Raw genomic sequence first — 52,137 nt, 5'->3', positions numbered from 1 at the left:
GGCCACCCCGCGGGCAGATCTCTACTACACACTGGACGGGTCCAACCCTAAGGACGGCACTCGGTACGACGGCCCCTTCGAGATCGGCCCCGGTGCTTATCGCCTGCTGGTGTTTGCACGGGCGGGCGAAGCCAACAAGACGGCCGACTTCCAGATCCCGGCCAGCGGCGATAAGACGGTCCAGATCGTCGATGCCAAGCCGGCCCGCCTGCAGAGCAAGCGTGTGTCTCTGGACACCACCGACCGTGTATTCGGGGTCATCAATCGCTTCCGCGATCAGCCGGGCACGCGTTTCAAGGGCGTTCGCATCGAGATTGGCGAAGGCGAAAACACCGTGACTGTGCGCTTCCAAGAGCGCGAAATCACGGCCGCCATGATCGAGGGCGTCGTCAACAGCCTTCGCGACGTTCTGGGTGAGCCCGAAGCCTTGGTCAACATCGCCATTGCGGAAGGCATTCAGTTCGACACGGGCTTTGCGCTCAAGGAGTTCGCAAAGATCGCCGGTGTTGAGCTCAAGCCGGGCGACGTGAGCCAGGAGGAATGACCATGACGCGCGCCAAGGCCGCAGCACACCGGACGCCAGCAGGGCGTGTGCAAGTCCAGCATACGCTGGGCTTCGGGGTGCCCGCGACCTCGGACCCGCATCACTTCAAGGTGCTCATCCCCAAGAGCAGCACGGGCAAGGTTCAGATCAGCGAGTACCTCGGGCTGCAATCGGCCTCGGCGGACACCGCGGTGATCGACCGCGTCTTGCTCGACCGGCCGCGCTGGACGGCCATCCGTGCCGAGGTGCAGCGGGCCTTCAACGCACGCCTCACCGCGCACGGATTGAAGCCCAGTGCATGGAAGATCGGCGAGAACCCTGTGGATCGCCTGCTCGGCAAGGAACTCTGTGTCCTGGCCTGGGCCGTCGAGCAGATGGAGGCAGCCAAGATCCCCGTCGCCGTGAGGAACTGGCTGGCGCTTCGGCCCGAGGAGCGCTGGTGGCTGTTTGGCATGACCGCCATGGCGACTGGCGGCGTCATGGACGCCGGCAAGGGGTGGCGCATCGCGCTTCAGCATGCCCTGGGTGATGTCGCGCAGAGCGATTTGCTCGGCACCCGCGCCCGCCGCGGCCGCAACGACCGCGACGACAACCGGCCATCGCTGGACCTGTTTGGGGACGACACGGCATGACCAACGGCCTCGTACCCCCGCAGCCCAAGATCTACCACATCGCCCATGTGGATCGTTTGCCCTCCATCGTGGCCGATGGCTTCCTCTGGTGCGACGCGGAGGTCAATCGGCGAGCGCCTGCTGGGACGACCATCGGAATGAGCGGCATCAAGCAGCGGCGCTTAACCCTGTCATTGAACAGCCACCCCGGCCTGCACGTGGGCGACTGCGTGCCGTTCTACTTCTGCCCGCGCTCGGTGATGTTGTACCTGATCCACCAGGGCAATCATCCGGAGCTGGGTTATCGCGGTGGACAGGCCCCGATCCTGCATTTCGAAGCGGATCTTCACGCCACCGTTGCTTGGGCACAAGCCCAACAGAGGCGGTGGGCCTTCACCCTCTCGAACGCCGGTTCGTACTTGTTCGAGGACCGTTGCGATTTGGCACGCCTCGACGAAGTTGACTGGGCGGCCGTCCAAGCCAGGGACTGGCGGCAGTGTAAGGAAGGCAAGCAAGCCGAGTTTCTGCTGGAGCACAGCTTTCCCTGGCACCTGATCGAGCGCATCGGCGTGCTCAATCGCACGATCTACCAACACGTCGTGAACGCCCTTCCGGTCAACGGACACCGACCTACGGTCGAAATCCGCCCGGATTGGTACTACTGAGACATGAGAGGATCACAGCCATGATCGAGTTCACCTCAGGCGACATCCTCAAATGCGAGGCGGACGCTCTGGTCAACACCGTCAACTGCGTCGGCGTGATGGGGCGCGGGATCGCCTTGCAGTTCAAGAACGCCTTCCCTGAGAACTTCAAGGCTTACGAGGCGGCCTGTAAGCGCGAGGCCGTGCAGCCGGGCCGCATGTTTGTCTTCGAGACGGGACAGCTCACGCCGCCGCGCTTCATCATCAACTTCCCCACCAAGCGCCACTGGCGCGGCAAGAGCCGCATCGAGGACATCGACGCAGGCTTGGTCGATCTGGTTCGGGTCATTCGCGACAAGGGCATCCGCTGCATCGCCATACCACCGCTGGGCAGCGGCCTGGGGGGCTTGGACTGGAGCGAGGTGCGTCCACGCATCGAGCGAGCGCTGGGGCAACTGGAGGACGTGCACGTGCTCGTGTTCGAGCCCTTTGGTGCGCCCACCACGGACAAGATGGCCCATGTGCGTGAAGTGCCGACCATGACTGCCGGCCGTGCGGCCCTGGTCGAGTTGATCCACCGTTATCTCGGTGGCCTGCTCGACCCCTTTGTCACCTTGCTGGAGGTGCACAAGCTGATGTACTTCATGCAGGAGGCAGGGGAGCCGCTGCGCTTGAGATACGTCAAGGCGCCTTATGGCCCCTACGCCGAGAACCTGCGCCATGTGCTGCGCACGGTCGAGGGACACCTGATCGCCGGTTACGCCGACGGCGGCGATGCGCCAGACAAGCCGCTGACGCTGGTTCCCGGCGCTATCCAGGAGGCATCCGCCTTCCTCGACCAACATGCCGACAGCCGTGAACGCTTCGAGCGTGTCACCCGCCTCATCGAAGGTTTCGAGTCGCCCTATGGCCTCGAGCTGCTCTCCACCGCGCATTGGGTCATGACGCGCGAAGGCGTCTGCCAGCTCGACGAGGTAGCCAAGCGCATCCACGCCTGGAACCCGCGCAAGCGCCAGTTCACGCTCCGACAGATCGCCATCGCCGCCGACAGACTGGCCTCCCACGGCTGGGTGCAGGCAGCGACCGCTTGAAGATCACCTAGCCATGCATGCACAAACAAGAACCTCCCTCACCCCCCTGGCGCTCAAGGACGCCCCGGCGCTGATCGAGACGGTCTTTCCAGCGCAGAAGGTGTCGTTCGAGGCGCAGACCGAACGCAAGGCCGTCGCGGCGCAGACCCTGACGGGGCTCGGCTCCTACTGGAAGGGCAGGAAGCCCTTGATTCTGGTGCGTGCCATCGTGCTGGGCAGCCTCTTGCCGCCCACCGATGACCCTGAGGCGGATCTGGCGGTGTTCGAAGCGCTCATGTCCTTCGACGACGAGGGGCTGGCGCGGCGAGCGTTTGCAGCCAATGCCATATCGCCATCCGAGATCGCTGCGCGTATCCAGCTTGATAAACCTTGGGACTATTTCAAGGCAACCATCAAGAGGAGCGATGTCACCGGAGGTGATATTCGCTGGATGCGGTTCCCGATGGATGTGGATGCCGAGGGCATCTCGCTGCGGTGGAAGCGCGATCTGAGCGATGACGATAGGCTGGTGATCTATCGCAAGGTTCTGGCCACCCTCGAAAGCTACGAAGCCAAGGCCGCCCTGTGCAAGCGCCCCGAAGAAGTGGATCAAGACTGGCTCTACGCACCCGTGTGGCCCCAGGTCAACCGCCACTACGCGCATTTGGGCATCGATGCCCATTCGTTCCCGGAGCTCATCGAGCAATTGGGCATCCTGCGCTATGGCCACCGCCCGCGCGTGGGCGACACCTTCAGCGGTGGCGGATCCATCCCCTTCGAAGCAGCACGCATCGGGTGCGATGCCTATGCCTCTGATCTCAACCCCATCGCCTGCATGCTCACCTGGGGCGCGCTCAATGTCATCGGTGCCCCGGCCGACCGGCGCGCCGCCCTGGAGTCCGCGCAGCAGCGGGTGTTTGCCGAGGTGGATGCCGAGATCACGCGGTTAGGCGTCGAGCACGACGAACACGGCAACCGCGCCAAGGCCTACCTCTACTGCCTGGAGGCGCGCTGCCCGGAAACCGGCTGGATGGTGCCGCTCGCCCCCAGTTGGGTGATCTCGCCCAAGCAAGGCGCCATTGCCAAGCTGGTGCCGAACCCTGCCCTGAAGCGCTTTGACATCGAGGTCGTCACCGGTGCCTCGGCGAAGGCGATTGCAGCAGCCGAGACCGGCACGGTGCAAGACGGCGACATGGTCTATCAGCTCGATGGCAAGACCTACCGCACCCCGATCAAGACCTTGCGTGGCGACTATCGGCTACCCGATGGCACGACGGGCAACCGTTTGCGCCGGTGGGACAAGGACGAGTTCCGGCCGAGACCCGATGACATCTTCCAGGAGCGGCTGTACTGCATCCAATGGATCAAGAAGGAAACGATCGAGGCCGCCCGCCAAGAGACCTGGTTTGCCGCCCCCACGGAAGCGGACCTGGAGCGCGAGCGCAAGGTGGAGACCATCGTCGCCAAGAACCTCGCGCTCTGGCAGGAAGAGGGATTGGCACCCGACATGGCCATCGAGCCGGGGGACGAGACCACGCGCTTATTCCGCGAGCGCGGCTGGACGCATTGGCATCATTTGTTCAATGCGCGGCAGTTGCTGTTGCAAGCGCTGATGCTCAAGTACTGGCGCGCGACTGACGCGGCCCCGCTGGGCTGGCTGAACGTGGCCAAGGCGGCGGACTTCAATTCGAAGTTGTGTCGTTGGGCAACGGCGCAGGGCGGCGGACTGGGTGGCCCCAAAGGCGTGTTCTCGAACCAAGCCCTCAACACCTTCTACAACTACGCCACACGGGCCTGGCTCGGGTTCGGCACCTCGTCGTTCAAGATGGCGGAAGTGCCGCTCCCCCCCGTGGAACGCGCCATCGTCTCGGCAACCGCCGATCAGCCACGGCAGCGCTGCGAGTTCTGGATCACCGACCCGCCCTACGCCGACGCGGTCAACTACCACGAGATCACCGAGTTCTTCATCGCCTGGCTGCGCAAGAACCCGCCCAAGCCCTTCGAAGAATGGGTGTGGGACTCGCGCCGCGCGCTGGCGATCAAGGGCGCGGGCGAAGACTTCCGGCGCGGCATGGTGGCGGCTTACAAAGCCATGGCTGCGCACATGCCATCGAACGGCATGCAGTGCGTGATGTTCACGCACCAGGACACTGGGGTGTGGAGCGATCTGATCGGCATCTTCTGGGCGGCGGGCCTGCAGGTGGTGGCCGCCTGGTACATCGCCACCGAGACGACCTCCGAACTCAAGAAGGGGGGCTACGTCCAGGGCACCGTGATCCTGATGCTGAAGAAGCGCCCCGCCGGCGAGTGCACGGGGTTCAAGCAGCGCATCTTGCCTGCGGTGCGGCAAGAGGTGGCGCGGCAGATCGAAACCATGATGCACCTCAACGACACGGTGAGGGCGCATCACGGCGAGCCGGTGTTCAACGACTCCGACCTGCAAATGGCGGGCTATGCGGCGGCGCTCAAGGTGCTCACCGCCTACACCCACATCGGCGGCGAGGACGTGACGACGTTTGCTCTCCGCCCGCGGGCGCGCGGAGAAGTGACGGTCGTGGACGAGATCGTCCAACAGGCGGCAGAGACGGCGTCGAGCCTGCTGGTGCCCGAAGGCCTTGCCCCGGACACATGGGCCAAGCTCACCGGCATCGAGCGCTTCGTGTTACGCATGCTGGACATGGAGACGACCGGTTCGACCAAGCTGGACAACTACCAGAACTTCGCCAAAGCCTTCCGTGTGGAGGACTACAGCCGCGTGATGGGCGACATGCGCCCCAATCACGCGCGGCTCAAGCGCGTGACTGAGTTCGCCTCCCGCGATTTGACCGAGTCCACGGAGATCGGCGTCACCAAACTGGGCAGGATCATCATTGCTCTGCAGCAGATGCTGAAGGACACCGAACCTCAGGTCATCGTCGAACAGATCAAGAACGAGATGGCCGACTTCCTGGAGGTGCGGCCTCTACTGGGGGACATGCTGGCCTTCATCGAGCGCAAGTCCACGGAACCAAACGTGCGCAGCGCCGCCGAGGTGCTGGGCGCGCGCTTGAAGAACCTGCGCTTCGGTGCCTGAGGGCCGGCGGATGAGCATCCGGCGCTTCTCCTCCCGCACCCATCGGCTCGATGCCAGCTTTCTGCTGCAGCATCTGGCCGGCGCACGCAGTTACAAGCGCATTGCGGGCTACTTCACCAGCTCCCTGTTCGAGGTGGCCGGCGAGGCGCTGGAGGATATCCCCGAGGTCAAGATCGTCTGCAACGTCGATATCCATCCGGATGACCTCAAGGTAGCCCAGTTGCGCGAAAGCAAGATGGTGGGCCGCTGGAATGAGCGCGCCCTGGAGGCCGAAGCGCTCCTGCACCGGGACCGTTACCGCCGCTTGGATGCCTTCCTGCAGCAGCACGGCCAGGCAGTGCGGGTTGCACCAGACGACATCTGCGGATTCGTGCACGGCAAGGCGGGAGTGATCACTCTCGCCGACGGGCGCAAGCTCGGCTTCATCGGTTCGATGAACGAGACCAGGAGCGGCTGGCAGCGGCACTACGAGATCCTGTGGGAGGACGATTCCCCCGAGGGGGTGGCCTGGATCGAGGAAGAGTTCGACTTCCTGTGGAATGCGGCGAAGCCCTTGCCCCAGGCGGTCATCCGGGAAGTGCATCGCCGTGGCTATCGCCGCGAAGTGGTGTTCGACGAGATCGATGAGGACGAGAATCTTGCGCCGGCTGCACTGATCGAGTCCCCGCTGTACCGCGAGGGGCAGCAGTTGCAGCCGTGGCAGCAAGGATTCCTGACCGAATGCCTGCGCCACTACAGGCTCTATGGCGTAGTGCGGCTGCTGCTGGCCGATGAGGTGGGCTTGGGCAAGACGCTGTCGCTCGCCACCGCAGCGCTTACGCTGTGTTTGCTCTCTGATCGTGACAACGGGCCAAGACGCCCGGTCGTGATCTTTGCGCCGGCTACCCTCACCGAGCAATGGCAGACCGAGATGCTGGATAAGCTCGGCATCCCGACCGCACGCTGGGATACGGTGCGCAAGGTGTGGCTGGATGCGGACGAGCGCGCCATTTCTCCGGCGGGCCGCGAGCAGATCGCACGTTGTCCGCTTCGTATCGGCATCGTGTCCACGGGCCTCATGATGCGCGACTCGTTGGAGAAGCAGCACCTGCTGGGCTTGAGGTTCGGCGTGGTGATCCTAGACGAAGCCCACAAGGCGCGCACGCGCCAGGGCTTCGGCAGGGACGCCGGAACGCCGAACGAACTGCTGGCGTTCATGCGCGAAGTCGCCGCCCGGGCGGACCATGTGTTGCTCGGCACGGCGACGCCCATCCAAACTGATACGAGAGACCTCTGGGACCTGTTGGGTATCCTGCACCAAGGCCGAGGGCACTTCGTCTTGGGGCATGACCTGGCGGCATGGCATCGGCCCGATGAAGTGCTGGAGATCTTGGCCGGTCGGCAAGAGGTACTGGACCCCGGCCATGCCTGGGAGTTGCTGCGCTCTCCGCTGCCGCGCGTCGAGTCCACCAGCGAGCCACGTGCCCGTAAGCTGTTCTCGGCCATCCGGCAAGACTTGGGGCTAACCAACGGAGAATGGCAAACCAATCGCCCCTTGACCGATCTCGCCGGGGAGACGCGAGAGATCCTGGAAGAGGAACTAGAGCGGCGCATCGCCGGAGCAACGTTGTTCCAACGTGAGAACCCGTTGGTCAGGCACGTCGTGCTTCGCAAACGACAGCAGCTGGAAGATGCGAACCTGCTCACGCGGGTCGGGGTCGACATTCATCCGGATCGCTCCAAGGTGGCCGAACCGCGGATGTTCGACGTCCTGTTCGAGGGCAAGGCGCTGCGGACATCGGAAGACTTCCGCGAGGCCTATGGCCAAGCACGGGCCTTCGGCAAGGCACTCGCCAAACGCGGCAAGGGGAGCGGGTTCATGAAAAACCTGATGGAGCAGCGCATTTGCTCCAGCATCCAAGCCGGACTCGCGACAGCTCAACGACTGTTGCAAGGGGAGGCCGTGCATGAAGAGGGAGACGAGTTCGAAGCCGACCTGGCCGTTGAAACGCAGGAGGAACGTGAAGTTCTCGAACGCCTCATCGACAGGCTTCAACGGCTCGACGCGGACCCCAAGATGGAGGCCGTGATCCACTTCCTGGATAAGGAGAGGTGGCTCGAACTCGGCGTGATCATTTTCAGCCAGTACTACGACACCGCGAAATGGCTCGCGGATGAACTGGCGGCCCGTTATCCCGATGAGGCCATCGGCCTTTACGCCGGAGCGGGGCGTAGCCGCCTCTATCAGCGCGGTGACAGCGTCGCGGTGGAGCGCGAGACCCTGAAGCGCATGGTGGCCGAGCACCAGATCCGGGTCATGGCAGCCACCGATGCCGCATGCGAAGGTCTCAACCTGCAGACCCTCGGCACGCTGATCAATGTGGACCTGCCGTGGAACCCGACCCGCCTGGAACAACGCATCGGACGGATCAAGCGCTTCGGCCAGAAGCGGGAGACTGTCGACATGCTCAACCTGGTGTTCGAGCAGACCGTGGACGAGAAGATCTACGAGCGGCTGTCCGAGCGTATGCGAAATCGCTACGACCTGTTCGGGTCCCTGCCCGACACCATCAAAGATGAATGGATCGAGGACATCGAATCCCTCGGTGAGAAGCTGGACGAGTACATCAACGCCCAGAAGAAAGCGACAGGTTTTGATCTGCGTTACACCGGCACGATGATGCCGCCGGAGAAGGACTGGCGCGAGTTTACAGAAGTGCTCTCGCGGCGAGATCTCGCCACGCTGATGAGCGCGGCTTGGGGCTGACGGGCAGTCAAATGAGGAAAAACCCGATGGGAAAGCTGATCGATGGGGACGACAGTCTGCTTGACAACGACGAATTCGACAAGTTAGACGATCAGCATTCCTTCGGTGGGCCTTGGACTCGCATCAAGTTGGAGGCGCTTGAGAAGTACCTCGTGGCATTCAATACCGCGCTCAGCAAGCAGAGCTTCACGCGGCTCTATATCGACGCGTTCGCCGGTACAGGCCGTTGCGACATCAAGGTTGAGGGCGAGAAGAAAACCGTCGACGGCTCCGCGCGAAGGGCATTGGCCACCAACCCCGCGTTCCACAAGTTCTACTTTATCGAACTCCGCACCAAGAAGCTGGCCGCGCTGAATGCGCTTGGTGCGGAATACCCTGACAAGACCATCGAAGTGATCAAGAGCGATGCCAATGCGGCATTGAAAACCCTCTGCGGCCGATACCAGTGGCGAAGCGAGCGGGCCGTGCTGTTCCTTGATCCGTTCGGAATGCACGTCGAATGGTCAACGCTGGAAGCGATTGCCAAGACCGGCGCAGTTGATGTCTGGTATCTGTTTCCGTATGCCGGACTGTATCGGCAAGCCGCCAAGAATGCGGATGCGCTGGATGCTGACAAGGAGGCATCTCTGACGCGCGTGCTTGGCACCGATGAATGGCGTCAGGCGTTCTACGCCCAGAATCCGCAATCCGATCTGTTCGGCAGCAACAATGGCGATGTGCGCAACACCGATCACCGCCAGATGCTGCAGTTTGTCTCGAAGCGATTGAAGGGGCTGTTTCCTGCCGTCACCGACCCCAAGGTTCTGTATCAAAGCGGCGATGCCAAGAATCCGAGCGGAGCGCCACTATTCGCGCTCTACTTCGCGGCGTCCAATCCAGCACCCAAAGCACATGGCTTGGCAACGAAGATCGCCAATGACATTCTGGACACGTTATAGCTGTGTCGCTTCCGTCGCTTGATGCGGGTAGTCGTCCCACGTGCGGCCCCGGAAGATGCGGCCGTTTGCCTTCTTGTGGCGTTTGACACCGTCGGCACCCCAGCCGCCCCATTGCTTGAAAAAGAATGCCGCACCAGCGGCCTCGGCCTGGGCCTGTACGTTCGCCACCCATTCTTCTCGCATTGGCCGGGCTTTGTGCCCGGACTCGCCACCGACGATGACCCAGTGAATGTCGCGCAGGTCGATCCGCCCGAGGTCTTCCAGCAGCGGCTCGACGGACAAGAATCGAATGTGCGTATCTACTTTGCGCAGGTGTGCAATGCGCGGAACACCGTACTTCTTGTCTTCGACCGACACCCCAAGCCAAACATTTCTCGGGCAGGCACGGCGAGCAAAATACTCCGGTAACCGTTCCGCTCGCTTGGTGAGGATCTGGTACGTGTGGTGAGGGGTGCGCTCGATGATCGAGAACACACGATCCAGGAAGGCGTCCGGAACGGCCTCGTGGAACAGATCGCTCATGCTGTTGACGAAGTACGTCGTCGGCTTTTTGCGTAGCAGTGGCTGTTCGAGCCGGCTCTCATGCAAGGTGAGCTTGAACCCGTTCTCGTAGCCAGGCGCACCCATGGCGTGGAGCCTGCGCGCCATCACTTCCGCGTAGCAGTTCTTGCACCCCGGTGAAACCTTGGTGCAACCGGTGGTCGGGTTCCACGTCTGCTCAGTCCACTCGATGGTCGATTGAGTCGCCACGTCAGCCTCCAGTGATCATTGAGGCGCAGCACGCGTAACGCGAGTCTGCGTGTGTTCGGACACAAAGGCATCCACCAACCGAGATAGCGCCAAGCGCGCCTGCCGCAGGTCGGGGTCCGCCAGGGCGGCGCGGATGCGTTCTGCCAGTTGGTCGGCGGTGGGGGCGTCTTCCGCCTTTGCCGCATGCACCAGCTGCATGCACTGCTCGATCACTCGGATCGGCGGGCTTGCCTTCCCGCTCTCGTAGCGGCTCACGGAGGACTGTTTCACGCCCAGGAAGGCAGCGAACTCCTTCTGGCTGCGCCCGTTGCGAGCAGCCCTGACCAGTTCTCCAACGCTGGTGATCGCCATTGCCTTAGCCGTTGATGCGTTAAGAGCATAATCTATCACGTCAATGCACGTAGCGCATACACGGCCATACTCCCGGATCTGTTACCCGTGCACGAGAAGACGCGCCTCGGCTTCCCGTCGAGCAACAAGTCCTGGCAATACCCTCCCACCGCCGTGCACCCACCGGCGAAGTTCAGCGGCGGCAGTCGTCCAATCCCGCTGGTTGACCCGCCGCCGCAGCGTCGAGGTCTGCAGCCGCCCGGCGCCGAGGTTGAAGGTGAAGTCCACGATGGCCGCGAGCCGCCCCTCAGGCTCAGTGGCCAGCACCGGGCAATAGCGCAGCGTGGCGGCGAGCGCCACCTTCAAGTCCTGGGCGAGGTAGGCCTCGGCCTCGACCTCCGTGATCGGCGGGTGCTTCGGATCGCACAGATGCCCGTAACCGATCGTCGGATAGCCGGCCGGGCAGATGTACGGATAGGCCCGGTTGGGATCGTGCTTTGGAACGCGGTGAAAGCCTTCGAAGCGTTTCGCAAGCTCGATCGCTTGAGGCGGCACGCGAATCACACGTGCGTCCATGTCACCCCCGCCTTGATCATGCCGACGGTCGATTTGCCGATACCGTAGTCTTTGGCGATGCGCCGATGACTGCGGACGTCGGCGCGAACCCGCGCTACCAAAGCCTCGTCGAGCCTGGCTTTGGGGTGTCTGCTTCCGCGCGGCGGGTTGTCTCGGCGCTTGTTGCGCATGTCCCGAAGGTTCTCCGCCTGCGTACCGACGAAGAGATGCTGCGGGTTGACGCAACCGGGGTTGTCGCAGCGATGACACACCACCAGCCCGGGAGAAAGGTCACCAAAGACCAGGCGATAGGCGATGCGATGCGCCAATTGGATGCGCCCGTCGTCATCGGCGATCTTGCCGTAGCCTCCCTCCTTGGTCGATGCGAGCCATTGCCAGCATTCATGCGGGGCGCGCACCTCGACCTTTTCCCAGAAGCGCTCTGCAAGCGGTCGGTGCTTGCGGCTCCACGACCGCACAGTCTCGTCCGACCGCCCCATCACCGCAGCCCCTTTTCCAGCGTGCGATTGAGGAACCAGTAGTTCAGGATGCCTGCGAGCAGTGCCTGATCCGCCTCCGACCAAGCTGCGAGCAACGCCGGCCCGAACCCCACGCCCGACTGCACCGAGCCGACGAAGGTCGAGAGCTTCACCCCGGCATACATCAGCACGAAGAGGTAGGTGACCACGGGCCTGACCGTGGTGGACAGCGCATCGGCCCACTTCACGCCCGAAGTTCGGCCCTGCGCCGCAACCGCCTCGCGCAAGGCCTCGATGGCGCCGGTGTTCCATGCTGCGTCGGCACTCGCGCCGATCTCGGCCATCCGCTGGGCGCCGCGCAGCTTCTCGAATTCCAGCGCCTTGTCCTGCATGGCGAGTTCATGGCTGCGCTCGCCCTTGCGGTCGAACCATTTCAGGATCTCGGGCGCCAGACGGAAGGCCCCGCCCAGCAGCCCACCGAGCAGGGTCTCGATCATTGGGCACCTCCCATCAGCTTCAGCTTGATGGCAGCCCCGACCAGCAGGGCGGCGAGGATGGCGGTCGTGACCACCTTGATGGTGGTCTGCCACGCGGTGCGGCGCGCGTCGCGCCAGGCCTCCAGCAGATCGCGCAGCTCGCGGAGGTCGCGGGCGGCGTGGCCATTCTCGAGGCCCAGGTGCGCGAGCACCCGCTCGGCCCCGCGCTCAGCAGCGCGGTCGAGCAGGTCTTCGAAGTCCTCGCGGCGCAGGAGCAGCATGTTCTCGACGAGGGCGGGGGCTTGGGTCGGTTCAGTCATGGGCGGTCTCCAAAAACGACGAACCCGCCACGCGGGCGGGTTCGGGGGTGGCGGACGGGGTGCGGGGTCAGATGGGAACGCCGGTGCTCCACCCGCCGGTCTTGTAGACGGCGAGCCTGTCCTCGGCGGCGATGTAGGCCAGCCAGCCGACCTTCGGGGCGTGGTACTCCCAGGCGCCGTCGATCCACACGGCGATCTGGTCGGTCCTGCCGGCCCAGGCACCGGTCGCACCGGCCGGCACGATGTAGCGATCGCCCTCGGCGGGGCTGGCGGGCGGCGCGGTCGTAGCGCGGCTCGTCACCGACAGGCCCACGATGGCGCCCAGGCGCTTCAGGTTCGCGTCCATCCCGGTGTGCCAGCCGGACTCGCCCAGCGTCCAGCCGTAGACGAGGCCCAGGTTCGGATCGAGCTGTGGCATCGGTTCATCTCCTCAAGGTGTCGCAAGATTCGGCAGTGGCCCGGAAGCCATGCTGCGCGCACGGCGGTGGTGCTGGTTCGGGTGCTGCCGCCAGTGGCGGCCGACGAGGGGCAGGTGCAGCACGCTGCCCTGCCTGGCCACGAGGCGGGTGAGCAGCCATTCGGCGCCGGCGTCGAGATCGGCGATGCGTGTCAGCACCGGATCGACGGCGCTTCGGCGCATCACGATCAGGCCGTGGACATGGCTGGCCGAATGGGCGTGTTGGAAGGCGCTGTAGGCCAGTCGCCGCACGCCGAGGCTGTCGCCGTGCTCGTCGATCAGGGCCTCGTCGGTGTAGGCCAGCACCGCCTGCGGGCAGGCATCGAGCGCATCGGCCAGGGCCGCGGAGGCCGCAGCCTCATAGCGGTCGTCGGGATCGACGAAGGACACGAGCGGCAAGGCCCCTCGCGCGAAGCCTGCCGCGCGGGCCTGCCCCACACGCCCCGGGATGCCTGGCAGCAGATGCAGGCGGATCGGCGCGCCGACGAGGCTCGCCAGACATTCCTCGCGCCAGTGTTGGGGCTCGTCGAGGGTGAGCAAGTGCACGTCGATGCGCGGCTGCGGGTGCAGGTCGAGGGTGGTCTCCATCACACCCTGCCCCAGTACTGCCCCCAGCGCAGGCCGTAGCCCGCGCGCTCGACGCTGCGCACCTGCGCCTGCCAACTCACGAGCCCGTCGCGTTCGGCCTCGATCTCGACGGTGACGCGATCGCCCGCGACGCCGGCGTCCAGGGCGGCGCTGGTCACGTCCCAGGTCCAGGCGTGGCCGGTGAGGCCGGCCTCGGTGCGCACGAGGGTGCCGTTGCGGTCTCTGATGCGCACGGTGTAGGTTGTGCCCGGCTCGGGGCCGATGTCGCCCTCGTCCTGACGCACGAGGTAGGCGGTCTGGAGTAGGCGGTCGCGGTGTGCCCAAGTCAGGATCAGGTCGCCGGCGACCACGGCGGGCTCGCGCTGGCCGTTGAGCCGCACTCGCCCCGGTGGGTACGGCCGCGCCTGGCGGCCCGCGAGCACGAGGGGCGCACCGTTGGCAGCCAGCACCGCATCCCCTTCGGCGCTGGCCGTGCGCGGGACGGCGGCGACGAACACCGACTCACCCGGCGCGCGCTCGATGGTCTCTGCGGCCAGCCACTCGCCCACGCCCACCAGTCGCGTGCCGGCCGGATGGGCCTGCGGCGTGGTGTCGAGCACCCCGCGGGCGAGATCCACCGTACCCGCGGTGGCATCGAAGGCGAGGATCGCCACGGCCTCGCGCATCGCACCGCTGGCGTCGACCAGGTAGGTGTAGTCGCCGACCGCCAGGCGCTCGGGGTGGGCCAGGGCCGTCACCGGCACGGCCAGCGCATCGGCTTCGCTCGCCGGCAGCGCCTGGCCGAGCGTGAGCAAAGGCGCGTAGTCCTCCGGGGCCACCGCCTCGAGCTCACTACTCGCGGGCCCGGTGGCGAGCTGCCAGTTCAACTGCCCCGTGCCGCCCGCACAGGCCAGGGCCCCCACGTAGGTGTCGGTGTCGGTGAGGTAGTCGAGATCGGCCCGCGACAGCCGCCGCGCGAGTTCCCAGTACGGCACCTCGACCGCCAGCACCAGGGCCGGCGGCAGCGCCTCCAGCGGCGGCTCCTCGAGGCGCGGCGGGGTGGGGGCGAGCACGGTCTGGCCCATGCCGAAGACATCCTCCACCGCCTCGATGCGGAACGAAGTGGCACCCAGCGTGCCGGTGTCGATGCCGGTCACGCGCACCACCATGCGCTCGATGCCGAGGCGTGGCCAATGCAGCAGGAACACGTCTCCCGGCAGGGGCGGACGCTCCAGGGCGCCGGGGGCGATGGTCAAGCTCATGCGCGCCAGGGGCGAGCCCAGAGCGCGCAGGTCGCGCAGCGCCAGCCGCGCGGCCAGCGGCCCGTGGTTCACGCCAGGATAGTCGCGCCGCTGGTTGATCACCCCGCCTTGCAGCTGGATCGCGGCGAGGTTCTCCACCGTGACGGTGGACTCCTTGGCCGTCGCCCAGTCGGTGTAGACCACGGTGATCTCGTTGGGCAGTTCCCCCCACTGCGCGCGCTCGAAGCGCTCCACGCGCACGATCTCGTCGGGGCCCAGGAGCGGCAGGCCCTCGATCCAGTAATCGTCGCGCAGGAGCTTGAGTTCGAAGCGGCCCCGTTCCGGGTCGAGGTAGAGGATGCCGCCGACGTGGTCGAGCACCTGGGCGATGAAGGCCTCGATCGGTTGCTGGCGCGTCCAGACCAGGTTCAGGCCGAAGCCTTCGGCTTCGAGCGCCCAGGCCGCGTTCCAGAAGCTTGCGCCGAGGGTGGACGGCGGATAGCCCATGCCCCAGTGCGGGTCGGTGAGGCACTGCACCAGGATGTGCGCCGGGTTCATGCCGACGGTGAGAGAGGTGCCGGTGTCGGCATCCCAGGTCCGCACCTCGGCGTTCCAGGGCATCCAGGGTTCGTCGTGCCAGCCCGCCGTGAAGCGCCGCACCCGCACCGCCCAGGGCTTGAGGTAGGGGTTGTTCGCGGCGAACAGGATCTTGCGCGCCACGATCGACAACACCCCGCGAAACGCCGGGATGGCCGCGCCCAGGCGGCTCATCAGGTAGTCGTTGCGGCCTTGCGCGGTACTGCCTGCGAGCACGTCGAGGTCGCCCACCACGCCGCCTTCGCGTTCGTCGCCGCCGAAGAGCGTGGGCTGGCTGATCGACAGACGCCCGAGCCCGTGGCCGCTCGACAGTGGCGCGCGGCTCGCATCGCCCCAGGCGGTGCGCTCGCCGACCTGGATCTCCTGCACCGCATCCACCGGCCCCTGGCACAGCACCAGGTGCATGCCGATCCGGTAGCGATAGCCGACGGTCTGCTTCTTGCGGCGGCCGCCCATCAGCGCGGCTCCTCATGGCAGGCCTGCGCGACCTCGACCACGCGTGCGGCCATCGCATCCCCGGTGGCGAGCAAGCTCGAGGCGGGCAGCCCCCGGGCGAGGAAGTCACGGAAGTCCAGGCCCTGGCGTGCGAACCAGGTGCGCGTGCCGTGCACGCAGAGCCCCGCGGCGCGCACGTGGGCGATGGTGACGAGGACGTCGGTGCTCATTTCTTACCGCCCTTCTTCTTGATCGGTTCGGCCTCCAGGTCGCCGTACCACACGACGTTGGCGCCGCGCAGCAGCACTGCGCCGAAGACGACCGGGATCGGCCGCCCCTCCTCGGCCGTGGGTGCGTCGAGGTCGGTGAGTTCGGCGGGTTTCGGGGTGGGCGGTTTGGGCGCGAGGGCGACGGAGACCAGCGCCGCCACGACGATGACGACCAGGTACCACATGGGAGGTCCTGCGGGTTTCAGAAGACGCCCGTCGAGAACGGGTTCTTCGACGGGATGAAGGGGAAGCCGCCGTAGTTGGCGAGGTTGTCAAAGCGCGCGGCGCAGGTGGACACGCTGTGATCGCAGCCGGCCACGAGGTCGACGGGCGTCTGCGGCGCAAGCCCCACCGGGTAGAGCAGTTCCACGCCTGCGGTCGATTCGCTCACGATCATGTGGCGCGCGCCTGCCGGCGTCTGCAACCAGCCGCCGGCGAGCATGCCGGCCACCTCGGGCGGCAGGCTCGCCAATTCCACCTGGCGGCCTTCGGAGCGGATCACTTCGGCGCTGGCCGAGATCGGCGTCGCCCCACACGCCGCCGAATACAGCACGTGCGAGCAGGCGCGGCTGTAGAGCCGACGCAGACCAATGCGCTTCAAGCTCACCTGGGCGGACTCGCAGCGGATGCGGGCCGCGTCGTCGGCCACCTCCACCCCGAGCACGCGGCCCATCCAGCGCGTGCCGGAAAGCCACCAGGCATCGCCCCAGGCGTCACGTCGGGCGATACGCAGTCGCACCGCGGTCGCCTCGCCGATGAGGGTCGCCTGCAGCAGATGGCGCACGAGCGCGTGGTCGGGTGGCAGCGTCAATTCCAGCGCCGACTTGGCCGCCTCGGCGCCGAGCGCGAGCGCGCTGCGCTCGAGGGGGCAGCGCTCGTAGCGCTCCCCGCCGATCTCCACGTCGAACTCGTGCGGGGTGAGCCGGAAGCTGCCGCTCGTGCCCTCGAACACGTAGAGCTCGACCTCGAACAGGGGGCTCTCGCTCATGGTCAGGACGGGGTGTACGTGATGAGATCGTTGCCGCGCGGCTCGGGCAGCCGGCGCAGGGTCAGGGGCATCTCGACCAGCTCGGGGGTGTGCCAGTGGAACTCCACCGCGTCGTGGTCGAGCCGGCAGCGCGAAAGACGCACCACGCGGCTGCCGGCCGGGACGGGGGCTTCGAGCCCGGAGCACAGCACCAGCACGCCGCAGGGCCGCCCCAAGGCGTGCTGCGCCCCCTCGGGGGGCAGCGCAGCCGCGCCAGCGGCCAGCGTGGGGGCTTGAATGGCGCCGCCGCCGTCGTGATGGCAGGAGGCGGTGAGCACGTGCTGGCGCTGGCCGTCGGGATGCACGATCAGCGCACCGGCCGGGCGGTGCCAGAAGGCGGCAAGACCGTCACCCTCTACGCGCAGGAAACCATCGTCGGCTGAAGCGGGGGCAGCGATGCGCAGCACCGGCGCCAGACCATCGGGCAGCCAGCAGGCACCGAGCCGCCCCTGGGCGCGGTACAGCCGCGCGCGCCAGCGGGCGATGTCTTCACGCCCGGCAGCCAGAAACCGGCGCTGGAAGCTCGTCGTCGGCCACGGGTCGTCACGGCGGACCCAGGGGTCGGCCGGCGAGACGTCCTGCCGGGTGACCACGCCCTGTGCCGTGACGCTGGGATCGTCGCGCCAGTTGCCATCGGCCCAGACGGGCAGGCCGTCGAGCCAGGGATCGTCGAGCAGCCCTTCGTCCGGCAGCGGCTCGAAGGCGACTTGCGCGGTGACGCGCCCGGCGATGAGGCCCGGCACCCACTGCGTGAACTCGGCCGGCTCCACTGCGAGGCCCTCGACCAGGGGCAGGACGGTCGCGCCCGCGGGGACGGCCCGCGCCAGCGGCTCGGTGAGCCACAGGCGATCCGGCTCCACCTCGGTGAACGCCAGCACCTGCCAGCCGTCCGGGGCCATCAGCAGCGCGAAGCGACGATCCGCAGGCCAGTGCAGGCCGTCTTCCTCCAGGCGCGGTCTGAAGGGTGTATACGCGAAGCCCGCCTCATCCACCGGCGTCACTGTCAACGCCAGCGCGCCCCTGTGCGCCGCCGAGGTCAGCCGCACCGCATGCTGCGGCAGCGGCCACCACGCGAGCCGGCCCAGATGGTCGGCCAGCCACTCGGCCACCAGCGCGTCGCTCGCGCGAGCGTGGCCCACGTGGTAGGTGAGGGATCGCCGCGGCACGCGCCGCAGCCCCTGCCGCGCCTCGTTGCCCGAGGCGAGCCGTGCCACGCCGGTGGCCCATTGCAAGCGCTCGACCAGGGGCTCGGCCCAGTCGTGGCGGAAGGCGAACACCCCGCGCTGGGCCTCGGGCCAGGGCGTCTCGCCGAAGGCCTCCATCGCTTCTGTGACCATCGCCGCCGCGGCGGTATCGCGGCGCAACACCTCGACCCAGAAGGCCGGGGCGTGCAGCGGCGGCGCGTGCTCCGCCAGCGTCTCGGCCCACAGCGTCGAGAGATGGGGGGCCGGCAGCGGCTGGGCCGAGGTCTCGGCCAGCGCCGTGGCGGCCAGCGCCCCGAAGGCCGCGCGCGAGATCGCCTCGGCCCGTTGCTCGACAACGCTCACCCCCGGCGTGGGTTGGCCACCGACCTCGGCCACCACCTCAGGCAAGACCCGATCCGTCATGCCGACTCCAGCCCGAACTCGGCGGCGTTGAAGGCGCCTTCCGTCCACTGGACGTTGCCGTTCGGGTTGCGCTCGAACAGCGCCGTGTGCCAGGCCAGTTGCTCTTGCAGGACGAGGTCGGCGCTCACGGCGGTCTGCGCGCCGCTCGCCACGAGCCCACGCACGCGGCCGGTGCCCGCATCCGTCTTGCGCGCGAGCAGGGTCACCTGCACGCCGTGGATCGCCGGGGTGGTCATCACGGGCAGCGCCTCGACGTCGAACGTCTGGCGCAGTCCCGCCGTGGCCGCGCGCAGCGCCGTCGTCTCATCGCCGTCGCTCACCGCAGCCCAAGCGGGCAGTCCCGCGGGCTCGACCGTCCATTGATTCAGTGTCCCGACACCCTGGGGCTTCAGGGCATCGACCCGCACGTCGCCGAGGAAGGTGTTGTTGATCGTGCCCGAGGTGTCGGCGAGGTAGAGGTCGTCCACATCGACGGTGACCGGGCAGGGTTGGCCCGGCACGCTGCCTGCGAAGGCGGTGAGCAGCGGCCCGCCGCCCTGGGTGGTGTTCTGCGCCGACAGGGTGATCGCGAGCACGCCGTTGAGGCGCAGGTTGAGTGTGCCGTTGCTCGTGCCCTGCACGACCTGCAGTTCGACGTAGTGCCACCCCCGCACGGCCGCCGTCGTGACCGAGGTCGAGATCAACTGGTCCCAGCCGCTCATCCCCGATCCCGTCCGCCGGTAGAGCTTGAGCCGGCCGTCCTCGCCGATGCGCACGAGGTGCGTCACCTGCGCGGTGGTGTCGCGCACGCCGAGCAGCACCGGCTCCTCACCGGTGTTCTCGAACGGCGCCACGCGCAGCGCCGCACCCACGATGAGGCTGGTGCGCCCGGTCTCCAGGTTCTTGACGTAGCCGCCGCCGGTACCTGCCGGCAGGCGCAAGGCATAGGACGAGGGTCGCCGGCCCTGGATGCGCTGCGCCTGCGGCGACAGATACGCCGCCTTGCCGCGCGCGAGCCACGGATCGCCGAAGGGGTCGAGTGCCTGCGGGTCGTAGTGATCGAAACCGTCGATGAAGAGCAAGGCCATGGCTATCCCTGGAGCGCCGCGCGCACCGCGCGCGCGTTGCGCCCGATGATGTTGAGGATCACCCGCTCGCCGGCGGGGGTCTGCAGGTGGTCGTGGGTGACGCCCGGGTCGATGGCGTTGACGATGCGCACGGCCTGGCTGACCGGCGGTGCGGCCGGCTGCACCTGGACCTGGGGCACGAGGCCGCCGGCGGCGAAGGCCAGACGCCGCCCGTCCCACACCGGCGGGGCGTGCAGGCCGTTGAGGGCATCGAGGAAGGCCACGCCGACGCGCCGCACGGCGGCCGCGCGCACCACGTATTCGCCGGCCGACAGCCGCGCCGGGATCGAATCCGAGGTCGCCGTGCCGGGACCCGTGACGAAGCCGCCGGCGGCGAACTTCTCGATCCCGCCCAGCAAGGCCATGACGGCCGCGACCATCGCCGCCATCGCGGCGATGGCCAGCGCCGGCCCGGCGAGGGGGATGGAGGCCTGCGAGGCCGCCGCGCCCGCGCCGGCCTGGGCCGCGTCCATCGACACCTTGGCGGTGGTCTCGGCGGACTTCTGCGCGACCGACTGGGCCGCCGCCGCTTGTTCGATGGCCTGCTCCTGCTGGAGGAAGCCGAGCTTCAGCGCAAGCATCCGCGCCTGCATCGCCACCCATTGCTGGAAGGGCTGGATCACCATCTGCTGCAAGAAGGCGTCGGCCACCTGGCGGAACAGGTTGGACAGCGCCTCGCGGAAGCTTTGCGCGCCGGTGACCATGCCCTGCAGGGCGTTGCCGAAGCCTTCGCCGAGGCGGTTCCACAGCGGCGCGAGCTCGTCGGCGACGAGCCGTGTGCGCTCCAGTTCGTTGCGCCAGGCGGCCACGCGGCCCGCCGCCTCCGGTCCGATCGCCTGCGCGGCCTGCTGCATCGCGGGCAGGAGCCGCTGCATCTCGGCGACCGAGTCGCGCTGCAGGGCGACGATCCGCTGCCGGGCCTGGGCTTCGGTGAGCAGCCCCGCTTGGCTCTGGATCTGGATCGCCTCCTGGGCGTTGCGCAGCCGTTCGGTGACGAGCCGCCACTCCTGTTCCAGCCGGGCGAGGTTGGCCTGCGCGGCCTTCACGTCGATGAGCCGGTCGATCAGCGCCACGCCCGCGGTGTCGTTCTCGGCCGCCAGGCGTGCGCGAAGATCCCGGACGCTGCGCTCGATCGCGGCGCGCCGGTCTTCCGCCGTGTCGGTGCCGGTGAGCTGGGCGAGTTCCTCGCGCGCCTGGGCCAGGGCCTCGGCCAGTTCCCGCTCGGCCCGGGCGGCGGCGCGGGCGTTGGCGACCTCGATGTCGGCGCGGCGGTCGTTGAGGACGATGAGGTCGGCCTCGAGCTTGGCGATCTCCGCTTTGGCTCGCAGGCGGTCCGATTCTGATGCGCGCGGGTTGGTCGCGACGGCTTGGCTAGCTGCGAGTGCCAGCCGGCGACGGGCGATCTCGGCGTCGAGTTCGCGCTGCTCCAGCGCAGTCTTGCGGCCGTGGTAGTCGCGCACCGACAGCAGCCGGTCTTCCAGTGCTTGATCGAGCGCGCGCTGTTGGCGCTCGAGGCCGTCTTTGAGCAGGGCGAACTCGGCGTCCATCTGCGCCTTGCGCAGGGCCGCCAGGGCGCTGGCGGCCTCGCGGGCCTGGCCCGGAGCCGTGAGCCGTTGCAGCAGCGCCGGGTCGGCCTGGATGCGCGGCGCCTGGACCTCGATGGGCTTGGGGTCGAACAGGCTGTCCCGGAACTCGGCCAACTCGTCCAGACGCCGCACGAGGCTGCCCTTGAGTTCGGCGATGATGGCCTTGGCCCCGGCGGTGTTGCCGCGCAGGGCCTCGACCGCCGCCGCGACACCAGCGCCGATCGCCTCGCCGAGTGCGACGAAGGCCTTGCCGACCGTGGCGGCACCCAGCGCCAGGGTCTTGAGCACCAGCACCACGCCGTCCAGGATCGCGCGCAGCGTGCCGCCCTGCTTGGCCGACTCGACCATGCCGCCGGCCATCTCGTTCAGGGCCGGCAGGAAGGCCTCGATCACCCGGTTGGCCAGACTCGTCGCAGCCAGCCGCAGCTTGGCCAGCGAGTCGTTGAACACCTCGGCCTGCGCCGCGGTGTCGCCGCCGATCTGCACGCCGAGCGCTTCCATCTCGCCGGTCAATGCCGCGATGCCTTCGCGTCCCTGGTTCAGGAAGGGGATGAGCTCCGCGCCGCTCTTGCCGAAGAGCTGCACCGCCAGCGCCGACTTCTGCGCCCCGTCGGGCATGGCCTGGAAACGGTCGGCCAGATCGAGCAGCACCGCATCGGTCGCGCGCAGCGTGCCGTCCTGGTTCTTGAACTCCACGCCCAGCGCTTTGAGGCGCCGGGCGGACTCCTCCGAGCCCGTGGCCGCCTCGAACATCGTGGTGGCGAGCTTCTTGAGCCCGGTCTCGAAGGTCTGCGCCGAGACCCCGGACAGTTCCGCCGCCGGCACCAGGGTGGACAGAGCCTCCACCGTGATGCCCACCCGCTGCGAGAGCTTGTTCAGCGCATCGGCCGACTCCAGCGCCGACCTGACCATCGCGGCCAAGCCCGCCGCCGACAAGGCCACGCCGAGCCCGGCCAGCACGCCGTTGACCCGGCGTGCGGCGTCGGCCAGGCCGCCGAGGTTGCGCTGGATCGAGCCGAAGGCCGCGCGTGTCTCGTCGACGGCGCGGATGAGGATCTGGGCTCGCTCGGTTGCCATTAGAGTTTGTCCAATTCACGCCCGATCGCGGCAGCGAGCTTGGGCAAGGCGCCTTGCACGCCTGCCGCGAGATCGAACCGGCGCTTCAGATCCACCTGTCGCACCAGCACGGCGATGGGGATCTCCTGGCCTCGCTGCAGGCGCTTGACGCCGCTGCGCTCGCGCTCGGCGCGCTTGAAGCGGCCAAGCTGCGCGGCGTTCTCGCGGAGGTTCTCGGCCATCAGCAGCACGCGGCCGTCCTTCTCGACGAAGAAGGCGTTGCCCGAGCGCATCAGGCCGTCGATCACGGCCTTGAAACGCTTGGGGCCGATGCGGGTGGGCAGCAGCGGGATCAGCATCCGGCCCGCCACCGTGCCGCCGTGCGTGTGGATGCCGAGCCAGGGGATTCGGCTTCCCACCCACAGCGCGGGCAGCCGCTCGGGCTTCTGGTCGAACACCTTGGCTTGCAGCGAGGCGACGAAGCTCGCGCGCCGCACCTGGAAGGCGCTGCGCATCTGGGCGCGGGCGGCCTCGCGCACCTCGCGGCCGCCCGAGGTCATCCCTTTGGCCACCGCCGCGTGGATCGCCCGCCGACGCTCCGCGCTCCAGGCGGAGAGCCGCCTCGGATCGAGCAGTCCGGAGGTGGCCAGCGTCAGTTTCATGGCCGCACGTCCTCCCACAACTCGCGCTGCAGACGCTCGATGGCCGCCCGGTCGCCCTGGGCCGCCACCGCGTGCAAGGCCAGCCGCAAGGCGTTCTGCCTGCGCTCCAGCCGGCCGTGGGCGGCGAGGAACGCCCACGCCTGCGCGAGCGTGTAGCCCATCACCTCGGCGTGGCGGTGGCCGGCGGCGACGAGCCGGGCGACGGCATCGTCCCAGCCGAGAGGATCGGCGCCAGCCGCTCGCCCGAGCGCGCGATGCTCGGCGTCACCCGCCGCACGAAAAAATCCGCGTTCACCTCGAACACGGCACAGGCCAAGGTGACGGCCTCGTCGAGCGCCAGCCCCTCGATCCAGGCGCGGTCGCGCCGGGTGGCGAGCGCGAGCAGCTCCAGCACCGCATCTCCATGAGTGGCGAGCAGCGCGAGCCAATCCGGCTCGGCCGAGAGATCGGCTGCGATGGGCCGCACCGCGGCCAGCAGGCGCGGCAACTCTCCCAGGCGGATCGGCGTGAGTTCCACTGCGGTGTCCGCCACCGTGACCACCTTGGGCATGGGTGGGAAGGTCTGGAAGTCGGTATTGCTATCGGTCATCGCCATCCCCTTACAAGAGCACCAGGCGGCCGAACTGGCCGAGGTCGCCGGCGGCGGGCTTGAGCGTGTCGGCCAGCACTTGACCCGAAAGCTCGAACTTCAGCAGCTCGTCGGTGATGACCGAGAGCTCCTTGGCCGGATTGATGGCCACGCGGTAGAGATCGATCACCACCTCGCGGTTGCCGTCGGCGGTATTGAGTCCCTCGAAGCGCACCCAGCGCTCGGGCAGCGGCCGAGTGAACATCGCCGTGCTCTGCGCGGCGCCATAGGTGTAATCCACGGTGAAGGGCTCGACATAGGGGCCGCCGGTCGTGGCGTCGAGGATCAGCACCGAGCCGTGCCTGGCGTGCACCTGGACCTGCGTCGCCGGCAGGGGCTTGGGCGGGCTGCTCCCGTCCTGGATCTGCACCGCCGAGACGTTCTGGTGCGCGAGCGGATAGAGGCTGCCCGCGGTGACCGGGTTGGGCAGCGCCTCGCCCGTGACCGTGCCCGGTGCCACCGTGGTCGAGTGGCCGTAGAGGGCGAGCGCGAGGTTGCCGCTGCTGAGTTCCTCCAGCGTGCAGGCGAACTCGCCCTTCTTGGTCTTGATGAGCTGCAGGTCGGTCAGGCGCTGGCCGGACTGCGCCTCCTGGTGTTCCAGCGTCTCCACCGACAGCGACACCTTCAGTTCCGGCACGTTGCCGACGAAGCTGAGGCCGGCCGGATGGCCAGCCGAGTCGCGCGCGCCGATGTAGACGCGGCCTTGTCCAGAGAAGTAAGGCATGGTCAGTCTCCCGTGGGGGTGGGCGTGGATGGGGTCGCGGCGGCGGAACCGTCACGGCGCGAGGGTTTGAGGGACGGGACAGGCGTCGGAGAGTCCGGCGTGACGAGCCGGGCCGCGCCCTGGGCGATCAGCCAGCGCGCGCTGGCCTCGGGCAGGTCCAGCCGCGCGCCCGCGGGCAGGCGCCGACCGGCGTGGGTGTGGGCTTGGAGCAGTTCGATGTGCATTGGATGGGTCATCCCGTGGTCGTGAGGTCGGTCAGCGTGGTGCGGTAGCGGATCTCGTAGCGCGCCGGCAGCGTCACCGTGCCGGCATCGAGGTCGTCGGCGTCCCAGTCGGCGTCGAGCTCGCGCACCGCGAGCGCCAGGCCGCCCAGGTTCGGGTCCGCGAGCACGGCGGCGTGGGCGGCGACGACCAGCCGGTCGGCCGCGTCGAAGGCGTCCGCGCCGCGCGCGAGCGCGACCAGACGCACGGTGAGCGAGCGGTCCGCCAGCCGGTTGGCGTGCGCGGTGAGGGCGTCGCCCTCGACGAAGACGAGCAGTGCCGGGCCGGCCTCGCGGGGCAGCGGTGTCGCCGGCTGGCGCAGCACGGGCGCCGGGGCCAGGGCCGCCGTGAGCCGATCGATCAGAAGGCGCAGCAGGCGCTCGCGCACCGAGTTCATGGCAGCCTCGCAAGCTGGGCCCGGCACTCGCGGCCGTCGCCGAAGGCGCTGACCTCGCGCACGCGGTAGGACTCGCCGGCGATGGTGACCACGTCGCCCGGTGCGAGCGCGAGGCGCGAGGCCGCGTACTCGATCTCGAAGTCGCGCGCCAGCGCCAGGCCGTCGAGCACCGTCTCGTCCGGCGCACGGAACGCGCAGTGCACGGTGGCGGCGCCCACCACGACGGGCGTCAAGAGTCCCGCGCGCTCGGCGGCGTCGTACAGATCCTCCACACGGACCATCGGACAGGCACCGTCAGACGGTGAGCTTGACCAGCACACCCGGCCGGTGGCACATCGGCAGCGGGTTGCTCTGGGTGTGCAGATCGGTGCCGCGGTCGAACTTGCGCGGCTCCTGCTTGGCGTAGAGCGGCTGGCCCAGGGTGTTCACGGTCTCGTTGAAGTCGGCCGGGGCGAAGTAGGTGGCGAAGGTGTCCACCGTCCCCAGCGGGAAGGCGTGGGCCTCGCCCGCGGCGATGAAGCGGCGCGCGTTGCCCTCGGCGTCGGTGGCCTGGCCGCGGTACTCCTCGAAAGTGATGCCGGCGTAGGTGAAGCCGCGCCGCACGTCGTTGATGAGGACTGCGCCCTGCTGCCAGTTCTCGAAGGCCTTCTCGACCTTGGCGTGGCCGGTCAGCGCCGCGAAGAACTCAGGCGAGCACAGGCAATGCACGCCGGTCATGAACTCGCCTTTGAGGTTGTCCTCGATCGCGGCCAGGACCGACAGGCATTTCGCCTTCACGTTGGTGCCGGCGTTGCCGAGGTCGAAGGCAACGACCTGCGGGGTGAGGCCGAACTCGTCGAACAGGTCGTAGATCGTGCTGCCGTCGGCGTCCAGGATCTGGCCCTTGAGCGCGCCCATACGCAGGTGTTCGAGGGTGATCGCGTGCTTGTTGCGCATGGTCTCCAGGTGCCGCGCCAGGACGCCGGCGACGGCCTCCATTTCCGTCTCCGAGCCGAAGGCCCGGATGCCCTGGACCTCCTCGGGCAGCACCACGTCGTCGTGCGGGATGTGCGGGACGACGAAGGAACGCAGCCGGCGCTGGCCGCGTTCGCCCACCGTGCCGGGCGAGCCGGGCGGCCGGGTGGGCAGCAGGTTCAGGCGCCCGGCGTACTCCTCGATGACGACCTGGCGCGTGCGCACGGGCTTGGCCGGAAACAGGTTCAAGGCTTCCAGCCGCCCGTAGCGGTTGGGGATCAGGTTGATGGCGGCGGTCAGGCTCGCCATCGAGAAGCCGGGGGAATCGAAGGGGTTGAGCATCGGGGTCTCCAGAAATGCGAAACCCGCCAGGCGGCGGGTCGCTCGAGTGGGTCGGGATCGGGTGTCGGTCAGGCGCTGTCGCGCACCACGATGCCGCGCGCTTCGAGTTGGGCGATCGCAGCGAGCTGCTGCGCGGTGGTGATCCCCGCGGGCCAGACCAGCGCGTTTCGCGCGACGATGGCGTGGCGGGCGATCAGGATCGCGTCCTCCCGGTCGATCAGCGTCGCATCGACGGCCAGCGCGAGCACGCCCACGGCGACTTCGCTGCCGTCGCCGGCCGCGGGGTCGAGGGCCTTGAGCTTGCTTGTGGCCGTCTCGCGGCCGACCACGGCGCCGAGCGGCAGGTTCTGCCCGGCGGCCACGGTCGCCTGCTCGCGCGAATACAGGTTCGGCGCCTCGTACTTCAGCAGGTCGCCGAGGTTGGGGGCTTGGGTGAGCGTGGGCATGGCTTACTCCGCGGCAAGGGGTTCTCGACGGACGAGCTTCTTGACGGCGGCGACCACGGGCGAAAAGGCCGGATCGGCGCCGGGGGCGGCCCAGTCCTGGGGCGCGTGGGTCGAGCGCACGGCCGACTCCATGCTGTGGGCGGCGCGCGCCTCGATCAGGGCGCGGCGCACCTCGGCTTCGGTGCGGCCGGCGGCGATGAACTCGGCGGCACGCTCGGGGCAGCCGGCGAGCAGACACAGTTCCGCGATCGCTTGCGCGGACTGCGCCACTTCGCGGCGGGCCTCGGCCACCAGGGCGGCGGCTTCATCCACGCCGAGCGTCTCGGACGGGGTGTCGGTCATGGTGGGGGTTCCTCGGAGAACGGTCGCCTTCCCGGTCGGGGCTTGGCGCGGCGGGGAAGACGGACGCCGCGCGGCAGAAAGATGTCGGTCGAACTCGGCGAGCACCGCGGCCAGCGTCGCCACGCCATCGGCCAACCCCGTCTCCACGGCCTGCGGGCCGAAGAAGAGCGCGGCCTCGGTCGCGCGCACCGTGTCCTCGGGCAGGCCACGCATCGCCGCCACGTGCGCGACGAAGAGCGTGTGGAGCCGGTCCACCTCGGCCTGCAGCGCCGCGCGCGCGGCGTCGTGAAGCGGCTCGTGCGGCGAGTAGTCGTTCTTGCGCGCGCCCGCGGTGATCGCCGTGTAGCGGTAGCCGTCCTGGGCGTCCTTGGCCGATTGGTCCACGTGCAGCGCGATCACGCCGATCGAGCCCACGCCGCCGGTCTCGGTGACGTAGAGCCGCTCGGCGGCGCAGCCGATCGCGTAGGCCGCGGAGAAGGCCGCGTCGTTGGCCACCGCCCAGACCGGCTTGAGGCCGGCCGCCTCGCGCACGCGGCGGGCGAGCTCGAAGCAGCCGCCGGTCTCACCGCCGGGTGAGTCGATGTCGAGCACGATGCCGGCCACCAGAGGGTCGGCCAGCGCCGCCTCCAGCCGCGCGCCGATCTCGGCATAGCTCACCAGCCCCGAGGCCGCCTCCAGCCCCAGCGTGCGCTTGACCAGGGTGCCGTGGATCGGCAGGACCGCGATCGAGCTTGACGGAGACGCCGGAGGGTTCGGGGCCCGAGGCAGCGGCGGCGCGAGTGCGACGTCCGGCGCGGCGAGATTCAGGCGGTCGGAGAGCACCGCGAGGATCAGGTCGAGCTTGGCGCGCTGGACGAGCAGGGGCGTCCCGAACAGGCGGGCGGCGAGGTGGGGGAGCATCGGTGTCAGTCCTGAAGTTCGGTGTTTGGCTTGTGGCACCGGCGGCCGCAACCGGATCGGCGGTGTCTCTCTGGTTGTCGTGCCGCGGGGAGTCCAAAACCAGTTGCGAACTCTCGAACGATGTGGCCGATTCGCCGACGTTGTGCGGGCCGGCTGCCGCGCCCACAAGCCTTGCGCGACGCGTCGGTTCGGCCAGCGCGTGGAGGACGCTGGAATGCCCTCTCCGAGCTGCCCGTCGGTCGCTCGTTCAGGAAGGTGCCAGCGTGCGTTCGAGCCGGGCCTGCATGCGGCGCAGGCAGGCCTGCAGTTCGGGCGGCGACTCCACCTCGAAGTCCACGTCCAGGCTGAGCAGCCAAGCGGCCAGCGCCGCCACCCGGTGGGCGCCCGTGACGAGCCGGCAGCGAGCCGGCCCGAGCGCCTCAAGGCGGCCGGCCAACGGGGAGATCTGCTCTTGCGCGGCGTCGACGGGCGAATGCAACACTACCCGCGCCTGCACGCGGTAGACGTCGGTGGAGATGCGGCGTGCGACGAAAGCGGCCAGATCGGCCCGCGTCGGTGGCCGGGCAGAGGCCTTGCCTCGGCTGCCGCCCGTTACGCCGTCCTCGGCGGGAAGGGGGCGCGGGGAAAAGGCGTCCCCCATTGTGCGTACGTCCTCGATGCGGTCGACGCGCAGAGTGCGCCAGTCCGCGCGTCCGCGGTCCCAGGCGACGAGATACCAGCGCGACTCTGCACACACGAGGCCAGCTGGCTCCATCCGACGAACGCTGGAGCGGCCCTGTACGTCGCGGTAGCGCAGCTCGACCACCTGCTGCAGCTCGCTGGCGTCGGCCAGCGCAGCGAGATGGCCCAGGTCGGCGGCCGGTGCTGCGTTCGTCAGTGGCTGCACCGCATCGAAAAGGCTCTTGAGCCGGCGCGCCAGCCGCGCCGGCAAGAGCGTCTCGAGCTTCATCGAAGCCACCAAAGCGGACTCCTCCAAGCCGCGCACGCCGCCCAAGGCAGCGCTTCGCAATGCGAGCGCGAGCGCGAGAGCCTCGTCCTCCTCGAAGGCCAGGGGCGGGAGCTGGGTGCCTGCCTCGAGGTGGTAGCCGCCCTCGGCACCTGGCAGCGCCCGCACCCGGTAGCCGAGTCCGCGCAGTCGCTCTACATCCCGTCGGACGGTGCGCGTCGTGACACCCAACCGCTCGGCCAACTGCGGCCCGCTCCAAGAGCGGCGCTGTTGCAGCAGGCCGAGCAGCCTCAGGAGGCGGGACGAGGCGGGCAGCATGCAGATTTCGAATGAGGACCGAAACTGTCCGCAATCCTAAAGTAGGCTGCAGGCCTTGCTCCACCCAACGCCAGGAGGCCACGCATGGACCGACCCATCCTCAACATCAACGACGCGAGTTACACCGACCTCGCTGACCTCTCCCGTCTCTGGGGCTCCGAGATGCCGGCCGAGCGCTACGGCGGCCGAACCGCGCTGATCGGCCGCGCGCTCGGCGCTCGCCAGCTCGGCTACAACGTCACCGTCATCGCGCCTGGCAAGCGGGCATATCCCTACCACTGCCACACCGTCAACGAGGAGATGTTCTTCGTGATCGAAGGCCAGGGCGTGCTGCGCGTCGGTGGGCAGACGCATCCGATCCGCGCGGGCGACGTGATTGCTTGCCCGGCCGGCGGCTCGGAGACCGCGCACCAGATCGTCAACACCGGCACCGCCGAGCTGAAGGTACTGGCGGTGAGCACTGCGCGCACGCCCGAGGTCTGCCATTACCCCGATTCCGGCAAGTTCGGCGTGCTGGACCCGGAGCACCGCTTCGCCTACATGGGGCGGGTGAAGGACGGTCTGGACTACTGGGACGGCGAGTAGTCCCGGGGTCGTCCGCGCCAGGCAGCCGGGGCTGCAGCGGCGAGGTCCGACGTCGGGCACGGCGTTGCCGCGCCGACTCGTCTGCCCGGAGAGGATCACATCGCTTCACGCATCGCTTCACGTTCGCTTTCGCTCACGTGAGCCTCCGCCGCTAGCGGAGTGACGGTGTCGCTCCGCCTGTCGTGCCGCGGATCCGAGTCGAAGACCAGCCCGAGGTCGTCCGCTCGCGCGTTGTCCGCGGCGATCTCGCGGTCGATGTCCTCGGCGTCGTAGCCGTAGGCCGAGATCGCCTCCGAGCGGCTCATGAGCCCTGCGCGGATCGCGAGCTTGAGCGCGTTGAACTCCTTGAGCGGATCGACCCACTGCCAGCCCTGCGGGATCCACTTGGCGGCCTGGTACGCGCGCCGGCGGCGGGCGTAGCCGGGGAGGCTCAGCGCCCCTTCGAGCACGGCCTGCTCCATCCAGGCCCGCCACACCGGGCGACACAGTTGGTGCACGATCACCCCGTGCTGGATGGCCTCGCAGCGGCGGCGGAATTCCAGCAGGCCCGCGCGGATGCTCGAGTAGTTCACTTGAGTGAGATCGCCGGTGAGCATCTCGTAGGTGATGCCCATGGCCGCGGCCACGGCCCGGAACTGCTGGCGCATGAACTCGCCGTAGCTCGAGCCCACGTCCGCCGGCGCCGAGAACTTGATGTCCTCGCCCGGCTCCAGGATCTGCAGCGTGCCGGGCTCCAGGCCCGCGAGCGCCACCCCCTGGGCATCGGGCAGCCCTTCGCCCATCAGGCTGTCCTCGGGCGCGAGCCGCGTGATGAAGCCGGCGAACATCGCCGCGGTCTTCTTGCGCACCAGTTCCGCGTCGTCGTACTGGTCGAGCTCGTGCAGCTTCACCAGCGCCCGCGCGAGCCATGGCTCGCCGCGGATCTGCCCCGGGCGCAGCGGGCGGAACAGGTGGATGACCTCGGAGGCACCCACGCGCACGGTGTCGAGACCTCCCGCGGAGGCGCCCGTGCCCGACATCGGCGCCAGACTCCCGTCGCCCGGATGCGAGCGGGTCAGGTGGTAGGCCACGCGCCGCCCGAGCCGGTCGAACTCGATGCCCGCGCGGATGACGTGGCCCGAGGGCAGGTCCCGGTTCAAAGTGGTCGGCAGGTGCTCGGGCTCCAGCACCTGCAGCTGCAGACCCACCGGCAGACCGTCCTCGGGACGGCGCCAGCGCAGGCGCACCAGCGCCTCGCCGCCTTCCAGCATCGCGCGGCAGGCGAGCGCCTGCAGGCCGTAGAAGTCGGTGAGTCCTGCGGCGTCGGCCTCCTCCACCCAGTCCCACCACAGCGCGTGGATGGCTTCGCGCACGGCCGCATCAGTCACCATGCTCTGCGGCTTGATGCCGGTGCCGATGGCGTTGGCGACGAAGGCCTCGATGCCGGCGGCCGCCCAGGCGTTGCGCCGGGCGAGATCGCGGCTCTTGGCGCGCAGTTCGTTCTGCGTGAAAGCCAGCGCCGCGACCGCCCCGGGATTGCCGACCTGCCAGGCGACGGCCCTACGGCCGCCGCCCACGCCGTCGTAGGTGGGGCTGGTGCCGAGCAGCCGGCGCTTGAGGGTGCTGAGCCAGCTTGCTGGCGTTTGTGAGGTGCGCCAGCCCATCACGTCCCCTTGGTCGTCGTGATCCGGATCTGCCGCGGCGCGCCGGGCCACAGCCCCGTGGCCACGGCCTGCTCGAAGAGGTCGCGTTTCACCTGGCGAATAGCAGCTTGCAGTTCCTCCACGCTGCGGTACTCGACCGTCTTGTCGCCGAAGCTCACGCGCTTCTCGCCCTTGGCGAGTGCGGCTTGCAGGGCCTCGAGGTCGGCTTGGGTGTAGGCCATCAGCGGTAGACCACGAGGTCGATCTCGGGGGAGTCGGCGAACGACGCCGCGGTGGTCGCGCAGCCCACATCGACGTGCGTCGGCGTCTTCTCGTCGGCGGTCGCGCGCACGATCAGCAGCCGCTGCGTGCCGCTGTTGGTGCTGCTGCGGGCCACGCCCACCCAGGCATAGTTCGCGTCCGGCAGCGGGCTGGCGAAGTGCACGCGGTAGCGCCCTGCGGCCAGCCGGGTGACCGAGGCGACGTTGTGCGCGGCCCGCACGACGATCTGGTTGCCGACATGGCCGAAACACACCCAGGCGCGCGCCAGCCCCGGATGGCTGGCATCGATCTTGGTCTTGACCTCCAGGCCGATGCGGCTGGCCAAGGCGGCGATGCGCGCAGCCAGACTCATCAGAGCAGCGCCCCTTCGAAGATCGCGACGAAGTCGGTGTCGGTGTCGCCCACGTCGGCGGCGGCCACGGCGCCGATGTTGCTGCGCGCCTGGGATTGCTCGGCGGCCGTCAGGGTCTGCGCCGCGTCGAAGCGCACGCGGTGGTTGACCGCGGCAAGCAGCGCGTCCAGACCGCTGGTGCCGTCTTGCAGCAGCTGCTGGATCTCCAGCAGCGTGTCGTAGGCGGCATCGGCCCCGCCCAGGATCTCGGCCTTGAGGGTGTCGAGCAGCGTGACGATCTTGTGCGAGGAGTAGGTGCTGCTCGTGGCGACCTGGGCGTCGTCGATCGCTCCCGAGGCCACCACCGCGGCCTTCAGCTCGTTGATGGCCGCCACCAGGCTCGACTTGTCGGTGGTGGTGAGCTGGGCGAGGTTCCCGGCCTTCGCGCGGACGTCGTTGAACTCCTGCGCGACGCGGAGCACCAGGCTCTCGATACGGGTGGTCAGTGACATAGCGTCTCCTCGTCAGGACAGCCAGCGGCTCTTGATCACGCGCCGGCCGGTGGTTCGGGTGGCAGAAACACCCAGGCCACCTCGATGGGTGGCCTCGGTGATCGATTCAGTAGGTGTTTCAAGGGCTGGCGGACTGGCCAGCCCCAGTTGCCGCTCCAGTTCGCGCCAGTGGCGTTCCTCGAAGCGGTCGAGCCCCGAGGCCGCAGCAGCAGCACGGGCATAGACGTAGCAATCCAGCGCTTCGTTGCGCTCGCGCACCTTCTGCCACTCCCGCACCGGAAAGCCATTCCTGTCGCGGCGGGTGATCAGTTGCTCGGCGCAGAGCTGCTGGAGGAACTCGGCGTCGATCTTGGGCAGGTGGACGAAACCGGCCGGGTAGGTCACCGTCACGCCGTCGTCGGCCACCTCCGCGCTCTGGCGCAGGTGGTTGTAGAACTCGAGTTTGGCGAGCCCCACCGCGACCGCATACACCTTGATGCCCCGGCGCAGCTTCTTGCCCGCCTGCGAGACATCGACCGCCGTCGGTGTGCCGATCAGGGCTGCGCCCCCCATCGAACCCGTCCGCACGCCCTTGACCGCCATCACCCGCGCGTCGCGGCAGGCGCGCACGAAGGCGTAGGCCTCCTGTGTCGCAAAGCCGGTGTCCAGCGCCAAGCGGGCCAGCGGCATGGCCGCGCCCGAGGCATGGGTCCAGGTCTCGGCGAGCATCCCGCCCAGCGCCTTCCACACCGCATCCCGTGCGGTGTCGCCCATCAGCACCCGGTGCTCGATGAGCCAGGCCTCCTTGCCACGCCCGAAGGCCCAGACCGAGACCTCGATGCGGTCCTTCTGCACGTCGGCGCCGGCGGTGAGCAAGAGCCCGCCGGCGGGAATGGTGCCGATGGCATAGTCCTCGCGGCGCTCCAGCAGGCGTTGCCAGTCGGGCGCTTCGCCCTCCTCGACCCAGGTCTCGCCGAGCTCGGTGTTCTTGAAAGTCTTGATGGCAGCGGCCGATCCCGACTCTTTACTGACGGCGGCTTCCCACGCAGCGGCGATCTCGCACCAGGCGCGCCAGCCCAGCGGGCTGTACAGCGACGACAGATGAAACCCCGCCGTCTTGCCCGAGCCTTCCGCCGTCGCGCGCCACTCGCCGTGCTCCAGCATCCAGGTCTTGTGGTGCTCGGCGATCGCCGTCTCGCATGATTCGCAGACGTAGGCCGCCGTCTCGGGCCGGCCCTTCTCCCAACGCAGTTGCTCGAAGCGCAGCCACTGCCGGTGCGAGCAATGCGGGCAGGGCACGAAGTAGCGGCGCTGGTCGCTGGCCTCGTACTCACGCTCGATGGCCGAGGCGCCCGCGATCGTCGGCGTCGAGACGATGAAGATCTTGCGCCGCGCAAAGGTGCGCGTGCGCGCCTCAGCGAGCGAGATCGCATCGCCCTCCCCCTCGACATCGAGCGGGTAGGCGTCCACCTCGTCGAGAAAGAGATAGCGCACCGGCATCGAGCGCAGGCCCACCGCGCTGTTCGCGCCGGTCATCACCAGCACGCCGCCACGAAACTCCTTGGCGAGGATGGTGTTGCCCGAGTCGCGCGAGCGCGCCGGGGCGATCAGTTCGGAGAGCACCGGCGACTCCTCGATCAGCGGGTCGATGCGCTGCTTGGAGTTGCGCTTGGCCATCTCCACGGTGGGCCACACCGCCATCATCGGCCCCGGCGCGTGGTGGATCACGTAGCCGATCCAGTTCGAGCCGGTCTCGGTCGCGCCCACCTGCGCGCCCTTCATGAACACCACGCGCTCGATGGGCGAGGTCGGCGACAGGCAGTCCATGATCGCCTTCAGATACGGCGTGCGGCTGGTGCGCCAGCGCCCCGGCTCGCTCGAGGCCTTGCTCGACAGCACCCGGTGACGGTCGGCCCATTCGGAGACGGTGAGCAGCGGGTCCGGCGTGAGGCCCTCGCGCCAAGCGCGCTCGATGACGTCCCAGCCCTCATAGGCGAACTCGTCCATCAATCGACCCGAACCTTGAGTTCCCCGAGCTCGGCGAGGTGCTCGCGCACGGCGGCATCCAGGGCCACGTGCAGGGTGTGAGCCTCCACGCCGAGCCGGGCCGCCATCTGCGCCGAGATCCGCGCCGGCCAGTTGAGCCAAGCGTCGCGCTCCGTACGGGCGAGCTTGAACACATGCGCGATGGCCTGGTGGCGATCGACCAGTTCGCCCTTGAGGCGGGCCAGCCGCACCTTGTTGGTCTGCGCCTTGACCACTTCGTTGACCGTGCGCGCCTGCACGAGCGTGGTGCCGCCTGCGGGCAGGCCGGTGGCGAGGTTGGGGGCCGGATCCTCCGCCACCCGCACCTTCACGGTCCGGGAGCCCGTTCCCGCCTTCGGCGGCTCGGAGTTCCGGGTCCAGTCGCGGTCGGCCCGGTCTGGGTCGATGGTGCCGTCCGCCTCGGGCGTGATGCGCCCGGTGCGGATGGCCTTGTGCACGGCGGTGTCCGATACCCCACGGTGGCGGGCGTAGGCGCGAATCGAGATGCCCATGGCCCTCTTCGATCAAGTCATCGTCAGTTCTTGGCCAACACCCGCAGAAAACGCTTGGCTTCACGGGCGAACAGCGCGTTCATCACGTCACCCCGAACCACCCGATCGAAAGGACGCCCGATGAACCCCCACATCCCCGACCTTCTCGCCACCAAGCTCGCCGAGGCCGCCCTGACCGTGCTGGTGCGCACTTGCCGCAAGGAGGTGGCCGCCGCCAGCCGCGACGAGCTCGAAGCCGCCTGCGCCGCGATGCGCGCCAAGGCCCGGCCGGTCATCGACCGCTTGTTTGACGACGCAAGGGCTGCGCCCTGGGTCGGCGAGATGGCCTTCCACGCCGCCGCGCTCGAACTGGCGCAGGCCGGCATCTCGGTGTTGCGCAAGGTCTGACGAGCAATGCGAAGCCAAGCAAGAACGCTTGGCTTCTCACGCGAACAGCGCGTTCATCACCTCACCCAATCACCACGCACCAAGGAGCAGACCATGACCCTGCGCATCCGCCAACCCCAGGTCACCGACACCAACGGAAACGCCCTCGGCACCCGCCTGATCCGAATCGAGTTCGACGAGCAAGGCCCAGCGACCGTGATGCACGACGGCCAGCGTTACGACTTCACCGGCAAGACCGGCACCCACCTCAAAACCGGCTTGGCGGTGCGCGAGATGGCCACCGCGCGCGATGCGCGCCTGTGGATCAGCCTCGATGGCGAGCACCTGTGGGAAGACTGACTCGCGCCGATCCATCCCTATCCAGGAGCAGACCATGAGCACCATCACCCTGACCCCCGCCCAGCACGCGATCCTGGCCCATGCGCTCGAGCACAGCGACGGCCGAATCGACTGGTTCCCCGAGCACATCCAAGGCGGTGCCCGCCGCAAGGTGCTCGATGGCCTGGCCAACCGCGCCCTGATCGCCCGCCAGGGCGAGGTCTGGGTCGTCGCCGACGCAGGCTACGAGGCCCTGGGCGTGCCGCGCCCGGGTGCCCGCACCGCCCAGCGCCAGTCCTTCGTCACCAAGCTCGATGCGGTGATCGCCCAGGCTGAGCAGGCGCAGACGGCACCCGACGAGGCCGACCTGGAGGCCGCCGTCACCGCCGCCGAAGCCACCTGGGCGCAGGATGCGCATCGCAGCGCCGAGCCCCGCCGCCCCCGCGCCGACAGCAAGCAGGCGCAGGTGATCGCGATGCTGCAGCGTCCCGAAGGCGCCACCCTCCGCCAGATCATGGACAGCACCGGCTGGCAAGCGCACACGGTGCGCGGCACCTTGGCCGGGGCGCTGAAGAAGAAACTGGGCCTGACGATCGTCTCCGAGAGATCCCCGGGCGGCGAGCGCGTCTACCGGCTTGCCTGAGTCGCGATGGGGCAGCACATCCCGCGCGGGCTGCCCAATCTGACCGGGTTCGTGATTCACTGCGCGATCGCCGACGAGTCGCTCGCCGCCTGATCGAAGGCCAGGCCATCCGCCTCGCGGGTGGCTTGCTGGCCCGTCCAGTCCTGCCAGCGCCGCACGATCACGTCCGCATACTTCGGGTCGAGCTCGATCAGCCGCGCCACGCGCCCGGCCTTCTCGGCCGCGATCAGTGTCGTTCCGGAACCGCCGAAGGGGTCGAGCACCACGTCGCCCGGGCGGCTGGAGTTGCGGATGGCCCGCTCGACCAGATCCACCGGCTTCATGGTCGGGTGCAGATCGTTCTTCGCTGGCTTCTTGATCTGCCAGACGTCGCCCTGGTCGCGGTCGCCGCACCAGTGGCGCGTCGCGCCTTCGGGCCAGCCGTAGAGGATCGGCTCGTACTGGCGCTGGTAGTCCGAGCGGCCCAGCGTGAAGGTGTTCTTGGCCCAGATGATGAAGGTCGACCAGTGCCCGCCGGCGGCGCGGAAGGCCGCTTGCAGCGTGTCCAGTTCGCTGGAGGACATGGCGACGTAGATCGCGCCTCGGGTGTGCGCCATGATCAGCGCCAGCGCGTCGTAGAGGAAATCGTAGAAGCCTTCGCCCAGCGCATCGTTGAGGATGGGGCGGTGTTTGCCGCGCAGCTTGTCCTTCGCGCTGTTGGCGTAGTTCACGTTGTAGGGCGGATCGGTGAAGACCATGTCCGCCCGCTCGCCGTCCGGAAACAGGCGCGCGTAGGCCTCGGCGGTGGTCGCGTCCCCGCAGACCAGGCGGTGCGGCCCGAGCCGCCAGACGTCGCCCGGCCGAGACACCGGCTCTTCCGGCATCTCCGGGATGGCATCGTCCTCCGTCCGGCCCTCGATCTGTGGTTCCTCATCGGCCAGCAGTTCTGCCAGTGCATCGGCGTCGAATCCGGTGAGATCGAGATCGAAGCCATCGTCCTGCAGCGCCTCCAGTTCGATGCGCAGCAGGGCATCGTCCCAGGTCGCGAGTTCCGCGAGCCGGTTGTCCGCGAGCACCAGGGCGCGGCGCTGGGTCGGCGTGAGGTGATCGAGCACGACCACCGGCACGGTGGGCAGGCCCAGCTTGCGCGCGGCGGCAAGCCGCCCATGGCCCGCGACCAGCACACCGTCGGCGCCGGTGAGAATGGGATTGACGAAGCCGAACTCCGCGATGGAGGCCGCGATCTGGGCGATCTGCTCGTCCGAGTGCTGGCGGGCGTTGCGCACGTAGGGCAGCAGCTTGTCGATCGGCCAGTGCTCGATGCGATCGGCCAGCCAGCTCATGCAGTGACCTCCGCCGTCTCGCCCAGCCGCTCGGCGGCGACTTCGGCGAAGGTCCGACCGCTGCCCTCCAGCACCGGCACCGTGCCCGGGTGGTGCTGCAGCCAGCGGCGCAGCGCGACGTCCACGTACTGGGGAGCGAGTTCGATGGCGCGTACCGGGCGGCCGGTGAGTTGGCCGGCCAGCAGCGTGGTGCCCGAGCCCGCGAACGGCTCGAAGACGATCTCGCCCGCGTCGGTGTAGGCCTCGATGAAGAACTTCGGCAGGCCCAGCGGGAACACCGCCGGATGATCGATGCCTTCACCGATGCGGCCGCGCTGGCGCGTCACCTCGACGACAGAGTCTGGGATGCGGAACGCCTGCGTCGGCTGGCCGGCGTGGTTCCAGGCGCCGACCTTGCCATCCTTGCCGCGCATCGCGGTGGAGGATCCGTCGGCGCGCAGGTGCGTCTCGTGCCCGGCCCACGTGCAGGGCACGGTCTTGTTAGGCTTGCGCGAGCGTCGGTTGAAGTGAAAGACGAACTCGTGGCGGGGCGCCAGCCGCCCGGCCCAGTCGCCGGGCACGGTCACCGACTGGTCCCAGACGTACCAGCCGAAGCGCCGCCAGCCTTGGCTGCGCATCCACTCGATCCAGCCGTCCCAGTACGGCTGCCACTCGTTGTCGCGATGGACGAGGCCGAGGTTGACCAGCATCTGGCCGTCCTCGCGCATGGCCGTTTGAGCAGCGCCGAACACGCTTTGCATCAGTGCGTCCCAGTCCGAGATGCCGCCGGTGGTGTAGTCGCGCTGGTTGGCATACGGCGGGCTGGTGAAGAGCAGGTGCGCCCGCTCGCCATCGAGGAGGCGCGCGACGGCGGCCGCGTCGCGGCTGTCGGCGCAGAGCAGCCGATGTTTGCCCAGCAGCCACAAGTCGCCGGGGCGCGTGACCGCCACCGTGGGCGGTGTGACGTCGTCCTCGTCCGGGTCACGGGCCAAAGCGCTCGTGTCCTCTTCGTCGGACGGTTCGGTCTCCTCGATGGCGTCGAGCAGGCCTTCGATCTCGGAGGCCGAGAAGCCGGTCAGGTCCAGATCGAAGCCGGCGTCGGCCAGTTCGGCGAACTCCAGCGCCAACATCGCCTCGTCCCAGCCGGCATCGAGCGCGAGCCGGTTGTCGGCGATCACGTAGGCGCGCTTCTGCGCAGGCGTCAGGTGCGCAAGCTCGATCACCGGCACCTCGGCGAGCCCCAGCTTGCGCGCGGCCAGCAGCCGGCCGTGACCGGCGATCACGCCGTGGTCGCCGTCGACCAGGATCGGGTTGGTCCAGCCGAACTCGGCGATGCTGGCGGCGATGCGCGCGATCTGCTCGTCGCTGTGCGTGCGCGGATTGCGGGCGTAGGGGATCAGCGTCTCGACCTTGCGGTACGTGACGGCAAGCATGTCCAGAATCGGTGCCTCGGAAACGAAGAAGCCCGCCGACGGTGGACCGTGGGCGGGCTGGGGGTGTCGGGGAGAAGGTCTCGGGCTGGAGGGCTGCAAACCGCAAACCCTGCAAACCTCGGTTTGCATCCTGACGGTGGCGAAGCGCCGCGCTCGCGCCCCCCGCATCGCGATTTCGGCAGGAAGGACCCGTTGATGCTTGGGCGGCTTCGTCGGGCGTCACCGCTGTCCAGAAGTTAGCGGAAATACTACCCCCGGACCGGCGAATCTGTTGCAGCGGCCAAAGCCGCATCACGCCGCAGACGCACGCGGATGCACGATCCCACCCGCCAAATCACGCCAAAACACTACGCCGTCAAGGCGACGCCGTTGAGGTGATCGGCCACCAAATGCAACGCCCGCTGCCACCGCCGCCAAGCCGTGGTCCGGTCGCAGCCGAAGCGGGCGCAGATGTCGCGCCAGCGGTGGCGCTCGGCGCGCATCCACACGAGATGCCGCTCTTCTTCCTCCAGCCACAAGACCCAGCGCATGGTCTGGAGCATGCGCTCGATGGCCTCGGGACTGGGCGGGAAGCGCCGGATGGTCGGCTCGGCCCCCAGCGTCTCCCAGGGCATGCGCCGGATCGCGGGCCAGGTGTTGAAGTAGCCCTGCACGCGCACGGGCGGCAATCGGTGGGCGGTGATGGCCGCCTCCCGGAAGCGTTCGGCCACACGCTCGACGGTCCACTCAGCCATGGCGTGCCTCCCGTGCACCGTAGAGCCGCTCGCCGATTCGGCGGATCAGCTCGCGCTCCGTCCAATCGAGCCGGTCATCGTCGAGGCAGACGACGAGCAGGCGTTGCTCGCGCCAGCCGCGGCGCTTGACGGCCTCCACGTCCATCGGCTCGGGCTGCAGGCGCCCCAGCGGGCAGCGGTAGCGAGGGGTCGGGAGGTCCATCTCATGCCTCCTGCGCCGCGTCGTGCTGCTGGATGGCCCAGTGCAACAGCGCCAGGGCGTCGGCTTCGTTGTCGTCGGCGGGCTGATAGCCGCGCGCACGCATGGCCACCATCATCTCGTCCTTGCTCGCATTGCCCTTGCCGGTGACGTGCTTCTTGATCGTGCCCACCGGCACGCCCTGGTAGGGAATGCCGTGGTGCTCGCACCAGGCCGTGAGCGTGGCCAGGAACCCGCCGTAGGCGTGCGCGGCATCGGTGGAGGCGTGGCGGCGCACTTCCTCGAAGTACAAAAACTGAAGTTCAGAAACCGATGTCTGAATTTCAGAAATCCAACGGCCAAAGCGCAGGTAGCGCATGCCGCCGCCTTCGAATCGCTGTGGCTTGAAGGATTGGCTGCCGCTGGTGATGCGGCCGGTGCGGTCGCGCAGCGCCCAACCGCTGGTGGTGCCCAGGTCCAGGGCCAGGATCGTGGTGTGCATGGTGTCAGTCCTCGTTCGGTGGGGACTGACGCATCCGACGCACGATATCGATTACTCCCGTGAGGCGCGCGCACGCGCACGCGCGTAGAGACTTACGATGTACAGCGTCAGATGCGTCAGTCCGGCAGGGGGTCATGGGTGTTCAGTCGTCGGCATAGGGGGTGTAGGCGGGCTGCGTCGGGTGCTTGAGGCCCACGCCACGAAAGCCCCGGATGCCGGCGGCGTTGCGCCATTTCTCGACGCCGCGGGTGATCAAGAGGTCGGAGAAGCGGCGCTGCGAGCCGACGAACTCGCCAGCGGCCTCCGCCCACTGCTTCCAGTCGCTGAACAGTTCGGCCGTCAGCGACTTGGCATTGGCCTCGCGCACGCAGCGCTCGTCGAGCCAGCGGCCCAGCGCGTCCTCGGCTTCGAAGTACTCTTCGGTGGCGGCCACCACCTGCGGCGGCGGATCGAGCCGGCCCAGGCGCTGCCAGGCCAGGCAGCCCTCCAGCGCCCAGGCCAGGATCCCGTCGCGCTCGGCGAGCAACTTGTGCTGCAGGTGTTTGTCCCGCCGCTCGGGCGGCACGGTGATCGTGAAGGGGATCAGGTGCAGCCGGCGCTTCATGGCCTCGTCGATGTTGCGGATGGCGGGCTTGTGGTTGCCGGCGACGAAGAGCTTGAACTGCGGCCAGAACTCGAAGAAGTCTTGCCGCATGAACCGCGCCGAGATCTTGTCGCCGCCCGTGAGGCTCTTGACCTTGGACTCGGCCCAGCGCCGCCCTTGCTCGGTTTCGATCGCCGCTACGAAGCGCGCGCCGCGCAACCCCGCCATGTCGGTCGGATGGCGGTCGGTACGCGTCTCCATGAAGGTGTCCATTGGCGCGTTGGCGGCGTAGTCGCCCAGGATCGTGGCCAGGGTGTTGACGAACACCGATTTGCCGTTGGCGCCGGTGCCGTAGAGGAAGAACAGCGCGTGCTCCTGGGTGGAGCCGGTGAGCGCATAGCCCGCCATGCGCTGCAGATAGGCTTGCAGTGCCGCATCGCCGCCGGTCACTTCGGCGATGAACTGCCGCCAGGTCGGGCAGTCGCCGCCGGGCGTGGCGGTCGTGATCTTGGTCATGCGGTCGGCGCGGTCGTGTGCGCGCAGGCGGCCCGTCCTGAGGTCGACCACGCCGCCTGGGGTGTTGAGCAGCCAGGGATCGGCGTCCCACTCGGCGGTGGTCGCGGCGTGGCGGCGGTCTGCGCGAGCCAGGCGTTCGACGCCGCCGACGGTGCCGGAGGTGGCCAGCTTGGCCGCCAGCTTGGGGTTGTCGGCCTGGAGGGCCGCGTGTCGGCAGACACCGCGGATCAAGTCGGTGGCCGCCAGCGTCTCCTCGTTGCGCCAGCGCCGACCGTCCCACACCAACCAGCGGCCCCAGGCCGCCACGTAGCGCCAGTCGCGGTGGTAGCGCCGGGTGAAGGCCAGCGCCAGGGCATCTTCGGTGCCCCACACCGATTCATCCGCGCCGATCACCGGCTCGCCGGGGTCCGCAATGTCATGCACCTGCACACGCGGACCGTGGGCGAGGAAGGCCGCGACGTCGAAGCCCTCCATCACGGCGTCCGCCGCGTCCCAGCCGTCCGCCGCTTCCTCGGGCGGGTACAGGATGTGGCAGGTCTTCGCGCCCGCCGACAGAATCGCCTGGGCCGCCTGCACGGCGTACTCCCAGCCCGGCTTGTCGCGGTCAGGCCAGACCAAGACGGCCTTGCCCGCCAGCGGCGACCAATCGGTCTTGTCCACGGGCGCATTCGCCCCGTGCATCGCGGTGGTGGCGCACACGCCGGCGTCGATCAAGGCCTGGGCGCATTTCTCGCCCTCGACCAGCACGACCTGGGCGGCGTCCTGGATCCCCGGCTGGTTGTACAGCGGCCGCGGCTCGGGCGGAGCCATCTTGCGGCGGCGCGCGTCCCAGGGCCGGAACTCCTTCTTGCGCCCGGGCGGGTCGTAGCGGTAGACGACGGCGATGAGGTGCCCTTGTGCGTCGAGGTAGTCCCACTTGGCGGTGGCGGGACCCAGGTCGTCGACCGGGGTCTCCTTGGCAGCCTTGCGCGCCGGGGCCGTGGGGGCACGGCCGACGAGGTCCTCGGCCAGGTCGAGGACGCGGGCGAAGTCGCCGTGCACGTCCATGCCGAAGTGGGCGCCGATCAGGTGGAACACATCGCCGCCGTCGCCGGTGGCTCGATCGGTCCACAGTCCCGCCTTGTCGCCGTCGAGCACGACCTCCAGGCTGTCGCCCGGGCTGCCGAGCACGTCGCCGATGACGAACTTGCCGCGGCGCGTCCGACCGGCGGGGAACAGGGTGAACAGCACCGCTTCCAGCCTAGCGAGCAGGGCGGCGCGCACGGCCTCGCGGCGCTCGGACGCCGGGATCTCGGGCACGGGCGCGGTGTCATTGAAGTCCAGCATCCGCCTCCTCCTCGTGCACTGCGTCGGCCGTGTGCAGGGCTTGGCTTTCCTCCATCCACGCGATCAGTTCGCTCAGCTTGAAGCGCAGCAGCTTGCCGACCCGGTAGTGCGGCAGGCCGAGACGCCGGCGCTCCTTGGCGTGGGTGAGCCAGTAGAGCGGCAGATTCAGCGTCAGCGCCGCCTCGCGTGCGTCGATCAGGCGCTCCCCGAGCACCTGGTGCAGCGGTGTGTCGTTCATGCCGCGGCCCTCCAGCACCGGTCCTGCCACGGGCACATCCGGCACTCGACATGGGTGGGATCTACGATCCCCCGCGGCAGCAGTTCGCCCGCCTCGGTGGCCGTGATGACCTTCACGGCCCGGTCGGACATGCGCTGCGCCAACGCCGCATCGAACGGCACCAGCTCGGCGTGGATCTCCATCGTGTCGGCGTTCACCGCCGTGAACAGCGCCGGGTGCGCGTGCAGCCCCAGGTAGGCCTGGTAGAGCGCCACTTGCGCGGCGTAGACCGGCTTGGCCACCGCGAGTCGGTGCCTCTCCAACTCGCGCCACGATTTGGCGCCCAGGCACTTGTTCTCCCACAGCGCCGGGTAGCCGGAACCGAACCCCAGGTCGGGCCCGGCGACGAGCACCCCATCGACGTGGCCCTGCAGGCGCCCGTCGAGCGCCGAGAAGCCGAACTGTTCGCCCGCGTCGTTTCGCGTGCGCAGATCGAAGCCCGCCGCGCGCAGCCATCCGACCATGCAGTCCTCAGAGACGCGCCCGCGCTCGAAGACGCGCAGCATGCGACCGTCGGTCTCGCGACCCGGATCGACCGGGGCGTCGGCGACCTCGTATTGCAGCGCGCGCTCGCACGCGGCCCCGAGGCGCGAGGCGCCCAGGTAGCCGCGCTTGCCCTGTTCGGCGCGGGCACGCTGCATCCCGGCGTCGATCAGCGCCGTGAGCTGACCCGAGAGGCTCGCGGTGGCGTTGAAGTCCATCATGACGTCACCTCCCACGGCAGGTCGTCCTCGAGATCGGCGAAGGGATCGGACACCGGGTGCTTCAGCCCGCGCACCGGCGGGTACTTGGTCGCCTCGTGGTGCTCGACCATCGCCTCCGTGTAGCAGGTGACGATGGCGTCGATCACCCGCAGGGCCTCGTCCTCGGAGTACGCGCCGAGGGGCTTGTCGAAGCCGATGCTTTCTGCCGCCGCACCGAAGGCCTTGAGGCACTTCCTCATCGCGGCGAGTTCGACGTCAGACGGATCGATCATCGCGACCTCCCCGAGGGGTGAACGTCCGTCCCGCACCCGCAGCCAGTTGCCGTAGAGCGTGTGAAACGCCTCCTGGCAGCGCCACGAGCAGAACACCCAGTCGATCGGATAGCGCTGGGCGTCGCCCACCGGATGCCGAAGGTCCGAGTGGCCGTAGCCGCGCGCCTGTCGTTTGCAGACCCAGCACTTCACCGGCCCTCCTCTCACTGCGCCCAGGCCGGCTTGCCCGGCACGGCGGGGCGTTGCGGGGCGGCCGGCGGCATCGCACGGGGCGGAGTCGCCGCCGCCGGCGCGCCGGAGTGGCCGGTGCCCGACGCTTTGGGCGGCAGTCCCATCAGGCGGGCGTAGTCCGGGTGGTCGGGCTCGACGGCGCTCTTGATGACGTTCTTCAAGTCGCCGCGGCCGTCCTTCTCGATGTCGATGCGGGCGAGGAACTCGATGCCGTCGAGCTCGTGGAAGCCCTGGATGCGCCGCGCGGCGGCGGCCTGCGGCCCGTTGTCCTGGGGATGGACGTTGCGGGCGCTGTTGAGGATCGCGCGCACGAAGCTGCGGCCCATCTGGCCCCAGGCCGGGCCCTTCGGGGAATGCAGGCCGATGTTGCTCCAGAGCTTGCGCCGGGCGTACTCGCCCTCCAGCACCACGAACTCGGCCGCGAGATAGACCGAGCCGGTCTCGAAGCTTTGCGTGGCGTAGCCCCCGGTCCAGCCCTGGGCCGGGTCATCAAAGCCCCCGGGCTTGAGGGTCATGCGCACGCGGGCGAGCGTGCCCTTGGGGATGAGGTCGAAGCTGGGCTGCTGTTCGGCGTCGTTGAAATCGTTCCAGGCGGTCATGGTTTACTCCTTGGATGTCGGGATTCGAGTGGCGGCGGCGCACTTGTCGATCAGCGCGCGCAGGTTCGGCGGCTCCAGCAACTCGAGCTGGCCGGAGCGGTCCTTGGCCGGGACGCCGTAGGGGTTCACCGTGTGGCAGACGAAGGCGCGGTAGGACGAGCCGTCCTCGGCCTTGATCTCGGCCAAGGTGACGACTTCATCGACGATGCCGGGCAGTTCCGCCGCGGTCTTGGCGCCCTCGATCTGCGGCACGAAGACCTTGCGGTTGAAGTCGTCCAGGCGCTCGTCGAGGATGGCCACGAACACCACGTGCTTGCCGCGCGCGTGCTGCAGGTGGGTCAGCGCCCCGATGAGTTCCGAGCCGAGCAGGCCGTAGGCGCCCCGGGTGTCGGGCTTGCCGGTGCGCTCGCTGTAGGCCTGCGGCTGGGTCTTGGCCCAGACGAGCGCCAGGCGCGCGAGTACCGTGATCGAGTCGACGAAGTAGGTGTCGTACTTGGCGAGTTGACCGGGATCGCCGTAGCGCTCGCACACATGCCGGTAGTGCGCCTCGGAGAACGGCGCGTCGGCGGGCAGCGCCGGGTTCGGGCCGGCGAGGAACACCACGAGATCGCGGAACTCCGGCCAGGTGCTCGGGCGCACGCAGTCGCCGCGCCAGTCCTTGACGGCCAAGTCGCCAGCCTCGAGGTCGACGAACAGGGTCGATCCTTCCGGCAGCGTCTTGAGCTGGCTGGTCTTGCCGATGCCGCTCTTGCCTAGAAGCACGAGCTTCACGCCCTGCTTCTCGCGCAGCCGCTGGTCGGCGGTGATGATGGGGAGGGCCATCACGCCACCTCCTTCAGCCGCTCCGCGACCGCCGGGTTCCAGAGGATCTGGTAGCCGCTGTGCCCGTTGCGCGAGTACGGCATGGCTTCGGCCCAGGCCTCGCCGGCCTCGGTCAGCTCCCACTCGTCGCGCTCGTTGCGGAACTGCAGGCCGTGGCGGGCCAGGCGCTGGTTGGTGGCCTTGGCCGACAGGCCGAGCAGCCTGCCGAGCTGGGTGGCGTTGAGGGAGCAGATCGCCTCGTTCGCGGCGGTGTCCCTGGCAGGAAGGGCGCGGCGCAGCGTCTCGACCGCCAGGCCCGTGTTCTCCTGGATGCAGGTGAGCGTGGCCGCCATCGCGATGCCGGGTTTGACCCCCGGTACCTTGGCCACGGCCTCGCCGATCAGCAGGATCGAGCACACACGGTCTTGGGTCGGGGCAGGCAGGGCCGGTGTTCCGGACAGCACGTAGCGACCCGTCTTGCGGATCGCCGGCAGCACCTCGTGGGTCACCCAGCGCTTGAAGCGCTTGGCCTCGGGCTTCCGGCTGCCGAGGACCAGGCTGTACAGCCCGGGCTCGTTGACGACGGTCATCTCCTGCTCGCCGCCAGGGGTCGGAATTGAATTCCGGGCCTTTTCGTCGTCGTCCAGCCGGGCCACTGCCTTGTGGGTCTCGGGCAGGTGCAGGGCCGCACACACATCGGCCGCGACGAACCAGGGCTCACCTTGGGCGTCGGTGACCACGCGGACCGGCCGGCCTTCGAAATCGAACGGGATGAGTTCGGTGGGCATGGGTCAGTCCTCCGAGGTCAAGGTCAGCCGAAACGTCGGCTTGCCGGGCTTGACGGTGCGGGCGGCCTCGAACCCGGCGCGCAGTGCCGGCGGCCAGTTGGAGAAGCGCGATTCCGAGACGGAGTACTCGACGTCGAGGTAGTCCTCGACCTTCTCGCCGGCGGCGGCGATGCGCCGGGCGATGGCGGCCAGTTGCGCCTGGTCCCAGGAGACGCGCTTCGGGACCTCGACCGTCACGCGAAGCAGCCCGTCCTTCAGGTGCACGACGCCGAAGTCCTTGCCCGCCTCGAGGCGGGCAGCACGGGCCTGCTCGCCGTAGGCGGCCTCCAGCGCGGCGTCGAACTTGGCGCGGGCTTGTTTGAGCCAGGCGAGCGCTTCGTCCAGGTGGCGGCTGATCTCCGCCTTCTGGGCGGGCGGAAGCGCGGCGAGCTGGCCGACGGACATCGCGGCGATGTCGGCGGGGTAGAGGGTCAAATCGCTCATCGCACCCCCTTCAGCGCGCCGCGCGCTCGGAGGTCGAGTCGTGCAGGGCGCCACGCTCGAACTCGATGACCGACTCCAGGGGGTAGCTGACGCGCTTGGACAGCTTCAGGTAGCGCGGGCCCCGCCCTTCGCTGCGCCAGCGCTGCAGGGTCTTGGGGCTCAGGCCCCAGCGCTGCGCGAGCTCGTTCTCGTTGAGGACCCGACGGTCGCCGGGAGACAGGCTGTTGATCGCATCGACCGGCGACCGGGGGATGGTGCTTGCCGTTGTCGGCATGGAAGCCTCCTATGACGCTGTTGAGGAACAGGTGTCATTGCAGGCTTCGGGTGGCGAACCTTGGAGGGACCGAATGGCGAACCACGCGGGAACTTCGGGTTCGCCAAAGTTCTCGCCGATACGAAAACGGCGGGCACAAGGCCCGCCGTCATGGTCGAGGATCAGTCAAGGACGGCTGTGCGTCACTCCGCCTGCAAGGCGGCGATCAAGGGGCAGCGCACCCGGCCGCGAATGGCATTGCAGCGCTGCACGAGCTCGGACAGCGCCGCTTCGATGCGCTGCAGGTCAGCCAGTCGTTCGCGAACGTCAACGAGTTTGCGCTGAGCCTGCGCACGCGCCTCGGCGCAGTGCGATCCGTCCTCGAGCTTGAGCAGTTCGGACACCTCGTCGAGACTGAAGCCCAGCCGCTGTGCCGACTTGATGAAGCGGACGCGGCCAAGCTCGTCGGCGCCGTAACGGCGGATACTTCCCTGCGGCCGATCTGGTTCGGGCAACAGCCCCTTGCGCTGGTAGAAGCGGATGGTTTCGACATTGACGCCAGCCGCGCGCGCCAGCGCGCCGATCGTCATCGCCTCGATCTCGGGCGTGCTGTTCATGGTCTTGACTCCGTACTTAAGTACGGAAGTAAGCTTACTCCATGAAACCAGACACCCCAACTGCGCAAGGCAGTACCGGAGGCGGCCGTGCGGCGCTCGCGGCCGGATTCGTCTCGGCCATCCTCGCATCGACCTGCTGCCTCGGGCCATTGGTGCTGATCACGCTGGGCTTCTCAGGGGCATGGATCAGCAACCTGACGGCCCTCGAACCCTACCGCCCGATCTTCATCGGCGCGGCCCTCGTCGCGTTGTTCCTCGCCGGGCGACGCATATGGGCGAAAGCCCCGGCGTGCGAACCCGGACAGGCCTGCGCGGTGCCGTCGGTTCGGCGCGGCTACGAGCTGCTGTTCGGGATCGTGGTCGCCCTGGTGATCGTGGCGCTCGGCTTCCCGCTGGTCGCGCCCTGGTTTTACTGAACGGAGGTTTTATGAAGAGATTGCTTGGTTTTCCGATGCTGACGCTCGCCCTGATCGTGAGCGTGCCAGTCATCGCCGCGACAAAGACCGTCACCCTGTCAGTGCCGGGCATGAACTGCGCCGCCTGCCCGATTACGGTCAAGAAGGCGCTCGGCAAGGTGCCGGGCGTGGCCAAGACGGACGTGAACCTCGACAAACGACAGGCGACCGTGACGTTCGACGACGCGCGGGCGAATGTAGAGGCGCTGACGCGGGCGACCCAGGATGCTGGCTACCCCTCGACGGTGGTCGGGAGCGTGAAGTGACTGCCGTCGTTCTGGAATCGACGTTGACTTGTCCGGAGTGCGGTCACACCAAGACCGAGACCATGCCTACCGATGCCTGCCAGTGGTTCTATGAGTGCGAGGCCTGCCACGCCATACTCAAGCCCAAGCCCGGGGACTGCTGCGTCTATTGCTCCTACGGCACTGTGCCGTGCCCACCAATCCAGGAGCGTGGCAGAGGTAGTTGTTGCGCCAGCTGAGCGCCAGTCTCAAGCTGAAGGAAAGCCCAGCAGCCGACGCTGCTCGCCCCAGTCGCGAGGCAGCAGGTCTTGGCGGCCACGCAGCGTGTGCAGATTCAGATGCCGGGGCTGGCGTCCGTCCAGGATGGCCTCGACGATGTCGGGGGCCAAGAGGGTCAGGCGCAGCACCTCGGCCACCCAGCCGGGCTCCAACTTCAGGGCGCGGGCCAGGTCGGTCGTCGTGGGATAGCGCCCCTCCTCGAGCAGCCGCTTCCAGTAGAAGGCCTTGCCGAGCGTCTTGATCATCGGCGCATCCAGGCCGCCCGCGGTCGCAGCGGCGGACTCGGGCGTCGGCGGGATCAGGAGCTTGCGGTTCTGGCGGCGCTTGATCGTCAGCGGCACCAGCGTGACGCGCTGGCCATCGCTGACGTAGCTGCGGGCATCGGTTCCGACCTCGACGCGGATAGCGCGCTTGCGCGGGTTCGTCGTGGTGCTCATGCCGGTGTTTCCTCGGTCTGTGCGCTGGATTCCTCGACCAGCGGATGCGCGCCGATCTCGGGCCCCAATCCCAGCCAGCCGTCCTCGCGCCAGAGGATGTCGAGTCCGTGCTCATGCAGTTGGACCCGCTCGATCAGCAGCCGCGCGATGCGTTGCTGCTCGGCCGGGAACAACTGCGCCCACACGTCGCCGATGCGTCGCATCGCCACCACCACCTGCGCTTCATCGAGGGCAGCACCGGCCGGGTGGCGCTGGCACGCCCGCCAGGTGCCGATCAGCACCTCCGGCGCCGAGAGCGCCGCGTGGATCTGCGTCAACACCGCGTTCTCGATCTCGGCCGCGGGCAGATGCCCGACGTCCGGGGCGTCCGGCGCCAGGCTCGCGCCCGCGTTGCGGCGCTTGTGCAGGTAGGGGACGTAGTAGCGGTAGGTGCGTCCGCTCTTCTTCTTGACGAAGGTGTGCAGCATGCGCTGCCCATCGGGCGCGAACAGCAGCCCCGCGAGCAGGGCCGGATGCTTGGCGCGGTGCTCGCGCGGCGCCTGCTTGCGGCGCGCGATGAACGCGTGCGCGGCGTCCCACAGGTCTTGCGGCACGATCGCTTCGTGTTGGCCGGGATACCACGTGCCGTGGTTGCGGATCTCACCCAGGTAGATGCGGTTGCGCAGCAGCGCGAAGATGAACTGCTGGTCGATGGGTCGGCCCGTGCGCCGGCGCCCGCCTTGGGTCACCCAGGCCTTGGTGGTGTGCCCCTCGACCGCCATCTCCCGCACCAGCCGTGCAGCCGAGCCATGCTCGGCGTAGCGCCGGAAGATGTCACGCACGAGTGCGGCCTCGCGCTCGTTGACGACGAGCTTGCGATCGACGACGTCATAGCCCATCGGCGGCATTCCGCCCATCCACATGCCCTTTGCCTTGCTGGCGGCGATCTTGTCGCGGATGCGCTCGCCGGTGACCTCGCGTTCGAATTGGGCGAAGGACAGCAGGATGTTCAGCGTGAGCCGACCCATCGATGTCGTGGTGTTGAACTGCTGCGTCACCGACACGAAGGAGACGCCGTTGCGGTCGAACACCTCCACCAACTTGGCGAAGTCGGGAAGGCTGCGCGTCAGGCGGTCGATCTTGTAGACGACGATGATGTCGACCCGCCCGGCCTCGATGTCTGCCAGCAGGCGCTTGAGCGCCGGGCGGTCCACGTTGCCGCCCGAGTAGCCGCCGTCGTCATAGCTGTCATCGATGGCGATCCACCCCTCGTGACGCTGGCTGGCGATGTAGGCCAGCCCAGCGTCGCGCTGCGCTTCGAGGCTGTTGTACTCCTGGTCGAGCCCTTCGTCGGTGGACTTGCGCGTGTAGACCGCGCAGCGCTTCTTCACTGTGATGGGGATTGCCGGCGTCAGCGGTACTCGGTTCGACGTCATGCCGGCTCCTTCTTCTTGTCACCGGACTTCAGTCCGAAGAACACTGGCCCCGACCAGTGGGTGCCTGTGATGTGACGTGCGACGGCGGACAGGCTCTTGAAGCGTTGACCGCAGTAGTCGAAGTCAAAGGGGCCGCGTACCAGGACGCGGTGCTCGACGTCGTCGTACATCCGAGTCAGTACGGTGCCCGGCAGCAGGCGGTTGGCATCGCGCCGCAGCTGTCGGGGCAGGATGCCGGTCTCGCCGATCTCTTCGAGCTTGCGGCGCGTGGCGGGCTTCAAGCCGCCGAGGGCGCGCTCCTGGATCTTGTAGGCGAGCCGGCTCTCCAGCCAGGTGCGATGGTGGTGGTTCGGGCGCTCATCGAAGTGCTCGTCCCACAGCGCCCAGAGGCTGTCCATCGGCAGGTGCGGGAGCTGGGCGATGCGGGTGGCGATGGTGGTGGCGTCGGCTGGGGTTGCGTGTGCCGTCATGGGCGAACTCCGTTGTTGTTATCGGGGTTCGCATTCACGCGCTCCTGGCCGACGAAGCCAAGGCCAACCGCGTCGCTGTCGGCGGCGATTGAAGATTCAGATGGTGGCTGGTGCCGCCCGCGCAGCCGCAAGAGTGCGGCGGCAAGCAGATCAACGACCTCTTGGTGCGCGTGCCGTGGCCGGTCAGCAGCAGGAGAGAGGGAGACGGGTTCGAGTTCGTGCATGGCAAGCGTTCCTATGAAAAACGCTTGTCATGCTAGGAATCGAGGTGGCTTCGCGTAACGTGTTTCGGCGCGCTTGCGGGTAGTGGTGGCCACGCTCAGCGACGCGCTACGGTCAAGCAGTTGGCGTAGTAGTAGTAGGGCACCCCGTCTTCCGGGTCTTCACCGGTCTCATGCCGAGACTGCGTCAGTTCGTACTTCGATGTCGAGAAGTCGATGACGGATTTCACCCTCTTCTCGATCCAGTTCGAGCGATTCGTCAGCGTTGGGAGAACGACGTGGCAGCTTGCCTGTTTGTTGCTGCCATCATTGAGGCCAAGCTTCTGCCGAAGCTAGGGCCTGTTAACACATCCGCAGTCCATCAGCGACGAGAACGAAGGTGATGAAGCCGAGGAACATGATGTCGAGCTTTTCGAA

Annotated in this window: 65 protein-coding genes (1 of these 65 only partly in view); 14 read left to right on the top strand and 51 right to left on the bottom strand. The window is 68.4% G+C overall.

Going from position 1 to position 52,137, the window contains the following annotated elements; all coding sequences use genetic code 11:
• The 7 genes in view from C1704_RS08060 to C1704_RS08030 are tightly spaced (at most 26 nt apart) and all read left to right on the top strand, a layout consistent with a single transcriptional unit that may run on beyond the window.
• Positions 1-544, top strand: the end of a protein-coding gene (locus tag C1704_RS08060) for an anti-phage-associated DUF499 domain-containing protein (protein ID WP_104302216.1). It extends 2,582 nt beyond the left edge of the window; 544 of the gene's 3,126 nt are visible here — the last part of the coding sequence; the start codon falls outside the window, past its left edge; it ends in the stop codon at positions 542-544.
• Between the two features lie 2 nt (positions 545-546).
• The gene (locus C1704_RS08055) at positions 547-1,176 is read left to right on the top strand and encodes an anti-phage-associated DUF3780 domain-containing protein (RefSeq protein ID WP_207905321.1); all 630 of its coding nucleotides are present in this window, start codon (positions 547-549) and stop codon (positions 1,174-1,176) included.
• Complete coding sequence (darT, locus tag C1704_RS08050; protein WP_104302214.1) at positions 1,173-1,820, top strand: type II toxin-antitoxin system toxin DNA ADP-ribosyl transferase DarT; 648 nt, start codon at positions 1,173-1,175, stop codon at positions 1,818-1,820. The genes C1704_RS08055 and darT overlap by 4 nt, the downstream gene beginning before the upstream one ends.
• Before the next feature lie 20 nt (positions 1,821-1,840).
• The gene (gene darG, locus C1704_RS08045; RefSeq protein WP_104302213.1) at positions 1,841-2,890 is read left to right on the top strand and encodes a type II toxin-antitoxin system antitoxin DNA ADP-ribosyl glycohydrolase DarG; all 1,050 of its coding nucleotides are present in this window, start codon (positions 1,841-1,843) and stop codon (positions 2,888-2,890) included.
• Between the two features lie 13 nt (positions 2,891-2,903).
• A complete protein-coding gene (locus C1704_RS08040; RefSeq protein WP_104302212.1) occupies positions 2,904-5,942 on the top strand; it encodes an anti-phage-associated DUF1156 domain-containing protein in 3,039 nt (1,012 codons plus the stop codon).
• Positions 5,943-5,952: 10 nt separating this feature from the next.
• Positions 5,953-8,688, top strand: a complete 2,736-nt coding sequence (locus C1704_RS08035; RefSeq protein WP_104302211.1) for a phospholipase D-like domain-containing anti-phage protein — start codon at positions 5,953-5,955, stop codon at positions 8,686-8,688.
• 26 nt (positions 8,689-8,714) lie between these two features.
• Entirely contained in the window at positions 8,715-9,626 is a 912-nt protein-coding gene (locus tag C1704_RS08030) for a three-Cys-motif partner protein TcmP (protein ID WP_165908588.1), read from the top strand.
• Here the strand turns inward: C1704_RS08030 and C1704_RS08025 are convergent.
• The 26 genes from C1704_RS08025 to C1704_RS07905 form a co-directional block, all read right to left on the bottom strand.
• Complete coding sequence (locus C1704_RS08025; protein WP_104302209.1) at positions 9,621-10,376, bottom strand: DUF5131 family protein; 756 nt, start codon at positions 10,374-10,376, stop codon at positions 9,621-9,623. The genes C1704_RS08030 and C1704_RS08025 overlap by 6 nt on opposite strands.
• 15 nt (positions 10,377-10,391) lie before the next feature.
• Positions 10,392-10,727 (bottom strand): helix-turn-helix domain-containing protein, encoded by a 336-nt coding sequence (locus C1704_RS08020; RefSeq protein WP_062196788.1) that lies wholly within the window; start codon positions 10,725-10,727, stop codon positions 10,392-10,394.
• An 81-nt stretch (positions 10,728-10,808) separates the two neighbouring features.
• Positions 10,809-11,282 carry a lysozyme gene (locus C1704_RS08015; protein WP_207905319.1) on the bottom strand — a complete coding sequence of 158 codons (474 nt, stop codon included), beginning with the start codon at positions 11,280-11,282 and terminating at the stop codon, positions 10,809-10,811.
• Positions 11,267-11,761 (bottom strand): HNH endonuclease signature motif containing protein, encoded by a 495-nt coding sequence (locus C1704_RS08010; RefSeq protein WP_104302208.1) that lies wholly within the window; start codon positions 11,759-11,761, stop codon positions 11,267-11,269. Before C1704_RS08010 ends, C1704_RS08015 begins: the two co-directional genes overlap by 16 nt.
• Positions 11,761-12,237 (bottom strand): hypothetical protein, encoded by a 477-nt coding sequence (locus C1704_RS08005; protein ID WP_104302207.1) that lies wholly within the window; start codon positions 12,235-12,237, stop codon positions 11,761-11,763. Before C1704_RS08005 ends, C1704_RS08010 begins: the two co-directional genes overlap by 1 nt.
• Positions 12,234-12,536 carry a DUF6127 family protein gene (locus tag C1704_RS08000; RefSeq protein ID WP_104302206.1) on the bottom strand — a complete coding sequence of 101 codons (303 nt, stop codon included), beginning with the start codon at positions 12,534-12,536 and terminating at the stop codon, positions 12,234-12,236. The genes C1704_RS08005 and C1704_RS08000 overlap by 4 nt, the downstream gene beginning before the upstream one ends.
• 67 nt (positions 12,537-12,603) lie before the next feature.
• Positions 12,604-12,954: a DUF2793 domain-containing protein gene (locus C1704_RS07995; protein WP_104302205.1), complete on the bottom strand. Its 351-nt coding sequence runs from the start codon at positions 12,952-12,954 to the stop codon at positions 12,604-12,606.
• A 12-nt stretch (positions 12,955-12,966) separates the two neighbouring features.
• Positions 12,967-13,581, bottom strand: coding sequence for a glycosyltransferase family protein (locus tag C1704_RS07990; RefSeq protein ID WP_104302204.1), 615 nt, complete (start codon positions 13,579-13,581; stop codon positions 12,967-12,969).
• Complete coding sequence (locus C1704_RS07985; protein WP_104302203.1) at positions 13,581-15,854, bottom strand: phage tail protein; 2,274 nt, start codon at positions 15,852-15,854, stop codon at positions 13,581-13,583. Before C1704_RS07985 ends, C1704_RS07990 begins: the two co-directional genes overlap by 1 nt.
• Positions 15,854-16,063 carry a hypothetical protein gene (locus tag C1704_RS07980; protein ID WP_062196821.1) on the bottom strand — a complete coding sequence of 70 codons (210 nt, stop codon included), beginning with the start codon at positions 16,061-16,063 and terminating at the stop codon, positions 15,854-15,856. The genes C1704_RS07985 and C1704_RS07980 overlap by 1 nt, the downstream gene beginning before the upstream one ends.
• The gene (locus tag C1704_RS07975) at positions 16,060-16,287 is read right to left on the bottom strand and encodes a hypothetical protein (RefSeq protein WP_104302202.1); all 228 of its coding nucleotides are present in this window, start codon (positions 16,285-16,287) and stop codon (positions 16,060-16,062) included. Before C1704_RS07975 ends, C1704_RS07980 begins: the two co-directional genes overlap by 4 nt.
• A 17-nt stretch (positions 16,288-16,304) precedes the next feature.
• Complete coding sequence (locus C1704_RS07970; RefSeq protein ID WP_104302201.1) at positions 16,305-17,090, bottom strand: DUF2163 domain-containing protein; 786 nt, start codon at positions 17,088-17,090, stop codon at positions 16,305-16,307.
• A gap of 2 nt (positions 17,091-17,092) precedes the next feature.
• Complete coding sequence (locus C1704_RS07965) at positions 17,093-18,736, bottom strand: hypothetical protein (RefSeq protein WP_104302200.1); 1,644 nt, start codon at positions 18,734-18,736, stop codon at positions 17,093-17,095.
• On the bottom strand, positions 18,733-19,803 hold the full coding sequence (locus C1704_RS07960) for a hypothetical protein (RefSeq protein ID WP_104302199.1): 1,071 nt from the start codon (positions 19,801-19,803) through the stop codon (positions 18,733-18,735). Before C1704_RS07960 ends, C1704_RS07965 begins: the two co-directional genes overlap by 4 nt.
• Positions 19,804-19,805: 2 nt before the next feature.
• Entirely contained in the window at positions 19,806-22,505 is a 2,700-nt protein-coding gene (locus C1704_RS07955; RefSeq protein ID WP_104302198.1) for a phage tail protein, read from the bottom strand.
• On the bottom strand, positions 22,505-23,146 hold the full coding sequence (locus C1704_RS07950) for a DUF6441 family protein (RefSeq protein WP_104302197.1): 642 nt from the start codon (positions 23,144-23,146) through the stop codon (positions 22,505-22,507). The genes C1704_RS07955 and C1704_RS07950 overlap by 1 nt, the downstream gene beginning before the upstream one ends.
• Complete coding sequence (locus C1704_RS17570) at positions 23,143-23,307, bottom strand: hypothetical protein (RefSeq protein WP_170064651.1); 165 nt, start codon at positions 23,305-23,307, stop codon at positions 23,143-23,145. The genes C1704_RS07950 and C1704_RS17570 overlap by 4 nt, the downstream gene beginning before the upstream one ends.
• Positions 23,307-23,735: a DUF6631 family protein gene (locus tag C1704_RS07945; RefSeq protein ID WP_104302196.1), complete on the bottom strand. Its 429-nt coding sequence runs from the start codon at positions 23,733-23,735 to the stop codon at positions 23,307-23,309. Before C1704_RS07945 ends, C1704_RS17570 begins: the two co-directional genes overlap by 1 nt.
• A gap of 10 nt (positions 23,736-23,745) precedes the next feature.
• Positions 23,746-24,498 carry a phage tail tube protein gene (locus tag C1704_RS07940; protein WP_104302195.1) on the bottom strand — a complete coding sequence of 251 codons (753 nt, stop codon included), beginning with the start codon at positions 24,496-24,498 and terminating at the stop codon, positions 23,746-23,748.
• 2 nt (positions 24,499-24,500) lie between these two features.
• A complete protein-coding gene (locus C1704_RS07935; RefSeq protein WP_336469936.1) occupies positions 24,501-24,734 on the bottom strand; it encodes a DUF7210 family protein in 234 nt (77 codons plus the stop codon).
• Complete coding sequence (locus C1704_RS07930) at positions 24,731-25,156, bottom strand: hypothetical protein (RefSeq protein ID WP_104302193.1); 426 nt, start codon at positions 25,154-25,156, stop codon at positions 24,731-24,733. Before C1704_RS07930 ends, C1704_RS07935 begins: the two co-directional genes overlap by 4 nt.
• Positions 25,153-25,437 (bottom strand): head-tail joining protein, encoded by a 285-nt coding sequence (locus C1704_RS07925; RefSeq protein WP_104302192.1) that lies wholly within the window; start codon positions 25,435-25,437, stop codon positions 25,153-25,155. Before C1704_RS07925 ends, C1704_RS07930 begins: the two co-directional genes overlap by 4 nt.
• A 13-nt stretch (positions 25,438-25,450) precedes the next feature.
• Positions 25,451-26,452, bottom strand: coding sequence for a major capsid protein (locus C1704_RS07920; RefSeq protein WP_104302191.1), 1,002 nt, complete (start codon positions 26,450-26,452; stop codon positions 25,451-25,453).
• A 68-nt stretch (positions 26,453-26,520) separates the two neighbouring features.
• Complete coding sequence (locus C1704_RS07915) at positions 26,521-26,898, bottom strand: head decoration protein (protein WP_104302190.1); 378 nt, start codon at positions 26,896-26,898, stop codon at positions 26,521-26,523.
• A gap of 3 nt (positions 26,899-26,901) precedes the next feature.
• On the bottom strand, positions 26,902-28,140 hold the full coding sequence (locus C1704_RS07910) for a S49 family peptidase (protein WP_104302189.1): 1,239 nt from the start codon (positions 28,138-28,140) through the stop codon (positions 26,902-26,904).
• Positions 28,141-28,387: 247 nt separating this feature from the next.
• Positions 28,388-29,404 (bottom strand): helix-turn-helix transcriptional regulator, encoded by a 1,017-nt coding sequence (locus C1704_RS07905; RefSeq protein ID WP_062196838.1) that lies wholly within the window; start codon positions 29,402-29,404, stop codon positions 28,388-28,390.
• An 84-nt stretch (positions 29,405-29,488) separates the two neighbouring features.
• On the opposite strand from C1704_RS07905, the gene C1704_RS07900 reads away from it, so the two are divergent.
• Positions 29,489-29,989 carry a cupin domain-containing protein gene (locus C1704_RS07900; protein ID WP_062196837.1) on the top strand — a complete coding sequence of 167 codons (501 nt, stop codon included), beginning with the start codon at positions 29,489-29,491 and terminating at the stop codon, positions 29,987-29,989.
• A gap of 95 nt (positions 29,990-30,084) precedes the next feature.
• Here the strand turns inward: C1704_RS07900 and C1704_RS07895 are convergent, their stop codons facing one another.
• The 6 genes from C1704_RS07895 to C1704_RS07870 are packed head-to-tail and all read right to left on the bottom strand — an operon-like array spanning position 30,085 to position 35,252.
• Positions 30,085-31,632 carry a phage portal protein gene (locus C1704_RS07895; protein ID WP_245876421.1) on the bottom strand — a complete coding sequence of 516 codons (1,548 nt, stop codon included), beginning with the start codon at positions 31,630-31,632 and terminating at the stop codon, positions 30,085-30,087.
• The gene (locus C1704_RS07890) at positions 31,632-31,853 is read right to left on the bottom strand and encodes a phage head-tail joining protein (protein WP_104302188.1); all 222 of its coding nucleotides are present in this window, start codon (positions 31,851-31,853) and stop codon (positions 31,632-31,634) included. The genes C1704_RS07895 and C1704_RS07890 overlap by 1 nt, the downstream gene beginning before the upstream one ends.
• Positions 31,853-32,245 (bottom strand): hypothetical protein, encoded by a 393-nt coding sequence (locus C1704_RS07885; RefSeq protein WP_104302187.1) that lies wholly within the window; start codon positions 32,243-32,245, stop codon positions 31,853-31,855. Before C1704_RS07885 ends, C1704_RS07890 begins: the two co-directional genes overlap by 1 nt.
• Positions 32,245-32,736: a hypothetical protein gene (locus C1704_RS07880; protein ID WP_104302186.1), complete on the bottom strand. Its 492-nt coding sequence runs from the start codon at positions 32,734-32,736 to the stop codon at positions 32,245-32,247. The genes C1704_RS07885 and C1704_RS07880 overlap by 1 nt, the downstream gene beginning before the upstream one ends.
• 12 nt (positions 32,737-32,748) lie before the next feature.
• Positions 32,749-34,722, bottom strand: a complete 1,974-nt coding sequence (locus C1704_RS07875) for a phage terminase large subunit family protein (protein WP_104302185.1) — start codon at positions 34,720-34,722, stop codon at positions 32,749-32,751.
• Positions 34,722-35,252, bottom strand: coding sequence for a hypothetical protein (locus tag C1704_RS07870; protein ID WP_019562352.1), 531 nt, complete (start codon positions 35,250-35,252; stop codon positions 34,722-34,724). The genes C1704_RS07875 and C1704_RS07870 overlap by 1 nt, the downstream gene beginning before the upstream one ends.
• Before the next feature lie 120 nt (positions 35,253-35,372).
• Between C1704_RS07870 and C1704_RS07865 the strand changes: the two genes are divergently transcribed.
• The 3 genes from C1704_RS07865 to C1704_RS07855 all read left to right on the top strand — a co-directional run bounded on the left by C1704_RS07865 (position 35,373) and on the right by C1704_RS07855 (position 36,600).
• A complete protein-coding gene (locus C1704_RS07865) occupies positions 35,373-35,639 on the top strand; it encodes a hypothetical protein (RefSeq protein WP_019562354.1) in 267 nt (88 codons plus the stop codon).
• Positions 35,640-35,732: 93 nt separating this feature from the next.
• Positions 35,733-35,978, top strand: coding sequence for a hypothetical protein (locus C1704_RS07860; protein WP_019562355.1), 246 nt, complete (start codon positions 35,733-35,735; stop codon positions 35,976-35,978).
• A 34-nt stretch (positions 35,979-36,012) separates the two neighbouring features.
• Positions 36,013-36,600, top strand: a complete 588-nt coding sequence (locus C1704_RS07855) for a DUF3489 domain-containing protein (protein ID WP_104302184.1) — start codon at positions 36,013-36,015, stop codon at positions 36,598-36,600.
• A 56-nt stretch (positions 36,601-36,656) separates the two neighbouring features.
• Here C1704_RS07855 and C1704_RS07850 read toward each other — a convergent pair whose 3' ends face one another.
• From C1704_RS07850 to merR, 15 genes are all read right to left on the bottom strand, one after another.
• Complete coding sequence (locus C1704_RS07850) at positions 36,657-37,922, bottom strand: site-specific DNA-methyltransferase (RefSeq protein ID WP_104302183.1); 1,266 nt, start codon at positions 37,920-37,922, stop codon at positions 36,657-36,659.
• Positions 37,919-39,334, bottom strand: a complete 1,416-nt coding sequence (locus tag C1704_RS07845) for a site-specific DNA-methyltransferase (protein WP_419186789.1) — start codon at positions 39,332-39,334, stop codon at positions 37,919-37,921. Before C1704_RS07845 ends, C1704_RS07850 begins: the two co-directional genes overlap by 4 nt.
• Positions 39,335-39,681: 347 nt before the next feature.
• Entirely contained in the window at positions 39,682-40,068 is a 387-nt protein-coding gene (locus C1704_RS07840; protein WP_104302182.1) for a DUF6362 family protein, read from the bottom strand.
• The gene (locus C1704_RS07835; RefSeq protein WP_104302181.1) at positions 40,061-40,270 is read right to left on the bottom strand and encodes a hypothetical protein; all 210 of its coding nucleotides are present in this window, start codon (positions 40,268-40,270) and stop codon (positions 40,061-40,063) included. The genes C1704_RS07840 and C1704_RS07835 overlap by 8 nt, the downstream gene beginning before the upstream one ends.
• 1 nt (position 40,271) lies before the next feature.
• A complete protein-coding gene (locus tag C1704_RS07830) occupies positions 40,272-40,748 on the bottom strand; it encodes a crossover junction endodeoxyribonuclease RuvC (protein WP_104302180.1) in 477 nt (158 codons plus the stop codon).
• Positions 40,749-40,890: 142 nt separating this feature from the next.
• On the bottom strand, positions 40,891-43,173 hold the full coding sequence (locus tag C1704_RS07825) for a phage/plasmid primase, P4 family (protein ID WP_104302179.1): 2,283 nt from the start codon (positions 43,171-43,173) through the stop codon (positions 40,891-40,893).
• Positions 43,157-43,411: a helix-turn-helix domain-containing protein gene (locus tag C1704_RS07820; protein ID WP_104302315.1), complete on the bottom strand. Its 255-nt coding sequence runs from the start codon at positions 43,409-43,411 to the stop codon at positions 43,157-43,159. Before C1704_RS07820 ends, C1704_RS07825 begins: the two co-directional genes overlap by 17 nt.
• Complete coding sequence (locus C1704_RS07815; RefSeq protein ID WP_104302178.1) at positions 43,408-44,154, bottom strand: hypothetical protein; 747 nt, start codon at positions 44,152-44,154, stop codon at positions 43,408-43,410. Before C1704_RS07815 ends, C1704_RS07820 begins: the two co-directional genes overlap by 4 nt.
• Positions 44,151-44,618 carry a DUF6511 domain-containing protein gene (locus C1704_RS07810; RefSeq protein WP_104302177.1) on the bottom strand — a complete coding sequence of 156 codons (468 nt, stop codon included), beginning with the start codon at positions 44,616-44,618 and terminating at the stop codon, positions 44,151-44,153. Before C1704_RS07810 ends, C1704_RS07815 begins: the two co-directional genes overlap by 4 nt.
• Before the next feature lie 11 nt (positions 44,619-44,629).
• Positions 44,630-45,256, bottom strand: coding sequence for a hypothetical protein (locus C1704_RS07805; protein ID WP_104302176.1), 627 nt, complete (start codon positions 45,254-45,256; stop codon positions 44,630-44,632).
• 3 nt (positions 45,257-45,259) lie between these two features.
• Positions 45,260-46,078: an ATP-binding protein gene (locus tag C1704_RS07800; RefSeq protein WP_211286898.1), complete on the bottom strand. Its 819-nt coding sequence runs from the start codon at positions 46,076-46,078 to the stop codon at positions 45,260-45,262.
• Complete coding sequence (locus C1704_RS07795) at positions 46,078-46,845, bottom strand: BRO-N domain-containing protein (protein ID WP_104302174.1); 768 nt, start codon at positions 46,843-46,845, stop codon at positions 46,078-46,080. The genes C1704_RS07800 and C1704_RS07795 overlap by 1 nt, the downstream gene beginning before the upstream one ends.
• Positions 46,846-46,848: 3 nt before the next feature.
• The gene (locus C1704_RS07790) at positions 46,849-47,328 is read right to left on the bottom strand and encodes a hypothetical protein (protein ID WP_104302173.1); all 480 of its coding nucleotides are present in this window, start codon (positions 47,326-47,328) and stop codon (positions 46,849-46,851) included.
• Positions 47,329-47,338: 10 nt separating this feature from the next.
• Complete coding sequence (locus tag C1704_RS07785) at positions 47,339-47,602, bottom strand: helix-turn-helix transcriptional regulator (protein WP_028769813.1); 264 nt, start codon at positions 47,600-47,602, stop codon at positions 47,339-47,341.
• A gap of 182 nt (positions 47,603-47,784) precedes the next feature.
• Positions 47,785-48,198, bottom strand: coding sequence for an Hg(II)-responsive transcriptional regulator (gene merR, locus C1704_RS07780; RefSeq protein ID WP_053822773.1), 414 nt, complete (start codon positions 48,196-48,198; stop codon positions 47,785-47,787).
• A gap of 41 nt (positions 48,199-48,239) precedes the next feature.
• On the opposite strand from merR, the gene merT reads away from it, so the two are divergent.
• Genes merT through C1704_RS17765 form a run of 3 tightly spaced genes read left to right on the top strand, consistent with a single transcriptional unit; the run spans position 48,240 to position 49,137 of the window.
• The gene (gene merT, locus C1704_RS07775) at positions 48,240-48,614 is read left to right on the top strand and encodes a mercuric ion transporter MerT (RefSeq protein WP_053822774.1); all 375 of its coding nucleotides are present in this window, start codon (positions 48,240-48,242) and stop codon (positions 48,612-48,614) included.
• 11 nt (positions 48,615-48,625) lie between these two features.
• Positions 48,626-48,919, top strand: a complete 294-nt coding sequence (gene merP, locus C1704_RS07770) for a mercury resistance system periplasmic binding protein MerP (protein ID WP_053822775.1) — start codon at positions 48,626-48,628, stop codon at positions 48,917-48,919.
• A complete protein-coding gene (locus C1704_RS17765; protein WP_082371571.1) occupies positions 48,916-49,137 on the top strand; it encodes a GDCCVxC domain-containing (seleno)protein in 222 nt (73 codons plus the stop codon). Before merP ends, C1704_RS17765 begins: the two co-directional genes overlap by 4 nt.
• Before the next feature lie 9 nt (positions 49,138-49,146).
• On the opposite strand, the gene C1704_RS07760 is transcribed toward C1704_RS17765, so the two are convergent.
• Genes C1704_RS07760 through C1704_RS07745 form a run of 4 tightly spaced genes read right to left on the bottom strand, consistent with a single transcriptional unit; the run spans position 49,147 to position 51,723 of the window.
• Complete coding sequence (locus tag C1704_RS07760) at positions 49,147-49,614, bottom strand: hypothetical protein (RefSeq protein ID WP_104302172.1); 468 nt, start codon at positions 49,612-49,614, stop codon at positions 49,147-49,149.
• Positions 49,611-51,029 carry a recombinase family protein gene (locus C1704_RS07755; protein WP_104302171.1) on the bottom strand — a complete coding sequence of 473 codons (1,419 nt, stop codon included), beginning with the start codon at positions 51,027-51,029 and terminating at the stop codon, positions 49,611-49,613. Before C1704_RS07755 ends, C1704_RS07760 begins: the two co-directional genes overlap by 4 nt.
• Positions 51,026-51,499 (bottom strand): DUF2924 domain-containing protein, encoded by a 474-nt coding sequence (locus C1704_RS07750; protein WP_104302170.1) that lies wholly within the window; start codon positions 51,497-51,499, stop codon positions 51,026-51,028. Before C1704_RS07750 ends, C1704_RS07755 begins: the two co-directional genes overlap by 4 nt.
• A complete protein-coding gene (locus tag C1704_RS07745) occupies positions 51,496-51,723 on the bottom strand; it encodes a hypothetical protein (RefSeq protein WP_104302169.1) in 228 nt (75 codons plus the stop codon). Before C1704_RS07745 ends, C1704_RS07750 begins: the two co-directional genes overlap by 4 nt.
• Positions 51,724-52,137 lie beyond the last annotated feature (414 nt).

The organism is Caldimonas caldifontis, from assembly GCF_002930615.1.
GTDB lineage: Bacteria > Pseudomonadota > Gammaproteobacteria > Burkholderiales > Burkholderiaceae_C > Caldimonas > Caldimonas caldifontis.
The sequence above is the reverse complement of the archived record's forward strand: the minus strand, read 5'-3'. Positions and strand labels throughout refer to the sequence as shown.

Coding starts and splice junctions, on each gene's coding strand:
- C1704_RS08055 (WP_207905321.1), top strand. CDS start 547: ATGACGCGCGCCAAGGCCGCAGCACACCGGACGCCAGCAGGGCGTGTG.
- darT (WP_104302214.1), top strand. CDS start 1,173: ATGACCAACGGCCTCGTACCCCCGCAGCCCAAGATCTACCACATCGCC.
- darG (WP_104302213.1), top strand. CDS start 1,841: ATGATCGAGTTCACCTCAGGCGACATCCTCAAATGCGAGGCGGACGCT.
- C1704_RS08040 (WP_104302212.1), top strand. CDS start 2,904: ATGCATGCACAAACAAGAACCTCCCTCACCCCCCTGGCGCTCAAGGAC.
- C1704_RS08035 (WP_104302211.1), top strand. CDS start 5,953: ATGAGCATCCGGCGCTTCTCCTCCCGCACCCATCGGCTCGATGCCAGC.
- C1704_RS08030 (WP_165908588.1), top strand. CDS start 8,715: ATGGGAAAGCTGATCGATGGGGACGACAGTCTGCTTGACAACGACGAA.
- C1704_RS08020 (WP_062196788.1), bottom strand. CDS start 10,727: ATGGCGATCACCAGCGTTGGAGAACTGGTCAGGGCTGCTCGCAACGGG.
- C1704_RS08015 (WP_207905319.1), bottom strand. CDS start 11,282: ATGGACGCACGTGTGATTCGCGTGCCGCCTCAAGCGATCGAGCTTGCG.
- C1704_RS08010 (WP_104302208.1), bottom strand. CDS start 11,761: ATGGGGCGGTCGGACGAGACTGTGCGGTCGTGGAGCCGCAAGCACCGA.
- C1704_RS08005 (WP_104302207.1), bottom strand. CDS start 12,237: ATGATCGAGACCCTGCTCGGTGGGCTGCTGGGCGGGGCCTTCCGTCTG.
- C1704_RS08000 (WP_104302206.1), bottom strand. CDS start 12,536: ATGACTGAACCGACCCAAGCCCCCGCCCTCGTCGAGAACATGCTGCTC.
- C1704_RS07995 (WP_104302205.1), bottom strand. CDS start 12,954: ATGCCACAGCTCGATCCGAACCTGGGCCTCGTCTACGGCTGGACGCTG.
- C1704_RS07990 (WP_104302204.1), bottom strand. CDS start 13,581: ATGGAGACCACCCTCGACCTGCACCCGCAGCCGCGCATCGACGTGCAC.
- C1704_RS07985 (WP_104302203.1), bottom strand. CDS start 15,854: ATGGGCGGCCGCCGCAAGAAGCAGACCGTCGGCTATCGCTACCGGATC.
- C1704_RS07980 (WP_062196821.1), bottom strand. CDS start 16,063: ATGAGCACCGACGTCCTCGTCACCATCGCCCACGTGCGCGCCGCGGGG.
- C1704_RS07975 (WP_104302202.1), bottom strand. CDS start 16,287: ATGTGGTACCTGGTCGTCATCGTCGTGGCGGCGCTGGTCTCCGTCGCC.
- C1704_RS07970 (WP_104302201.1), bottom strand. CDS start 17,090: ATGAGCGAGAGCCCCCTGTTCGAGGTCGAGCTCTACGTGTTCGAGGGC.
- C1704_RS07965 (WP_104302200.1), bottom strand. CDS start 18,736: ATGACGGATCGGGTCTTGCCTGAGGTGGTGGCCGAGGTCGGTGGCCAA.
- C1704_RS07960 (WP_104302199.1), bottom strand. CDS start 19,803: ATGGCCTTGCTCTTCATCGACGGTTTCGATCACTACGACCCGCAGGCA.
- C1704_RS07955 (WP_104302198.1), bottom strand. CDS start 22,505: ATGGCAACCGAGCGAGCCCAGATCCTCATCCGCGCCGTCGACGAGACA.
- C1704_RS07950 (WP_104302197.1), bottom strand. CDS start 23,146: ATGAAACTGACGCTGGCCACCTCCGGACTGCTCGATCCGAGGCGGCTC.
- C1704_RS17570 (WP_170064651.1), bottom strand. CDS start 23,307: ATGGGCTACACGCTCGCGCAGGCGTGGGCGTTCCTCGCCGCCCACGGC.
- C1704_RS07945 (WP_104302196.1), bottom strand. CDS start 23,735: ATGACCGATAGCAATACCGACTTCCAGACCTTCCCACCCATGCCCAAG.
- C1704_RS07940 (WP_104302195.1), bottom strand. CDS start 24,498: ATGCCTTACTTCTCTGGACAAGGCCGCGTCTACATCGGCGCGCGCGAC.
- C1704_RS07935 (WP_336469936.1), bottom strand. CDS start 24,734: ATGACCCATCCAATGCACATCGAACTGCTCCAAGCCCACACCCACGCC.
- C1704_RS07930 (WP_104302193.1), bottom strand. CDS start 25,156: ATGAACTCGGTGCGCGAGCGCCTGCTGCGCCTTCTGATCGATCGGCTC.
- C1704_RS07925 (WP_104302192.1), bottom strand. CDS start 25,437: ATGGTCCGTGTGGAGGATCTGTACGACGCCGCCGAGCGCGCGGGACTC.
- C1704_RS07920 (WP_104302191.1), bottom strand. CDS start 26,452: ATGCTCAACCCCTTCGATTCCCCCGGCTTCTCGATGGCGAGCCTGACC.
- C1704_RS07915 (WP_104302190.1), bottom strand. CDS start 26,898: ATGCCCACGCTCACCCAAGCCCCCAACCTCGGCGACCTGCTGAAGTAC.
- C1704_RS07910 (WP_104302189.1), bottom strand. CDS start 28,140: ATGCTCCCCCACCTCGCCGCCCGCCTGTTCGGGACGCCCCTGCTCGTC.
- C1704_RS07905 (WP_062196838.1), bottom strand. CDS start 29,404: ATGCTGCCCGCCTCGTCCCGCCTCCTGAGGCTGCTCGGCCTGCTGCAA.
- C1704_RS07900 (WP_062196837.1), top strand. CDS start 29,489: ATGGACCGACCCATCCTCAACATCAACGACGCGAGTTACACCGACCTC.
- C1704_RS07895 (WP_245876421.1), bottom strand. CDS start 31,632: ATGGGCTGGCGCACCTCACAAACGCCAGCAAGCTGGCTCAGCACCCTC.
- C1704_RS07890 (WP_104302188.1), bottom strand. CDS start 31,853: ATGGCCTACACCCAAGCCGACCTCGAGGCCCTGCAAGCCGCACTCGCC.
- C1704_RS07885 (WP_104302187.1), bottom strand. CDS start 32,245: ATGAGTCTGGCTGCGCGCATCGCCGCCTTGGCCAGCCGCATCGGCCTG.
- C1704_RS07880 (WP_104302186.1), bottom strand. CDS start 32,736: ATGTCACTGACCACCCGTATCGAGAGCCTGGTGCTCCGCGTCGCGCAG.
- C1704_RS07875 (WP_104302185.1), bottom strand. CDS start 34,722: ATGGACGAGTTCGCCTATGAGGGCTGGGACGTCATCGAGCGCGCTTGG.
- C1704_RS07870 (WP_019562352.1), bottom strand. CDS start 35,252: ATGGGCATCTCGATTCGCGCCTACGCCCGCCACCGTGGGGTATCGGAC.
- C1704_RS07865 (WP_019562354.1), top strand. CDS start 35,373: ATGAACCCCCACATCCCCGACCTTCTCGCCACCAAGCTCGCCGAGGCC.
- C1704_RS07860 (WP_019562355.1), top strand. CDS start 35,733: ATGACCCTGCGCATCCGCCAACCCCAGGTCACCGACACCAACGGAAAC.
- C1704_RS07855 (WP_104302184.1), top strand. CDS start 36,013: ATGAGCACCATCACCCTGACCCCCGCCCAGCACGCGATCCTGGCCCAT.
- C1704_RS07850 (WP_104302183.1), bottom strand. CDS start 37,922: ATGAGCTGGCTGGCCGATCGCATCGAGCACTGGCCGATCGACAAGCTG.
- C1704_RS07845 (WP_419186789.1), bottom strand. CDS start 39,334: ATGCTTGCCGTCACGTACCGCAAGGTCGAGACGCTGATCCCCTACGCC.
- C1704_RS07840 (WP_104302182.1), bottom strand. CDS start 40,068: ATGGCTGAGTGGACCGTCGAGCGTGTGGCCGAACGCTTCCGGGAGGCG.
- C1704_RS07835 (WP_104302181.1), bottom strand. CDS start 40,270: ATGGACCTCCCGACCCCTCGCTACCGCTGCCCGCTGGGGCGCCTGCAG.
- C1704_RS07830 (WP_104302180.1), bottom strand. CDS start 40,748: ATGCACACCACGATCCTGGCCCTGGACCTGGGCACCACCAGCGGTTGG.
- C1704_RS07825 (WP_104302179.1), bottom strand. CDS start 43,173: ATGCTGGACTTCAATGACACCGCGCCCGTGCCCGAGATCCCGGCGTCC.
- C1704_RS07820 (WP_104302315.1), bottom strand. CDS start 43,411: ATGAACGACACACCGCTGCACCAGGTGCTCGGGGAGCGCCTGATCGAC.
- C1704_RS07815 (WP_104302178.1), bottom strand. CDS start 44,154: ATGATGGACTTCAACGCCACCGCGAGCCTCTCGGGTCAGCTCACGGCG.
- C1704_RS07805 (WP_104302176.1), bottom strand. CDS start 45,256: ATGACCGCCTGGAACGATTTCAACGACGCCGAACAGCAGCCCAGCTTC.
- C1704_RS07800 (WP_211286898.1), bottom strand. CDS start 46,078: ATGGCCCTCCCCATCATCACCGCCGACCAGCGGCTGCGCGAGAAGCAG.
- C1704_RS07795 (WP_104302174.1), bottom strand. CDS start 46,845: ATGCCCACCGAACTCATCCCGTTCGATTTCGAAGGCCGGCCGGTCCGC.
- C1704_RS07790 (WP_104302173.1), bottom strand. CDS start 47,328: ATGAGCGATTTGACCCTCTACCCCGCCGACATCGCCGCGATGTCCGTC.
- C1704_RS07785 (WP_028769813.1), bottom strand. CDS start 47,602: ATGCCGACAACGGCAAGCACCATCCCCCGGTCGCCGGTCGATGCGATC.
- merR (WP_053822773.1), bottom strand. CDS start 48,198: ATGAACAGCACGCCCGAGATCGAGGCGATGACGATCGGCGCGCTGGCG.
- merT (WP_053822774.1), top strand. CDS start 48,240: ATGAAACCAGACACCCCAACTGCGCAAGGCAGTACCGGAGGCGGCCGT.
- merP (WP_053822775.1), top strand. CDS start 48,626: ATGAAGAGATTGCTTGGTTTTCCGATGCTGACGCTCGCCCTGATCGTG.
- C1704_RS07760 (WP_104302172.1), bottom strand. CDS start 49,614: ATGAGCACCACGACGAACCCGCGCAAGCGCGCTATCCGCGTCGAGGTC.
- C1704_RS07755 (WP_104302171.1), bottom strand. CDS start 51,029: ATGACGTCGAACCGAGTACCGCTGACGCCGGCAATCCCCATCACAGTG.
- C1704_RS07750 (WP_104302170.1), bottom strand. CDS start 51,499: ATGACGGCACACGCAACCCCAGCCGACGCCACCACCATCGCCACCCGC.
- C1704_RS07745 (WP_104302169.1), bottom strand. CDS start 51,723: ATGCACGAACTCGAACCCGTCTCCCTCTCTCCTGCTGCTGACCGGCCA.